The organism is Ruegeria sp. CE8 (assembly GCF_056537465.1).
The window spans coordinates 57,672-112,903 of record NZ_JBQFRP010000002.1; the positions used below are offsets into that span (position 1 = coordinate 57,672).

The window sequence follows — 55,232 nt, forward strand, 5'->3', positions numbered from 1 at the left end:
GGTTCTGCTGGGCCTGCCGATCACGGAGCGCGCGTATGGCCCTGAAAACCTGACCGGCAACTACGCGATCATCGCCTTCCACTCGCCCTTTTGTTATGGCGTCGGCATCACGGTTATGGAGGTGATACGAAACCGGGGCCACGGCGGCCCGCGCATGGTCAAATCCATTCTGTCCGCCATGTTCCGCAACGCATTGATCCTGGGCATCGCATTAGGATTTGTGGTCAACCTGTCGGGCGTAGGCGTGCCCGCAGTCGTGGACGAAGCACTGGGCCTTGTGACCCGCGCCGCACTGCCCGGGGCGCTGTTCGCGCTGGGTGGCGTGCTGGTAAAATACAAACCCGAAGGAGACCTGCGTGCCATTGCTTTTGTCTGTGCCGTTTCGTTGATGCTGCATCCCGGTCTGGTTTGGCTATTCGGCTCAACGGTTGGTCTGCCACAGGATTTGTTCCGGTCGGGCGTGCTGAACGCTGCCATGGCACCCGGCTTTAACGCTTACATCTTTGCCAATATGTATGGGCGGGCAAAAAGGGTTGCGGCCTCATCGGTTCTGGTCGGAACTGCTGTCTCGATCCTGACCGTCTGGTTATGGCTGACATTGTTGGGCTAGCGTTAATGGCTATGGCTTGACTTTGTTGCATCGCAAATCACCTATCGAAAAAACAGACAGGACTCTCCTTAATGCCGCACGCACTTATCGTCGCCCACGGTCAACCCTCTGACCCCGATCCCGCCGAGGCGGCGCTGGCAACTTATGCTGCCGAGGTCGATGGATATTGCGATGGGGTCAGCATCCACTCGGCTACGCTTGCGGCGCCGGAAATGCTGGAAGCTCGCCTGAACGAACTTCCGGAAGACACTGTAATCTATCCCCTTTTCATGGCTAAGGGATGGTTCGTAACAAGCGCTCTGCCCAAACGATTGGGCGACCGTGATATCAGAATTCTGGACCCTTTGGGTGTCGATCCTGATTTGCCCGCGTTGGTCGCGAAATCATTGCGCGATACCCTGTCGGACCGGCATTGGGAGGCTACTGCGACTGATCTTGTTCTGGCCGCGCACGGTTCTGGCCGCAGTCGCAATCCATCTGAAGTAGCCACCGCGTTTTCGGAGGAATTGGCGGAGTTTATTTCCTTCCGCTCCATCCGCCCTGGCTTTGTTGAGCAAGCCCCTTCCATATCCGAGGCGGCGTCGGGCGCCGGCGATCAGGCCTTATGCCTGCCCTTCTTTGCCTGCACAGGTGGTCATGTTCTGGATGACGTTCCGCAAGAGCTGGATCGCGCTGATTTCAGCGGGCACGTGATGCCCGTGGTCGGCGAACTCCCCACGATCAAACGCCATATCGCGAACTCTCTGACCAAAGCTTTTTCGCAGAATTGATCGAATGTGTATCCTGCGCAGTTTTCTCGGATGAAAACTGTATGCGAACTAAGTTTTCACTCAGGCTCAACAAGCGTCGAGTACAAGCAGTGCCGCGACCTTCCTCGCCGTTTCGCCTCATACAGCGCCTGATCCGCAGCGTTCAGCAGTTCTGCGGCATTGGGTGAACTAAACTGCGTGGACAGCGCCGTTCCGATGCTGGCTGAAATCTGGCACGGGGTGTTTTCAAACATTATAGGCTGGCGCAAACGGCCGATCAGGCGCGACGCAATATCGGAGAGAATACTTTCGTCGACTAGGCTCTTAAAAACAATAACGAATTCATCGCCACCAATGCGACAAACCGTATCCTCATTTCGCGTTTCTTCTTCCATAATCCGGGCGGCTTGCTGCAACACAAAGTCTCCAGCCGCATGACCCAGGTGGTCATTGACGCTTTTGAAGAAATCCAGATCCAAATGCATGAGCGCAAAGGCAAAATTGCCAGAGATCAGGTGCCCCAGAACCACATCCATTGCGCGACGGTTTTTTAACCCCGTCAACATGTCCGTAACCGCCTGCTCTTCAGCGGCCAGCATGGCGCCTTGCAATCGCAGGTTCAAAGACCGCGAAGCTTCCATCGCGGCTGATTTCGCTTCAACCAGATACAGTAGTTCAATCGCCAGATCTGTCCCCGAGAAATCCGCGCTGGTCAGAGCGTAGTCCCGGACCGCATCCAGTACCGAAATCCCGAAGGATAAGTTGATGATGGCTCCGTGTCCATTGGGGAGTGGTGCGATCAACCCCTTCAGCGCGGTGCGCGGTTCGTCGTGCAATTTCAGATGTACCTTCCCTCCGGCCAGAGACAGCATAGCCGGGATTGTGGTCACGGTTCGTGGTCGAACCAGTTCGAACACGTCCAAAAAGTCCTTGCCCTGCATCGGCTCATCCGGGCGCAGTTTTTGCAACGTCGGCCCGGCATTTACAATCTTGCCCCGTTTATCCACCAACACGAACATAGGGCACAGGGTATCCAGCAGTGCAGACAGTTCGGCGGCTTCAATCATGATTTGCGCGCCCCCAGATCGAAATGTCGGCCTTCGGTAAAGGCACTTTCCACCAAAACGATCGAGATGACCTCGGCGTCGCCGTGTTGCCCATCATGCGCCAGCATGGCCAGCGCCCCATAGTCATCCGCAACCGCTCGCAACACGCCGACCATCACGCTGGAATAGCCCGGCAGGCCAGGGTAACAGAACAACTGATATTCCGCCGGAGAGACCTCCCGAAGCTCCAGCATCGGCAAACGGAGGTCCGAGACGGCCAACCTCGCCCGGTCTGACAAATCATCCAGAGAATGCAGAAACTCAACGTAATTAACACCGCCAAAACGCAGCAGACGGCGCAGGTCTTCCATATTGGGGTGCGAAACCAGATAGGTTCCCAGGTCTTCCAGAATTTCCGCGCGTGGGCGGTTCAGGTCCGCACAAAGCGCATCCAGAACCCGCGTTGTCATTTCGTCTTCGTAGACCAGCATCGCCTCGAATTCGGTAAAGCCAAGACCTGCCACCTCGGTCACCCGCAGCCAGCAGGGTTGCCCGTAGGTCGCGCATACAAAGGATTGTATCGCCCGATTGATCAGACCATGCATGAGATGCCCCAGATTGGTTTCCCTCCAATCTGGTCAGACAATCCTTAATAAATAGCCAAAATTCGCACCGTATTGGTGACAATCTGACAGAGGCGCCATGTTGAAGTCGTTGCGCCTAAACTAAAAATCCGTCGGAGCTCCGCCTTCGGCCTTGCGGCGTGCGACAAAGTCAGCCAGTTCCTCCCGGATGCCCTCGTCCATTGCCGGAGGTTCAAAGCTGGTGATGATTTCCTTGAACATGTGATGGGCGCGTTCGGCGGTCCAGATGCCGCCCGCCACATCCCACCCTTCGTAGTTTTTCCAGTCGCTCAGGAACGGCTGATAGAATGCAGTGGTGTATCGATCCTGCGTGTGCTGAATGCCAAAGAAATGTCCGTCGTTTCCAACCGCCTTGATTGCATCCAGTGCAATCTCATCCGGGCCGGTCGCGGTAATCTCAGGCTGCATATACCTTTGGATTTGCTGGAGTATTTCACAATCCATGATAAATTTCTCGGGGCTGGCGATCAGGCCGCCCTCTAACCATCCGGCTGCGTGGTACACCATGTTGGTTCCCGACTGCACCGCAGCCCATAGAGAGTTCGATGTCTCCCACACGGACTGACCATCGGGCACGTTCGCCGCGCAGACGCCCGAAGACCGCATCGGCAGACCGTAGTACCGCGCCATTTGCCCGGTCATCTGGGTTGAGCGCATGTATTCCGGTGTGCCAAACGCAGGGGCACCCGATTTCATATCAACATTGGACGTGAACGTCCCGATAACACAGGGAATTCCGGGACGGACATACTGGAACAAGGCGATTGCGCACAGCGCCTCGGCCAGCGATTGCGCAACCGCGCCAGCCATCGTCACAGGAGCCATCGCCCCAGCCAGCGTAAACGGCGTCACGACAATCGCCTGCCCGCGCCGCGCAAGACGCAAGCAGCCGTCAATCATCGGATGGTCGTGTTTCAATGGCGAGGTCGAATTGATATTCGTATACATGCGCGGAGTCGCTTCGAACTCCTCATGGCTGTGACCACCGGCGATCCGGACCATCTCCATCACATCTTCGACGCGTTCCTTGCCCAGCGAATAGGCATGCATCGCCTTATCAGTCAGCGTCAGCTTGTCATAGAGAACGTCCAGATGCCGGACACTTGCGTGGATATCGACCGGCTCGACTGGGTATCCGCCTGCAAAGTGGATGCAGTTGAAATATTGCGTCAGCTTCAGCAGGTTCCGGCACATCTCACGGTTACCAGCCACCTTGGTGCCGATCTCTAGATCCCAGTAGTTTGGTGGAGACGACACGTTTCCGAACAGCATGGTTTTGCCACCAACCTCAATCGTCCGGTCGGGATTTCGTGGCGTGATCGAGAACTTCGACGGGGCCTTAGCAACCATTTCCATGACAAAGTCCCGGCCCATGCGGACGTTGTCACCGTCAATCGTGCAACCGGCCTCTCTTAGAATACCGATGGCTTCTTCGTTGTAGAACTCGATGCCGATCTCTTCGAGGATGCGCATTGCACCGTCATGTATCGCTTCGATCCCGGACTGATCCAGCGGTTCGGTGGGTTTGTCGATATTGACCGGCGGGTTCCACGGCATCTGGTCGATCACCGCACTGCCCCTGCGCGCCGCCGCGCCGGCCCGTCCCCCACCCCGGCGTTTGCGAGTCTGTGTGTCAGCCATTGGAAACCTCCGGAACTTGCTTTCCCCAAGCAAGCCCGGAAGCCGGTGCAATCGCCGTTCTGTCTGCGACAAACTCTGTCGGTTTTATGTCCCGGACCGTCGAAATCGGTCCGAAGCAGATCAATTTGCCGCCAACCAATCGGGAATGTGACCAATATCCGGCAACACCACATCCGCCATCGGCGCCAGAACCTCGGCCGGAGCCAACCCTGTCAGAACGCCAATTGTGGTCATCCCGGCGGCGCGCCCGGCTTGCAGATCATGAAGGCTGTCCCCCACCATGGCCACGCGCGACGGATCGACGCCGACATGAGCGGCAAAGGCGATCAACTGACCGGGACCGGGCTTGAACCCATGACCGCTGTCGTAACCGGCGACGAATTCAAAGTGATCGCGAATGCCCACAGACGCCAGGTGCTGCAACGCGGGCACCTCTCCGTCATTCGTCGCCACACCCAGCTTGAGACCGGCTTGCCTGAGGCCCTCCAAAAAAGGAATCAACGGGACGGCCGGTGCCTGGGGGGCCGTCGCTGATTCCGTGTTCAGCACGTCAATCAGCTCATCACGCGGCGTGTCTGCGAAGTATGGAGCAAGCGCCTCGGCGATCTCTTCCACGGTCCCAGCGATGACAATGCTGTCTTCGGAATATTCCGCAGTGACCGGATCGAACCCGATGGCCCGACCCAGTTCCGCTGCACGCTCGGGATCACCGCCTGACAGTCTTTCCATCAAACTGCGACCGAAGCCGCCCCATGTGTTCGCAAAATCAAACAGAGTTCCGTCCTTGTCGAACAAGATCGCGTCGATGGGCATTGCATGCTCCTGTCAGAAGTTTGGATCAGGTCCAGTGAACGTCGCTACCACCGGACAATACCGTCCGCGCTTGACCCGGCAGGTCGTAGGGCACGGAGTTGACGTCACAAAAGGCGATCACCCACGAATCGTCAAGCATCAAGAATTCAAGGACGGAACTCAGGAACTCAGTCTCCGCAGCCCTTTCCCGCAGGTCGTCGGTTGATGCACCCGTCGACCCAAGAAAAACGGGCAACAGTTCATCGTTCCCGACCAGCCACCCAAGGACATTCAGGGCCAGCGTTTCGGCAGATTGGGCGGTGATCGGCATAAAGAGGCCTCGGACGTGTGCTTGGAAAGGGTTTGTTAACCAGACTCATAAACACTTTGGCAACGCATGCAATCAACGGTGACTGATATGTCCGTGCAGGGAACCATCCTTGTCCTCGACGGGACTTCGACCAATCGCATAATGCTGAAGGTTCAGCTTACTGCGGCCTGGTATCACGTCGTTCAGGCGGAAAAGCTGCACGGTCTGGCCGGGCTGCTGCGGCGCACGCGCCCCGATCTGGTTCTGGTTGCGCAGACGTTGCCAGACGGCACAGCCGCTGACGTCAAAAAGTTGCTGATGGCAGATCCGGACCTGGCGGACGTACCGGTCGTCGCAATCGCACCGCAAAATGACAAGGCGGCCAGGTTGAAGGCGCTCGCCGATGGTTTGGATGATGTTCTGGCACATCCGTTTAAGGACACGTTGTTGTTGGCGCGGGTGCGCAGCCTGCTGCGATCTCGCGCTGAAACACAGGACCTGAAGCTCGGCAACGGATCACACCCGATAGGTTTCGCCGAGCCAGCCACAGCCCTGATTGCGGCACCAAAATCAGCCCGGGTGGCCATTCTGGCGCACACCTGCCGAACCGGAGCTTTGTGGAAAAAGGCATTGTCGGGTCGGTTACGCCACAGCCTTTCGACACATGTGTCTTCGAACATGCACGCACTTTTGTCTGGCCTGATTCCGGACGCGGTCGTAGTCGAAATCGGCAGAACCACCCCCGGTCTAAGCACGTTGGCCGATCTGAAATCACGCGGAACCACCCGGCACACAGTGTTGATCGCCGTTCTGGCGGAGGACGACGCCTCTTTGGCAACCGAAGCGCTGGATCGTGGAGCTGATGCCGTTTGCATGGGCGGGTTTTGTGCCGACGAGGTTCTGCTGCGATTGGAGAACCAAATCGCCCGAAAAGCCCGCACGGATCAGATGCGCGCCTCGCTGCGCCGCGGGATAGCAGAAAGTTGGGTCGACCCTTTGACCGGACTGCACAACCGCCGTTACGCAATGCGGGCAATAGATCAGATGGCCCGCCAGCCATCACAGCTTGGGCACGGTTTCGTCGTCATGCTGGCTGATCTGGACCACTTCAAAACCATCAACGACCGCTTTGGACATATTGGCGGTGACTTTGTATTGACCGAAGCTGCAAAACGCATGAAGCGCGCCCTTGGATCGGCAGGGTTTGTTGCACGGATTGGGGGCGAAGAGTTCATGATCGGCTTGCCCGACAGCTCTCCGGAAAAAGCAATTGAGCTGGCCAAGACACTGCGCGACTGCATCAGCGAGACGCCATTCACGCTGCCGGATGCGTCTGCCCCGGTCCCCGTCACCATCAGTATTGGGTTGACGGCGCCCAACCCACCTTTGCCCAGCAGTGAACCTTTAGAACGGGTTATCAAATCTGCCGATATAGCGCTTTATGCGGCAAAGAAGGCCGGGCGCAACCAAGTCAGAATCAGGCAGAACGCGGCCTGAGTCACTCAGTCCTTTTTCTTGTGCCCATGCGGGCCGCGTTTGACGACTTCTTCCAGTCGCTCCGCATAAATCAGGCGCTCTTCATCGCTCATGGCCACGACGCGCGATAACCATTCCGCTTGCAGGGCATCCTGAAGATCAGCCATGAATTGCGCTTGTTGATCCAACAATGCCTGAACCGCCGCCGGATCAAACGGGTCTGACCGCAAAGCCGAACTGAGCGCTGCAAAATCCTGAGACCGGGTTTTTGCACCCTTTTTATGGCGATCAAATAGCTCGCCCCGCATGGCTTTACGCTCGTCCTTCGGCAATGCACGATAGAGCGCTGACCCGAAGCCCGGCGGTGCCTTCGCGTGATCGCCCCCTTTGACCCGTAGCACAGTCCCCAGCGCAACACCGACGACCAGCAGGTTCAAAGCCAGCGAGATGACCAGCAGAACAGACATCCAGCGACTCTTGGGTTTGGGATTATCGCTCATTCCGCGTCCTCCAGAAAACTCGTATCCAGGCTCAGATCTGCGACCACAAAGCTGACATCCTGTGCGTAAATGTAATTGGCCGGGTCAGGAAGAAACCCCGGTGCGGAAAATCCGATCCAGACGCCGGCCATACTGGCGGCAACCAGACCGCCCATTCCCTGCCAGCCGCCGAGCCCGGCGAGCACACGTGTCCACAGCGGCTTCGCCTTCGGTTGATCAGGCTTCATGCGGTCCAGCCGAACGGCTTCCGCATCCGTCAGAATGCGCACGGTTAGGTCATCCGGCAGTTCCGGGCGGTTCTCCCGGGCTTGGGCGAACAACAGATCCAGATTGTCTTTGTCTTCAGTCATCGTCGTACCCCAGTTCATCGCGCCGTCCGGCCAAAATCGCGGTCAGAGACCTTTTTCCACGCGCAGTCAGACTTTCCACCGCTTCCACGGAAATGCCCATGATTCCCGCGATTTCCGGGTTAGGCAATTCTTCTATATGCCGCAAAACAACGGCTTGTCTCTGACGCTCGGGCAGTTGCGACAGCGCTGTTTGCAGCGCGTCCTTGCGGGCGGCGTCCTGCAATCGCTCAGCCGCGCTCGCCTCTTCATCTTCGGGCTCGGGCACGTCAGCCAACCTGTCCGGTGTCTTTTTTCGGCGCAGATCAACACACAGATTCAATGTCACGCGGTAGAGCCATGTCGACACTTTCGCCTGGCCCGGCTCCCACTTGGGTGCCATCTGCCACAGGCGCATCATCGCCTCTTGCGTGACGTCTTCCGCCTCGGCCCGATTGCCCAGAAACCGCAGCGCCACTGATAAACTGCGTGGCGCAAGGCGATCCGTGAGCACCCGCGCTGCAGCGGCGTCCCCATCGGCAAACCGCTTCAGCAGCGCATCGTCGCCGGACTCGTCCGCGGCGCATGGCGCGCCGCGAACGTCCTGTGGTATAGAGGTCAGATCCTCCATCCCGCATCAGCTGTCGTCAGAGTTCGCCTTGCCACCTTTCCTGTGGCGCTTGCCCATTTTTTCTTTTGCATCGGCAAATTCCTGTTCCGAGATCGCGCCGTCGTTGTTCGCGTCCATTCGGTCAAACATCTTGCCAGCACGGCGTGGTTTGGGCAACTCGTCCTCGCTCAGAGATCCGTCCTTGTTGGCGTCATGGCGTTCAAACATCTTCGCGACACGGTCATTGACCTTTTTCTGGCCTGCGGCCTGCATCTCTTCGAGGCTCAACTGACCATCGCCATCGGCGTCGGCATCGGTGAAACGCTGATTCCGGTGAAGCTGCATTTCTTCCTGTGTCACCTGACCGTCGCCGTTGGCGTCCAACTCCTGAAAGGTCACAGGTTCGCGGTCTTTCGGGCCAGCGGCCAAAACGGATGTGCCGGTAATTGCCATCGCTGAGACAACAATTGCCGGAATGAACTTGACGCTTTTCATAACGTTTTTCCCTTGTTTTCGCGGCGTCATTGCCGCTGCTTACATAGGTTCAAACGGAACAGGCCACACATTCCGTCGCGGGAAAGGAAACTTTTTTGAAACCCCCACGGCGATGCAAAGCGACGCACCCCCTTTCCCGGTTGATCAAACAAGCGTTATACACTCATCATTGGAAGGCACGAGATCACAATGACAGACCAGACGATCGATACCACAAACGTGGATGAGCGCCCGACATGGCCTGCGTTGGCCAAAGGGTTCCGCTGCCGTTGCCCGAAATGCGGCGAGGGCAAGCTGCTGCACAACTATCTCAAGGTTAATGACGAATGCTCCAACTGCGGACAGGAACTGTTCCACCATCGCGCCGATGACGGACCAGCCTACCTGACCATTCTGCTGGTGGGTCACCTGCTGGCACCGGCGCTGCATGTATCCTATGTGCATTGGCGGCCCGAGCCACTGACGATGTTCCTGATCTTCGCCTTTGGCTGCACGGCCTTATCGCTGTTCCTGCTGCCGCGTTTGAAGGGCGTTGTTGTCGCCTATCAATGGGCGCGCCGCATGCACGGCTTTGACGATTCTAAGTGATCCGGGCCTGCGAATGACAGTCGACAAAACGGCAATACGACACGCGGCGACCGTTATCGTTCTGCGCGACCGCCTGACCAAGCCAACCATTTTGATGGGGCAGCGCGGTGCAAAGGCTGCCTTCATGCCCAACAAATTTGTCTTTCCCGGTGGCGCTGTCGACGCTGCCGATGGAGACGTACGGCTTGCCACCGACCTCACGCCCTTGTGCCATGAGCGTCTTGCCGAACGTTCCGAGACAGGGTTGCAGAATGCGCTTGCTGCTGCTGCAATCAGGGAGCTTTGGGAAGAAACCGGGCTGATCCTGGGCCAACCTGAAAACTGGGTTGGGCCACTTGCTCATGATTGGGCCGCCTTCGCGAAAATGGGATATCGCCCGTCCGCGCAAGCGCTTCAGTTCGTGTTTCGTGCGGTCACTCCACCGGGCCGGCCACGCCGTTTCGACGCGCGCTTTTTTTTGGTCGACGCTGGAGCGATCCAAGGCGATCTAGACGATTTCAGCCACGCTTCGGACGAGTTGTCCCACCTGCAATGGGTCCCGCTGGATCGGGCGCGTGAATTCGACCTGCCCTTCATTACCGAGGTTGTCCTGGCCGAGATCGCAGCGCGGGTCACCGACCCGACACCACCGGATTCCGTGCCGTTCTTTCTGAATAACGAAGAAGAAAGCCTGTTCCTCAAACTTCGCGGCTATCCCATGCCCGAAGCGGACTGAGGGCCTATGGCCCTCAGATACATCTATTTCATTCGACTGATTACAGTTGTCACTTCTGGCTTCTTGCCAATCTCGGCTTTCGCCGTCTGGCGAACGATCCGGCGCATAGCCTCTTCCAGCTTGTCATCATCGCGCAACGTTTTGGCGTCGGCCCGCATGAGGAACTGGTTCAAGTCCTCTTCCAGAACCTCAATCAACGCGGCACGGGACGATCCCAATTCGGGCAGCCCCATCGTATCGCACCACGGCTCGCCCAGTGGTTCGTCCTCTTCGTCCAAAATGACCGTAACTGTCACGTGCCCGTTCAGCGCCATGCGAATCCGGTCGCGCACAACGCCGTCCAAAGCACCGATCTTGACGGTCCCGTCCAGATAGGTCCGCCCGGTCTCGATATAATCGACAACTTGCGGCGCGTTGCCGGACAGGTCGACCATCGTGCCGTTCACCGCCAAAATGCCCGTGCGGCCGCCGGCTTCGGCCAGTTTGGCATGTTCACGCAGATGACGGTGTTCTCCGTGCATCGGGATAACCATCTGCGGGTCGATCAGCGCATGCACTTTCTCAAGATCGGGACGGTTGGCGTGGCCGGATACGTGATACAGCCCTGAGCTGTCATCCACCACATCGACGCCCTTTTCGCTGAGCTGGTTCATGATGAAAATCACGCCCCGCTCATTGCCGGGGATGGTCTTGGATGAGAAGAGGAACAGGTCGCCCTCTTTCAATTCCAGTCCGCGATACTTGCCCCTTGCAAGTTGCGCGCTGGCGGCGCGTCGTTCACCCTGACTGCCGGTCACGATCAGCATCAGGTTCTGGCGCGGCAGATCGACGGCCTCTTCGGCGCTGACGACACGAGGAAAGCCGGTCAGAATACCTGTTTCCGTTGCGGCCTCGATCATCCGGCGCATCGCTCGGCCCAGCAAAACGACCGAGCGCCCCGCCCTTTCGCCGGCTTCCGCCAGCGTTTTCACCCGCGCAACATTGGACGCAAATGTGGTCGCCACGACCATGCCGCTGGCCTCTTGGACCAATTTTGTGACCTCGGGGCCTACTTCTGATTCCGAACGGCCAGCATGAGGCGAGAACACGTTGGTGCTGTCGCACACCAGCGCCTTGACACCGGGCTTGGCGACCTCGGCCCAGAGATCCGGATCAAACGGTTCGCCCACAACAGGGTTTTCGTCCAGCTTGAAGTCGCCGGAATGCACGATCCGCCCCTCAGGGGTGTCGATCACCAGTGCTGCGCTTTCCGGGATCGAGTGAGAGACGGGCAAAAAACCAACCTTAAACGGGCCTACGTCAATCTGTTCCGGCCACGCGGATACGGTCCGCACAGCGTCCTCAGGGTGGCCATATTCTTCCATCTTGCGACGGGCGATGTTCGCTGTGAAGGCACGTGCGTAAACCGGTGCCCCCAAAGCGTCATAACAATGGGCCACGGCACCCACATGGTCCTCATGCGCGTGTGTCACGAACACAGCATCCAAGCGGTCCGCACGTTCCTGCAACCAAGAAATGTCAGCGTAGATCAGGTCAACGCCCGGCGTCGTATCCATATCGGGGAACGTGACGCCCAGATCGACAAGGATCAGCCTCTCCTGCCCCGGCTTACCATAGCCATAGACGTAGGCGTTCATGCCAATTTCGCCGGCACCGCCCAGCGGCAGGTAGATCAGTCTTTCACTGCTCATATCGAGCCATTGTCCTTGTTATAGCGATGAATCACGGTCAGCCCGTGCATCGTCAGATCATCTTCGATTGCGTCGAACCCCACGTCGGCCTGATCGAACAGAGGCGCGAGCCCACCGGTTCCAACGACTTTCATCGGCATTCCGTACTCCGCCTTGATCCGGGAAATCAGTCCCTCGATCAATCCGGAATAGCCCCAATACACGCCGGACTGGATGCAGCCAACCGTATTCGTGCCAATCACTTTTTCGGGACGAGTGATATCGATATGCGGCAGAGCTGCGGCCCCCTGGTGCAGCGCCTCGAGGCTGAGGTTCACACCGGGGGCAATAATCCCGCCAACATAGGCCCCGTCTGCCGCGACCACGTCAAAGTTTGTTGCCGTTCCGAAATCGACCACGACAACATTGCCGCCGTGGCGATCAAACGCGGCTGCCGCGTTGGCAAGGCGATCCGGCCCGGGCACAGTTCCTTCGTCAACGCGCGGGTTCATCGGCAACAAGCACTCTGGCTTGCCAACGACCAGCGGGCGGCACCCAAAGAACCGGTCCGCAAAGACCCGCAGGTTGAAAACAACACGCGGGACGGTCGAGGCAATGATCACATCAGTGATTTCCGCTTCGATCCCGTAGTGTTTCACCAGCGTCGAGTACCACGTGAAATAGGCATCCGCCGTGCGCGCATGGTGGGTCGAGGTGCGCAGGGTGCACAGGAACCTCTCGCCATCCCAGATCGAGAAAACGGTGTTTGTGTTACCGCAGTCGATAGCCAGAAGCATCTGAGCCTCCTTTAGAAAAACACATCCGCCGCAGGAATGCTGACGCGGCCTTTGGCGGTGTTTAGGACAAGGTTGCCCCCTGCGTCCACCGTTTCAAAGGTCCCAACCGTTTCCGACGCTGCGGTACGGGCGGTAATCACCTCTCCCAGCTTAGCGGCGCGGGCCAACCACGCCGTACGGATCGGTTCAAATCCGTAGGTCGTGAACTGGATCTCGTATCCGGCGTAGGCGGCGGCAAGTTCGGTCAGGAAATCCTCGGGCGTCACATTGGCACCGGTCTCGGACAGCAGCGACACCGGGCGAACTGCGCCGGGTTCCACCACATCCGCTCCGGGCGCTTCGGAAAGGTTCACACCGATACCGATGGACAGATGCGAAACGCCGCGCCCCTGCCCGGTGCTTTCCAACAAGATTCCGGCCAGTTTGCCACCGTTCAGCAAAACGTCATTGGGCCATTTGAGCGACAGCCCAGCCGCCCGCCCCGTGACTGCCACGCAGGCGTCAAACAAAGCCAGAGCCGCCACGAAGCTGCGTAGCGCGGCTTGTTCCGGGTTACCCTGCGGACGCATCAACAAAGTCGCGGCCAGATTGCCCTTCGGGTTTGCCCAGGCGCGACCACGCCGACCGCGCGCAGCGGTCTGGTGATGCGCCATGATCCACACCGAGCCTGCCGTGGTTGGCGCGATGCGTGCCGCTTCGTTTAAAGTGCTGTCTACTTCCTGCAGAACGTGCAGGCCGTATCCCTGTGGCCAGTCTGTCATGTCAAAAAGGCTCGGTCCGTGGACCGAGCCCCTCTCGTTGAGAAGTTACGTGTATCAGTTGACAAGTGTCGCCGCCGCAGCTGCCGCCGCGCCTTCGATACCAAACTGATAGAACACACCGACCAGCATCAAGGCGGCCGAGCCCATCAGGGCGACCCACAGAACTGGCGAGGAATGCGTCTCGATCGGATCTTCGTTCTCGGCCCCGAAATACATGTAGAACACGATCCGCAGGTAATAGAATGCACCGATCACCGAGGCGATGGCCGACACGATCACCAACCCGGTCAGCCCGGCATCGACACCGGCCTGCCAGACTCCGAACTTGGCGAAGAACCCCAGCATCGGCGGCACACCCGCAAGGCTGAACATCAGGATCAGTACTGCAAGCGCTTTGCCCGGCTCACGCTTCGAGTACTGGCGCAGAGCATCGATATCTGTCACCGGTTTGCCGTCACGCTCCATCATCAGGATGAACGCGAAAGTACCGATATTCATCGTCACATAGATGGCCAGATACATCAGCATCGCCTTGATGCCCGTCTCGGTGCCTGCCGCCAGACCGATCAGCGCATAGCCCATATGGGCAATCGACGAGAACGCCATCAGTCGCTTGATGTCACGCTGACCAATCGCAGCAACCGCGCCCAGCAGCATCGACAGAACTGACAGCAGCACGATGACCTGCTGCCAATCCTTGATGATACCGCCAAAGGCATCGTGCATCAGGCGCGCAAACAGCGCCATCGCGGCGACTTTCGGCGCGGTGGCGAAGAAAGCGGTGATCGGCGTCGGCGCACCTTCGTAGACATCCGGCGTCCACATGTGGAACGGCACGGCGGATACCTTGAACGCAAGCCCTGAGATCAGGAAGATCAGGCCGAACAACAGGCCAACCGAGACGTCTCCGTGATGGACAGTTTGGATAATACCCGAGAACAGCGTGGTGCCGGTAAAGCCATAGACCAGCGACGCGCCGTACAGCAGAAGCCCCGAGCTGAGCGCGCCCAGCACGAAATACTTCAGGCCAGCCTCGGTCGACTTGGCGCTGTCCCTACGTAGCGCGGCAACGACGTACAGCGACAGGGACTGCAGTTCGAGCCCCATGTAAAGCGACATCAGATCGCCCGCGCTGACCATCATCATCATGCCGACAGCGGCCAATGCGACCAGCAAAGGGAATTCGAACCGCAGCAGGTTGCGACGCGCCATATACTCCTGGCTCATCACCAGAACGGCTGCGGCCGACAGCAGCACCGCCACTTTCGAGAACCTTGCGAACCCGTCGTCCACGAACATGCCGTTGAACGCCACGCGGGTGCCGTCGCTGTTGGTTGCAATCCAGATCGCCAGCAACGCCATCAGGCCCGCTGTTGTCCAGACCAGCAATGGTGCCAGCCCGTCTTTCGTCGTGTAGACAGCCCCGATCAGCGCCGCCATCGCATACACGGCCAGAACGATTTCCGGCAGGATTATTGTCAGATCAGCCTGGATCATGTCTCCAAAGCCCCCTTAATGCGAAGCGGCCGACTGGGTCGCAGCCTCAGCCGCGGCCAGAGCCATGTCATAGTTCGAAATCAGCGCGGCGGTTGAATTGCCGATCACATCGGTCACCAGCGACGGATAGACACCCAGCAGGATGGTCATCACGATGAGCGGTGCAAAGATCAGCCGCTCGCGCGAGCTCATGTCGGTCATCGCCTTGAGGCTTTCCTTGATCAGATCGCCAAACACCACGCGGCGGTACAGCCACAGCGCATAAGCGGCCGAGAAGATCACACCGGTCGCGGCCACAGCCGTCACCCAAGTGTTGACCTGGAAGGTCCCCATCAGCGTCAGGAATTCTCCGATAAAGCCTGAGGTGCCCGGCAGGCCCACATTGGCCATTGTGAACAGCATGAAGACCAGCGCATAGGCGGGCATCCGGATCACCAGTCCGCCATAAGCCTCGATCTCACGAGTGTGCATCCGGTCATAGATAACGCCCACACAGAGGAAGAGCGCGGCCGAGATGAACCCGTGGCTGAGCATCTGGAAGATGGCTCCGTCGATCCCCTGCTGGTTCGCAGCAAAAATGCCCATGGTCACGAACCCCATATGCGCGACCGAGGAGTATGCGATCAGCTTTTTCATATCCTCCTGCACCAGCGCAACAAGCGAGGTGTAGACCACAGCAATTGCCGACATCCACAGCACCAGATCGGTCATCACCGCTGATCCGACCGGGAACATCGGCAAGCTGAAACGAAGAAAACCGTAGCCACCCATTTTCAGAAGGATTGCTGCCAGCACGACCGATCCGGCCGTCGGCGCCTGAACGTGGGCATCCGGCAACCAGGTGTGTACCGGCCACATCGGCATCTTCACCGCGAAGGATGCAAAGAAAGCCAGGAACATCAACGTCTGCAACCCACCGACGACATAGATGCCCAAGACACTGAACCCCTCGGAGGAGAAATGGTGGCTCATCAGCGCTTCGATATCAGTGGTACCTGCATCCGAGTACATTGCCACCATTGCTACCAGCATCAGCACCGAACCGAGGAAGGTGTAAAGGAAGAACTTGAAGCTGGCATAGATGCGATCCTTGCCGCCCCAGATGCCGATGATCAGGAACATCGGGATCAGGCCCGCTTCGAAAAACAGGTAGAACAGCACCAGATCCAGCGCCATGAACACACCTAGCATCAGCGTTTCCAGCAGCAGGAAGGCGATCATGTATTCCTTGACGCGGTCGGTGACCTGCCAGCTGGCCAGAATGGTCAGCGGCATGATGAAGGTGGTCAGCAACACGAACAGAACGCTGATCCCGTCGACACCCATCTTGTATTTCAGGCCCATCAACCACTCACCTTCTTCCACCATCTGGAAGCCGGTATTGGATGGATCAAAGCCCGTATAGATGCCGATCGAAACCAGGAATGTCACCGTGGTAGCCACCAGCGCGACCCATTTTGCGTTTCGCTGCGCGGCCACATCATCGCCATGCAGGAACAGGGCCAGAATGCCTGCTGCCACTGCGGGGATGAAGGTGACGATGGAGAGGATATTATCCATTATTGTGCGCCTCCGCCGATCGACATCCAGGTGACCAGGGCGGCGATGCCCAGAACCATCCAGAAGGCGTAAGTAAAGATGTAGCCCGTCTGCGCCTTGCCTGCGAGGCGGGTGAAGAAGGGTACAACGCCCATGGCGACACCGTTCAGGAAGCCGTCGATAGTGTTGCCATCGCCGCGTTTCCACAGGAATCGGCCAAGCGCCACCGTGGGCTTGACGATGATCGCGTCATAGATCTCGTCAAAGTACCATTTGTTAAGCAGGAACAGGTAAAGGGGACGCTGGTTCTGTGCCAGACGCGCTGGCAGCGTGGTGTTCACAATGTAGAACCAATACGCCACAACAAAGCCCAGCAGCATCGCGACAAACGGAGAAACCTTGACCCACTTCGGAGCAGCATGTGCGTCGTCCAGAATATGGTTGTCCGGCGCAATAAAGATCGCACCCTCACCCGGCTGACCGGCAAAGACATAGTGGTGATCGCCACCTTTCGCGGCCTTATCGCCCTGCGCGCCCTCTTCGGCGTGGCCTGCATCGGCGTGGCTATCGTCCGCATGGCCCTCATCCGTGTGGGCAATGTCCTCACTGTGCGCGTCAGCCGTTCCGTGATCACCGGCTTCGGCGTGTTCTGACGCCTCGGCGACGGGAATGCCATAGAACTTGCCGACCTTGTCCGCATGGCCGAAGAAGTTGCCGTACCAGATCATTCCGGCGAAGACAGCTCCCAAGGACAGCACGCCAAGCGGGACCAGCATGGTCATCGTGCTTTCATGCGCGTGGTCATGGGTGTGCTTGTCACCGCGCGGCTCGCCGTAGAACGTGAGGAAGATCAGGCGCCAGCTGTAGAACGAGGTGAACGCAGCCGCGATCACCAGCATCCAGAAGCCATAGCTGGAACCGCTCGCATAGGCGCTTTCGATGATGGCGTCTTTGGACAGGAACCCGGCAAAACCAATCGTCGTCAGCGGAATGCCCACGCCGGTAATAGCCAGCGTTCCGATCATCATGGCCCAGAAGGTATACGGGATCTTTTTCCGCAACCCGCCGTACTCGGTCATCTCCTGCTCATGGTGCATGGCATGGATCACCGAACCCGCGCCAAGGAACAAAAGCGCCTTGAAGAACGCGTGCGTGAACAGGTGGAACATCGCCGCCGAGTACATGCCAACCCCAGCCGCCACAAACATGTAGCCAAGCTGCGAACAGGTCGAATACGCAATGACGCGCTTGATATCAGTTTGCACCAGACCCACGGTCGCGGCAAAGAACGCGGTCGAGGCCCCCAGCACGGTGATGAACCCGGTCGCACCCGGCGCGAACTCCATCAGCGGCGACATGCGGCAGACCAGGAAGACACCTGCAGTCACCATAGTCGCAGCGTGGATCAGAGCGGACACAGGTGTCGGGCCTTCCATCGCGTCCGGCAACCATGTGTGCAGGATCAGCTGGGCCGACTTACCCATCGCGCCAATGAACAGAAGCACACAGATGACTTCGATGGCGTTCCACTCACCCCAAAGGAAATTCAGCTGCGTCTCGGCCAAAGTCGGCGCCGAGGCGAAAACGTCCGAGAAGTTGATGCTGTCGGTCAGGAAGAACAGCGCGAATATTCCCAGCGCAAAGCCAAAGTCACCCACGCGGTTTACAACGAACGCTTTGATCGCCGCAGCGTTCGCGGACGGTTTGCGATAGTAGAATCCGATCAGCAGGTAGGATGCGACGCCCACGCCTTCCCAGCCAAAGAACATCTGCACGAGGTTGTCTGCCGTCACCAGCGCCAGCATCGCGAAGGTAAAGAAGGACAGGTAGGCAAAGAACCGTGGCTTATAGCTTTCGCCTTCGCGCCATTGTGGATCGTGGTCCATGTAGCCGAAGGAATAGAGGTGCACGAAGGCCGAAACCGTTGTCACCACAATCAGCATGATCGCGGTCAGCCGGTCCAGTCGGATCGCCCATTCGGTCGACAGCGAGCCGCTTTCAATGAACCGCAGAACGGGCACCGAGTAGGAGCCACCGGGGTAAGCCGACGGATCAAAGCTAAAAAAGACGATCCAGCTGAGCAGACAGGCCAGAAACAGCAGACCTGTCGCGGTCCACATGGCGGCTTTCTCGCCAATGAACCGCCAGCCGAAACCGCAGATCAGCGCGCCCACCAGCGGGGCAAAGAGGATGGTGGTTTCCATGTTCTCTTACCCCTTCATCATATTGACGTCTTCAACCGCGATGGTGCCGCGGTTGCGGAAGAAGCAGACCAGAATGGCCAGACCAATCGCCGCCTCGGCCGCCGCAACGGTCAGCACGAACAGCGTAAAGACCTGCCCGACCAGATCGCCGAGGAAGCTGGAAAACGCCACGAGGTTGATATTCACCGCCAGCAGCATCAGTTCGATGCTCATCAGCAGAATGATGACGTTCTTGCGGTTCAGAAAGAGACCGAAGATGCCGATGACGAACAGCGTCGCCGCGACCGTAAGATAGTGTTCAAGTCCGATCATAGCTTCGCTCCTGGCGAGTCGGGGTAGTAGAGTTTGCAGCCGCAGGTGTAGTCGATGCGCTTGTGGTCTTTGGTTCGGGCAAAGAAATCTCTGACTTCTTTGGTGAACGTGTACCGGTTGACGGTCGCAATCTCTTCAACGTTGGAAACCGTTGTTTCGGGTGTCAGTCCAATTGCACCAAGCGGTTTTTGAATGAGCTCAATGGAACTCGGTGTATAGCCCGCGATTTCCGAAGCGTAGTGCAACCCTTCCACGACGACGCCTGTTCCGTCAGAGCAGTTCATGAAGAAAAGGCTTTCATCTGGGCTGCAACCTTCACCTCCGTGGATACGTTGCCCGATACGTCCATTGCCAATATCGACCACTGGCTTGCCACCAAAGATTGCGAATTGCCCTCTACCGCCATTCCTAAAACTGCAATCAGGCAGAACCTTTTTGACCTTGAAGCCTTCGTTTTGCGGCGCACTTTCACAGGCTGTTGCGCCTGTCGAAAGCGAAGCAAGGCAGCCTACTACAGCAACAATTTTAGAAAACTTGTGCTTCACAACCCCTGCCCCGGCTTCACGTCCTTCAACTCCATCGCCTTGGCCGGGTCGCGCATCATCTGGCCGACGATGTCCTGACGCTTGATGTCCTGGCGGTGGCGCAGGGTCAGCACAATGGCGCCGATCATGGCCACCAGCAGGATCAGGCCCGCCAGTTGGAACAGAAGGAAGTATTGATCATAAAGGATGACGCCAAGCGCCTCGGTGTTGTGACGGTCTGTCGGAACCGGCTGGGCCAGATTGGCCGCAGCACCCTGCGCGCTGTCCCAGGCGCCAAAGGCCATGACGAACTGCATCAGGATCACCAGACCGATCAGCAGGGCCAGCGGCATATAGCGCGCCATCTCGGCCTTGAGCTCGGCAAAATCCACGTCCAGCATCATTACTACGAAGAGGAACAGAACCGCGACCGCGCCGACGTAGACGATAATAAGCAGCATCGCCACGAACTCGGCCCCCAGCAAAACGAACAGCCCCGCTGCCGACAGGAATGACAGGATCAGCCAAAGCACCGAGTGCACCGGCTGGCGACTGATCACTGTGAATAGCCCGCCGGTGATGGCGCTGATGGCAAACAGATAGAAGGCAAAGACGGTCATTGATCCTCATCCTCGTTGTCGCCCATGACCTCTTGCGCCAGATCCAGCGCGCGGGTCATGGCCGGGATGCCGGCAAAGACCGACATCTGACCGATCGTTTCCACGATCTCTTGTTTCTTGGCGCCGGCTTCCAGCGCATGACGCACGGTCTGGCGCACCGCTGAGTCCGCCTGCGCGCCCTGACAGGTCAGCCCGGCCAATGTCAGCAACAGCCGGGTCTTGGCGTCTAGCCCGTCCTTGTTGACGGTATTGCCGAACATCATTTCCATGACCTCTTTCGGCATGGTCGGCCACAGCGCCTCGAACCCCTTGGGCGAGAAGTTCTCCATCGCCGGGTTCATCGCCTTGGCCATGTCCTGAGCCTGTTTCATCATCAGCTCGAACGGATTTGTCGGGCTGTCATTCATCGGTACGGCGCGTCCATTTCCAGATTGCGGGCGATCTCGGCTTCCCAGCGTTCGCCGTTGTCGAGCAATTTTTGCTTGTCATAGAACAGCTCTTCGCGGGTCTCGGTGGCGAATTCGAAGTTCGGACCTTCGACGATGGCATCAACCGGGCAGGCTTCCTGACAGAAGCCGCAATAGATGCACTTGGTCATATCGATGTCGTACCGCGTGGTGCGGCGGCTGCCGTCTTCGCGTGGTTCGGCGTCGATGGTGATCGCCTGCGCCGGGCAGACCGCCTCGCACAGTTTGCAGGCGATGCAGCGTTCTTCACCGTTCGGATAGCGGCGCAGTGCGTGTTCACCCCGGAAACGGGGCGAAAGAGGGCCCTTTTCGTGCGGATAGTTCACGGTGGCCTTTGGAGCAAAGAAATACTTCAGGCCCAGCTTCATGCCGACCCAGAAGTCTTGCAGCAGAAAGTACTTGGCCGCGCGGGTGTAGTCGATTTGGGTCATGGAGAAGTAACCTTCTGATCGTATCGGGTTTCTCCGGCATTGGAGTATTCACGCCAGTCCGTTTCATAGTCGCTTTGCAGGATCGTATCCTTGAGAGCGGCGTCTGGTGTGCGTTCGATCTCATAATACAAGTATACTGGCCCATCGGGGATGTGGTCGCCCAATTCCATTCGACGTTCCTCGCTCGCAGGATCTAACAGGTCGATGGCCTGCTGATGCAAATTGCGGCTTTGCCGAATGGCCTGGCATTGGATTACATTGCAGCCGGCGTTGCGGTGCCAGAACGTGTACACCAACTCGGGATTGAACTGATACATTCCATGCCCCGGCCAACCGTTCAGTCCATTCACCGAAACAAACCTTCCGCCCGGCTTGAGCATGTGAAACACATTCTGAAACGCAACCGGTACATTGAAAACATGTTCAAGTGTCCCGCCGTCGAAGATGAAATCAAACTGCCCTTCCAGCTCTTTAGGAATTGGCCGGTTCAAATCATGCAGGATCTGCGCGCCTTCATAGTCGGAAAAGTCCAGGGTTTCGATTTCGCCAAACCCCAAATGGCGAAAAAACGTTTCGCTGAAGCCGTCCGGCTGTTCGAGGTCGTCAAGCTGAAGATGGTCCAGACCCGCTTCGCCCAGCTTTTGAAGGTAGACCCGCGGCGGGCGCGGGCGTCGGAAATCCTGACGCCCCAGCATGAGAGTCCGGGACACAGGCTTAAACTGCGTCGAGAAATCGACGAGTTTGGAGAAGACTGTATAATCGATACCCAACTACTCAGCCCCCTGTACCCCAGCGGGCAAACGCGCCCCAGAACCAGTCGAATTTCGCCGCAAAAGCTACAAACACGACCCAGACCAGCGAGAACGGCAGAAAGACTTTCCAGCCCAGCCGCATCAGCTGGTCATAGCGGTAGCGGGGCGTGATCGCCTTGACCATCGCGAAGAGGAAGAAGAAGAACGCCATCTTGGCGACCATCCACAGCACGCCGTCCGGCAGCCCAGGGATCGGCGACAGCCAGCCACCAAAGAACAGCAGCGAAGTCAGCGCGCACATCAGGAAGATTGCAATGTACTCGCCTGCCATGAACAGCAGGAAGGGCGTGGCCGAGTATTCCACCTGATAACCGGCGACCAGTTCCGATTCCGCCTCGGGCAAGTCGAACGGCGGGCGGTTGGTTTCTGCCAGTGCCGAGATGAAGAACAGGAAGACCATCGGGAAGTGCGGCAGCCAATACCAGCTGAAGAACCCGAAAGTGCCATCTTGTGCGCGGACGATGTCTCCGAAATTCATCGAACCGGTCGAGATGATAATGCCGATGATGATCAGGCCGATGGAGACTTCGTAGGAAATCATCTGCGCGGCAGAGCGCAGCGAGCCTAGGAACGGGTACTTTGAGTTTGACGCCCAACCGCCCATAATCACGCCATAAACCTCCAGCGAGGATACGGCGAAGACATAGAGGATGGCGACGTTGATATCCGACAGGACCCAGCCATCATTGAACGGGATTACCGCCCAGGCGATCATGGCCAGAACGAAGGACGTAAGCGGCGCAAGGATAAAGACGGTGCGATCGGCCCCGGCAGGGATGACCACCTCTTTAACCACATATTTCAGCGCGTCAGCCACCGATTGCAGCAAGCCATAAACGCCCACCACGTTGGGGCCGCGGCGCATCTGAACCGCTGCCCAGATCTTTCGGTCGCCATAAACGAGGAACAACAGCGAGATCATCACAAACGCAACTACAGCGAGCACTTGCGCCAGAATGATGATGGCTATTCCGCCTGGGGTGTTAAAGAAATCAGCCATTGGTCCTCACACCGTGGGTATTCCGTTTACCGCGAGCGAAGCTGAGGCCATGTGCCTGCGCAAACTGCGGCTGGGTCGGCACGCAGGTGTAAACAGCATCTGCCGCCCACACGCCACCCTTTTCATTGAGTCTCATGCGCATTTCCTTGTCACCCGCGCTGCGGATTGCAGCACCGGTTTCAAACAGCGATATGAAACGGGTCTGGTTCATTCGGCCGCGATCTTTCCGTTATTTCGGGCCTGAGCCTGAGCGGAAAGTTCGGCCATCAGTTGCGATGCCCGTGCAATCGGGTTGGTCAGATAGAAATCCTTGATCGCGTTACGGAACGTGGCCGTGCCCAGCGGGGCCGCTTCCAAAGATTGCGCCTCGTTCTCGATCACTTCGTCGATACGGGCCAGATGTGGCAAGGCTTCGACTAACGCGGTGCGAAGTTGCGCCAGCGAGTCAAAAGGCAACGTGGCGTCCAGTTCGGCGGACAGCGCCCGCAGAATGGCCCAGTTCTCTTTCGCCTCACCCGGAGCGAAACCGGCACGCATGGCCAATTGCGGGCGGCCTTCGGTGTTGACGAACAGGCCGTTTTCCTCGGTGTAGGCAGCGCCCGGCAGGATCACGTCGGCGCGATGCGCGCCCCTGTCACCATGGCTGCCTTGATAGATCACAAGGGCACCGTCGCCGATTTCGACCTCATCCGCACCGAGGTTATAGATCACGTCCGCTGTGCTGACCGCATCCATGCCGCCTTCGTTGGTGGCATCCACATCCATGGCACCCACACGCGACGCCGCGGTGTGCAGGATCAAAAGCCCGCTTTCGGTACTGGTTGCAATGGCTTGCGCGGCGGCCAGAACAGCTGCGCCGTCGGCCTCTTGCAGTGCGCCCTGCCCGACAATAACCAGTGAGGCTTTGCCCTTGATCTCATCATCGCCTCCCATATCGACAACCTTTTGCAAGGCTGCACGATCGTCGCCGACGTGGTGATAGTCATAAGTCAGATCGACAAGAGGGCCGACCAGAGCCACCTCAGCCCCATGCGCCCAAGCCTTGCGGATGCGCGCATTCAGAACCGGTGCCTCATCCCGCGGATTTGTGCCGATCAGCAAAATACGTTCCGCCGTGTCGATATCCTCAATCGCGGCTGTCCCGGCATAGGCCCCACGGTTGCCGGACGGCAACTTCGCCCCGTCGGTTCGGCATTCTACAACACCGCCCTGCCCCTCAATCATCTGTTTCAGCGCGAAAACAGCTTCGACCGGGGCCAAATCACCCACGATTCCGGCAGGTTTCTCAGCCCCTTTCAGAGCTTCCGCCGCCTTCGTCAGCGCCTCTGGCCAGCTCGCGGGGCGCAATTTACCGTTCTCGCGCACATAGGGCTTGTCCAAACGCTGACGACGCAGACCATCCCAAACGAACCGGGTTTTGTCGCTGATCCACTCTTCGTTCACGCCGTCATGGTTGCGCGGCAGGAAGCGCATCACCTCGCGCCCCTTAGTGTCCACACGGATGTTCGAGCCAAGAGCGTCCATGACATCGATGCTCTCAGTCTTGGTCAGCTCCCAAGGCCGCGCGGTAAAGGCGTACGGCTTAGAGGTCAGTGCCCCAACCGGGCACAGGTCAATGATGTTGCCTTGCAGGTTCGAATCCAGCGTCTGGTTCAGATACGACGTGATCTCGGCATCCTCGCCACGCCCCGTCTGGCCCATCTGGGTGATCCCGGCCACCTCGGTGGTGAACCGTACACACCGGGTGCAACTGATGCAGCGCGTCATCGCAGTGCCAACCAGCGGGCCCAGATCCAGATCATCCACCGCACGCTTTGCTTCCTTGAAGCGCGAGCCCGACAGCCCATAGGCCATCGCCTGATCCTGCAGGTCGCACTCGCCACCCTGATCGCAGATCGGGCAGTCCAGCGGGTGGTTGATGAGCAGAAACTCCATCACGCCTTCACGCGCCTTTTTGACCATGGGCGAGTTTGTCTTGACCTCGGGTGCCTGACCTTCCGGCCCCGGACGCAAGTCGCGCACCTGCATCGCGCAGGAGGCCGCCGGTTTCGGCGGGCCGCCCACAACCTCGACCAGACACATCCGGCAGTTCCCGGCAATCGACAGACGTTCGTGATAGCAGAAGCGCGGCACCTCGACCCCGGCCTCCTCACAAGCCTGGATCAGCGTCATCGCACCATCGACTTCGATTTCCTGCCCGTCGATATTCACTTTGCGGAGGTCAGACATGGTCTAGTTCGCCCTCAAATACACGCCGATGGCGCTGTTTCTTTCGATTTCCGCCTGCCCAAGCGTGCAGAAGGAACTGGGGTTGTCGTAGGACACACCGTGCTGGGCCAGATAAGCCTCGCCCTTGGCGCGCATCCGGTTCTTTTCGGCATCCGATTCCACGTAGGCCCGGATTTCGCTGTCCGAGTACCCCAGATTGTTTGCTGTGGACTTCAGCCCCCACATCACTCCGATCGCCTTCAGTCGACGCCCGCTGATCGACGGGCAGTATTCCGAAATCTCGTTTGCAATCGCGATGTAATAAAGCTCGTCGTCAATCTCCTTGACTTCGCGCAAGGGCGACTTTGCTTCCGCAACGGCCGGAAGCGCAAGCACCAACAGCAGAGCGAGCAGTTTCAAACCAGACATGACAAATCCTTTCGTCTTGGAACCTCCAAAACGATCTGCGCTCGGGGCGCTATTCAATAACATCCCCGATGCCGCTGGTTGATATGCAAAAAACCGCTTCATGGTCGCTGGCAGGTTCCGGCAAAGGTCATTTTATCGTCGGCGATGCGCAGATTTTGCGGTTCGGTCTCGGGCCCGACTTTCCAGTCGATTTTCGAAGTGCCGAAGGCTGCGATACAGAACTTGGTGCCCTCATAGCGCCCAGCTTCGCGCGCGCCATCCAACGAAGCCGACACCCCGTTCACAACCACGGTGAAATCCGCAGGCGCTTTTTTCTTATCAACGGCTTTCGCTTTGGCCCGGAATGGCTTGCCGTCAAAGAGAATTCGGTCGTCGGAGGGCGACACGATTCCACAGGCTGAGACGATCGTCAGCACGCCCAACGCGCCGGCCAATGCCGCGCGTCCTATCCAGAAACTTCTTCCTGCCAACGAAGGGATACCTTTCTTATTCATCAAAATGCCGCCACCAAAGCCATGACGCCCATCAGGACCATGCAGGCCCATCCGATGACGTAAAACACGGATCGCAAACCGCTATGAGGTTTTCCGATTCCACGCATGTGAATAACCAACATGACGATGCGCGCAACCAGGGCCAGCGAGGCAAGCAGGTTCACCCAGAACGGGCTGGCACCCAACAGGATGGCCGCGACTGTGACGGTCAGATAGGCGGGTAGCGTTTCGGTTCCGTTCAGATAGGCCCGGTTCAGTCGATAGGCCTTGTCCGAATAATCCTGATCCGGCGTAGCGCCTGGAGCCAATCCTTTTCCAGCCTTGGCCAGTGCTGAAAACGGCGACAAAAACAGGATGATCACCGTAAAGATCACGAGGGACGCGATGGCGTGTGAATACTCCGCAAAAGTCTCCATGACATTACTCCTTCACCAGAACGCGGCGTGAGATTGGCTCGATGTTACGCACTCCAATCACTCCGCCGCCATTGCTCCCATGCGCCCCGATTTTTGCGCTTTGATACGGTCCTCAATCTCTTCCCGGAAGTTGCGGATCAGGCCCTGGATCGGCCAGGCGGCCGCATCTCCCAAAGCACAGATCGTGTGGCCTTCGACCTGCTTGGTCACGTCAAACAGCATGTCGATCTCTTCCAGTTCGGCCTCGCCCCTTACCAGTCGATCCATCACGCGCATCATCCAGCCCGTGCCTTCACGGCAGGGCGTGCACTGACCGCAGCTTTCATGCTTGTAGAATTTCGACAGACGCCAGATCGCTTTGATGATGTCGGTGGACTTGTCCATCACGATCACCGCCGCTGTTCCAAGCCCCGACCCCAAGTCGTTGCGAAGGTGGTCGAAGTCCATGATCGCGTCGCGCATGTCCTCTCCGCGCACACAAGGCACCGATGAACCACCGGGGATCACCGCCAGCAGGTTATCCCAACCGCCGCGAATACCGCCGCAATGGGTTTCGATCAGCTGCTCGAACGGGATAGACATCGCCTCTTCGACCACACACGGGTTGTTTACGTGGCCCGAGATGGCAAACAGTTTGGTGCCCGCGTTGTTCTGACGGCCAAAGCCTGCAAACCAGTCCGCCCCGCGACGCAGGATCGTCGGCACAACGGCGATGGATTCCACATTGTTCACAGTCGTGGGACAGCCGTAAAGCCCCGCCCCAGCCGGGAACGGAGGTTTCATGCGCGGCATGCCCTTTTTGCCCTCAAGGCTTTCGATCAGGGCGGTTTCCTCACCGCAGATATAGGCCCCGGCCCCGTGATGCAGGAACAGATCGAAATCCCAGCCCGATCCGGCAGCGTTCTTGCCCAGCAAGCCCGCGTCATAAGCCTCATCAATTGCCGCCTGCAGCGCCTCACGTTCGCGGATGTACTCGCCACGCAGGTAGATGTAGCAGGTATGCGCATTCATCGCGAAAGACGCGATCAAACAGCCTTCGATCAACGTATGCGGATCATGACGCATTATCTCACGGTCTTTACAGGTTCCCGGCTCGGATTCGTCTGCGTTTACGACCAGATAGGCCGGACGCCCATCGCTTTCCTTGGGCATGAACGACCATTTCAGACCGGTTGGGAAACCCGCACCACCGCGTCCGCGAAGGCCCGAGTCCTTCATCGTCTGGATGATCCAGTCGCGCCCGTTCCCGATCAGGCCAGCGGTGCCGTCCCAATGCCCGCGGGACTGCGCGCCTTTCAAACTGCGCTCATGCATCCCGTAGATGTTGGTAAAGATCCTGTCCTGATCCTTCAGCATCGTGTCTAACCTTCAGCTGTCCTGACGCATGCGCCAGAGTTGAAAAATGTTCACGCCCGCATAGATAAACCCCGCCAGAGCGGCGAAATCAAACAGCAGCGCATAGCGCCCCGGCAATCCTAGCGCGGGGCCGATGAACAGCGACATGGCAAGCCACAGCAGCATGGTCACGGCGATGACCACCCCGATATGTCGGCCCTTGCGGGCTATGGCCTGTTCTTTTTCCTTGTCCATCTCACCTTGATACCCCGGATGGGCACCGCAATATTAGTCTTCGTAAGTACCGTCTTCCTTGGCACGTTTGGCGAACTCGGTTTCCTCACCCGCCGCTAGTTTACCAGCCTGTTCGATCCAGCCATCGCGTTCGATCCGCCCCTTGAACTTCAGACGGGCATCAACCCAGGCCACCTGTTCCGGTGTCCATTTCGCGATCTGGTCGTAGTGGTAAAAGCCCAGTTCGTTCAGCGTCTCTTCCAGCTTCGGCCCAACACCTTTCAGCAGCTTGAGGTCATCCGGCTGGCCGCCCCGAGCCTCGCTTAGCGTTTCGGGTTGTTCTTCCTTAGCCTTTGCCTCCTCCGCCTGTTTTACGGCGGGTTTCGCGGGTTGAGGGGCTTTTGGCGGGTTCGGGGCCGCCTTGGACGCCGCTGCCTTGCCATCTTGGCCGAGCCAAGGCGTCAGGATCGGCACTTCGGTGCCGTCGATGCGCTTGACCGTATCGCCCAAATCGGTCGCCAGTTCGACACTAGCGTTATACTGAGGCTTACCGGCTTCATATTCGTTCAGGCTGCTGAGCCCCTTCAATGGCTCTGCCGCGTAACGCCCGTTCTGCGGGCCCGGAACCGGCACTTTTCCCGCCACCAGATCGTCGATGATCTTACCAAAACTCTCGGCGGTCAGGTCCTCGTAGTAATCCTTGCCGATCTGCGCCATCGGCGCATTGGTGCAGGAGCCAAGGCATTCGACCTCTTCCCAGCTCAGTTTGCCGTCGGCTGACAGCGCATGCGGCTTGGCCGCGATCTTTTCCTTGCAGACCGCAATCAGATCCTCGGCCCCGCAGATCATGCACGACGTCGTGCCGCAGACCTGAATATGCGCAACTGAACCAACCGGTTGCAGTTGGAACATGAAGTAGAACGACGCAACCTCGAGCACGCGGATATAGGCCATGCCCAGCATGTCGGCGACGGATTCAATCGCCGGACGGCTCAGCCAGCCCTCCTGTTCCTGTGCACGCCACAGCAGCGGGATGACCGCACTGGCCTGACGCCCTTCGGGATATTTCGTAATCTGCGCTTCGGCCCACTGCTGATTTGCAGCGGTGAAGGCAAAGTTCTCGGGTTGTTCGGGGTGCAGACGGCGCAGCATTAGCAGGCATCTCCAATCACGATAATATAGGGATCTTCTTGATGCGCACGGCCGTCAGCGATCAGCCGGTCTATCAGGACCGGAGTTTCGGTCTCGGTGAAACCAGCAGGCCGTAGTTTGATCTCGGCCTCCTCTTCCCCCATGCGGCACCCGTTTAGGCGAACGAACTCATACAACGCATCTACACGACCCTCGGCATCCTCCGCCGCCAGACCATGTGCGCCACAAATCGCCGGAGCAATCTCAAAAACCGAGCCATCCAAGCCAGCCAGCCCTTGTTCGGCCCAGCCATTGATCACAGCGCTGACATCCTCTGGAGTCAATCCTCGCGAAGAGAACGCGTTTTCGGCATTCGCTGTATGTAGTCGACAACCGCTTTCACGCATCACCTCCAATACCTTAGCAGTGGGGTGCTGCGCGGCGGCAACGCCCGCCGCGTTGAAGGCAGCAGCAATACTCAGGATCAGAACGGCCTTGGTCACCGGTCAATCTCCCCGAACACAACATCCATCGTCCCGATAATCGCGGCGACGTCGGCCAGTTGGTGGCCCCTAGCGACATGATCCATGGCTTGCAGATGCAAATAACCCGGGGCACGCAGTTTGGCCCGGTAAGGTTTGTTGGTGCCGTCGGCGACCAGATAGACGCCGAATTCGCCCTTGGGGGCCTCGACGGCGGCATAGACCTCGCCCGCAGGGACGTGGAAGCCTTCGGTGTACAGCTTGAAGTGATGGATCAGACTTTCCATCGAGGTCTTCATGTCCGAGCGTTTCGGCGGGGTGATCTTGCCACGGGCCAGAACGTCACCGGGGCATTCACGGATTTTGGAAATGGCCTGACGGATGATCAGCAGCGACTGGCGCATCTCTTCCATGCGGACGAGATAGCGATCATAGCAGTCGCCATTCTTGCCTACGGGGATCTGGAATTCGAACTCGTCATAGCATTCATAGGGCTGCGCGCGACGCAGGTCCCATGCCAGACCCGATCCACGCACCATCACGCCCGAGAAGCCGTATTTCTGGATGTCATCCTCGGTCACCACGCCAATATCGGCGTTGCGTTGTTTGAAGATGCGGTTTTCGGTCAGCAGACCGTCGATATCATCCAGAACGGCTGGGAATTCATGGCTCCATGCCTCGATATCGTCCAGCAGTTCCGGCGGCAGGTCCTGATGCACACCCCCGGGGCGGAAATAAGCGGCGTGCAGGCGCGCACCACAGGCACGCTCGTAAAACACCATCAGCTTTTCGCGTTCCTCGAACCCCCACAGAGGCGGGGTCAGCGCGCCCACGTCCATCGCCTGCGTGGTCACGTTCAGCAGGTGGTTCAGGATGCGCCCGATCTCGGAATACAGAACCCGGATCAGTGAGCCCCGGCGCGGCACCTCGACACCGGTCAACTTTTCGATGGCCAGACACCAGGCATGTTCCTGGTTCATCGGCGCCACATAGTCGAGACGGTCGAAATACGGCAGGTTTTGCAGATACGTCCGGCTTTCCATCAGCTTTTCGGTGCCACGGTGCAGCAGACCAATATGCGGATCGCAGCGTTCGACGATCTCGCCGTCCAGCTCAAGCACCAGACGCAGAACCCCATGCGCCGCAGGGTGTTGCGGGCCGAAGTTAATGTTGAAATTGCGGATCTTCTGTTCTCCGCTCAGCGCGTCCGTGCTGCCGTCATCGTATCTTGAGCCGTCCATCAACGCCCCCGTTTCTTTTTCGCTTCGGCCCGAACCCGGACCTTTTCCGCCTCAGCCGCCTTTGCCGCGGCCCCTGCCAGCAGCACCCCCAGCGCGCCCAAAACGATCAATTCGCCTATCATGTCAGCGGCGCTCCATCTCTTGCAGCTTCATGGCCATCATCCACAGCAGGACGATCACGACTGGAGAGATGATGCATGCAAACGCCCAGTTCTTGTTGATCCCGAAATGCGGCAGCAGCTTGATCATCGGAACGACCGTTGCCACCACCAAAACTATCCAGATCAGGAACTCGAACATGATTAGGTCTCCTGTTTCTCATCCCCGGGCAGAATGTAATTCGCCCCTTCCCATGGGGACATAAAATCAAACTGACGGTATTCCTGAACAAGGCTGACCGGTTCGTAGACCACACGCTTTTGCGCCTCGTCGTATCGCACTTCGGTATAGCCGGTGGTCGGGAAGTCCTTGCGCAACGGATAGCCGCGGAACCCATAGTCGGTCAGGATGCGCCGCAGATCCGGGTGGCCGGAAAACAGAATGCCGAACATGTCGAACACCTCGCGCTCAAACCAGTTGGCCGAGGGGTGCACATCAACGATCGAGGGCACCATGTCTTCTTCACGGATCGAGACCCGCAGACGGATGCGCTGGTTCTGGTACATCGACAGGAAGTGATAAACCACGTCGAATCGCTTGGCGCGTTCGGGGTAATCGACACCAGTGATATCCACGAGGGTCGTGAACTTGCAGTTCTGGTCGGACTTCAGAAATTCAATGAATTCCACGACGTTCGACAGGGCAACATCCACGTTCAACTCACCGTGGGTCACATCCCATGACAACACGCAGTCTGCCCGCTTCAGTTCCAGCTGCGCGCCGAGTTCCTTGAGTGCTTCGCTCATCAGCTCTCTCCTCAGCGTACGATTGTGCCGGTGCGGCGGATTTTACGTTGCAACTGCATCAGACCATACAGCAGTGCTTCGGCAGTCGGAGGGCAGCCGGGCACATAAATGTCCACCGGAACGACACGGTCACAGCCGCGCACAACAGAATAGGAATAGTGATAATAACCACCGCCATTCGCGCAGGAGCCCATCGAAACGACATAGCGCGGCTCGGGCATTTGGTCGTAAACCTTGCGCAGCGCCGGAGCCATTTTGTTGGTAAGTGTGCCCGCCACGATCATCACGTCAGACTGACGGGGCGACGCACGCGGCGCGATGCCAAACCGTTCAGCATCATAGCGCGGCATTGAGGTGTGCATCATTTCAACCGCGCAGCAGGCCAGACCAAAGGTCATCCAGTGCAGCGAACCGGTGCGGGCCCAGTTGATAATGTCCTCGGTAGAGGTCAGCAGAAACCCTTTGTCCTGCAACTCGGCGTTCAGGGCTTGGGTGGCGACTTCTTTGTCGACGCCAGCGGTGTTTGCGCCCGTCATCACTCCCATTCCAGGGCCCCCTTCTTCCATTCATAGGCAAAGCCGATAGTCAGAACGCCCAGGAACACCATCATGGACCAGAACCCCACGTCGCTGATGTCCTTGAAGCCGACGGCCCACGGGAACAGGAAGGCAATTTCCAGATCGAAGATGATAAAGAGAATCGAGACCAGATAGAACCGGACATCGAATTTCATCCGCGCATCGTCGAAGGCGTTGAAACCACATTCATATGCGCTGACTTTTTCGGGGTCGGGATTACGGACCGCCAGAACGACAGCAGCCAGAATCAGGACGATTCCAAGGCCTACAGCTACGGCCAGAAACACCAGAATCGGGAGGTACTCCCGCAATAGGTCTTCCACGTACAGCTCCTTTCCTGCGCGTACCCTGAACGGGAGCGCCGTCAATTGGCGTGTTGACTGGACATTCTCTATCCGCGCGGGGTCAGAGGGTCAACCGAACAGAAACGCGCAGGCGACTAATATTCGTCCAGGCGCAGCCGCTGGCAGATGCTTTGCACATCCAGTCGCAAACGCTTCGCAAGTAGCGCCTAAACCTAACTAATCCATGCAGGTTTTCGTTTTTCGAAGAATGCGCCGATTCCCTCTTTGGCCTCGTCGGTTTCCCACCTCTCAACCAGTTGGCGGATCGTGTGATCGATAACGGCATCGTCAATGCATGGCCCCAGCTGCCGAACCAGTTGTTTTGCGGATGCAACCGCCCCCGGCGCACAGGAAAGGTAGGGCAAGACTTCCGCCTCGATCGCGTCGCCAAGACCATCGGCGGGCACAGTTTTGGCCAGCAGTCCGAGTTCCACTGCTTCAGCTGCATCGAACAGCCGAGCAGACATGAACACGCGTCGCGCGCGGGCTTCGCCCATGCGAGCGATGACATAGGGACCAATCGTCGCGGGGATCAAACCCAGCTTGGTTTCCGTCAGTCCCATTTTGACCGTATCGACACCAACCGCCATATCACAGACCGATGCCATCCCGACGCCGCCGCCAAACGCATTGCCCTGTATCGCGCCGATCAGAGGCTTGGGCAGTGAGTTCAGCGCCTGCAGCATTTCCGCAAGCTTGCGCGCTTCGACAAATCGCGTTTCGGGGTCGGCTGCCATTTGCGCCTGCATCCAGCCCAGATCGCCTCCCGCGCAAAAGCTCTTGCCCGCACCGGTTAGCACAACTACCCGCACAGCATTATCAGCCCCAAGCTGACCAGCCGCCTGTGTCAACTCGGTGATCATCTGCGCCGACATGGCGTTGTGCTTTTCCGCGCGATCCAAAGTCAGGGTGGCCACACCGCGGGCGTCCGCGGTCACCGAAATCGTTTCGAACATGACTGCTCCTTACTCCGACCGCATGGCGCGCGCCATCTGCGCGGCCTCTTCGATGACGTCCCGGTCAATCCCGGTCTGATATCCAAGCCTTTCCAAATGGGCGACGACGGCCTCGGTGGCCACGTTCCCTGCAGCTCCGGGCGCGTAAGGACAGCCACCCAACCCACCGACAGCACTGTCAAAAACCCGAACGCCAAGCGCCAGCGCAGCGTCGATATTGTCAATCGCCCGCCCGTTGGTGTCATGGAAGTGACCTGCCAAGCGGGTCATCGGCACACGCTCACGCACCGCCAGCAGCATATGGGCGATGGTGTCGGGTGTCCCCTGCCCGATCGTGTCCCCCAACGAGACCTCGTAGCATCCCAGCGAGAACAGCCGGTCCGCGATCTCAGCCACTTTTTCAGGCGGAGTTGGACCGTCGTAGGGACAATCGGTGACGCAGGACACATAGCCACGCACCGGCAGGTCAATATGGCGCGCGGCTTCTAAGATCGGCGTAAAGCGCTCAATAGACTCCTCGATGGTAGCGTTGATGTTTGCCTTCGAAAATCCTTCGGAGGCGGAAGCGAACACCGCAATTTCGTCCGCTTTGGCCGCTAGCGCGTCCTCGTAGCCCCGCATGTTTGGTGTCAGCCCAGCATAGCGCACTCCATCGGCCCGCTTAATCCCCGCCAACACATCCGCGCTGCCTGCCATTTGCGGCACCCATTTGGGTGAAACAAAGCTGGCCACTTCGATACGGTTGAAACCGGCCCGACTGAGGCAATCAACCAGAGCCACCTTTTCGGAGACTGGTATTTCTCGCTTTTCGTTCTGCAATCCGTCTCGCGGACCCACCTCAAAGATTTCGACCCGATCACCCATGGCTGTGCCCTTTTCTGATTGCCGTATTCAAACCGACTGTGCCACGTTGCGCGGAAACGGGACAGATCATTCCTCCTCCAGCCGGACCAGAGCGGCGCCGGCCTCGACCTGAGCCCCCGCGCCCGTCAGCACCTCGGCAACGACACCATCGCGCGCGGCCAACAGGGAATGCTCCATCTTCATCGCTTCCAGAATTGCCAGCCGGTCGCCTTCTTGCACCGCTTGCCCCACTTCGGCAAAGACCGCTTTGACCAGACCTGGCATGGGGGCTTCGATCACATTAGTATCGCCGGCAGCACTGGAATCCCGATCCAACGGGTCAACGATATCAATGGCTTGCCCATAGTTCCGGAATACCGTGATCCGAGAACTCGAGATGGAAACGCGTGGCATCGCCTCGCCACCGATAGTCCATCCACCTGCACTACGCTCGGACAGGATGGTCTCGCCGCCCACCTGCCAAAGCTGTCGGTTTGGGCCCTCGACCTGCACATCCAGATCGATGACGTCCTCAGAACGCAACTGAACGGCCCGATGCAGCGGGGCCCAAAGCGAAAATCCCGTTTCCTCACCGGTATCGACCAGATCCAATGCCGTCATGGCGGCAGCAACCATGGATGTCGCCGGGATTGGGGTCTCCTGAACCAGAGCGCCCAGATCGCGCCCGATCAAACCTGTATCCACATCACCAGCGGCGAATCCCTCGTGCCTGGTTAGCGCGCCAAGAAAGCTGAGGTTCGTCACTGTTCCCGCGACTTCGGTGCCTTGCAGAGCGCGATGCAACTGCTCCAGCGCGACGGCACGCGTGGGGCCGTGGACGATCACCTTGGCGATCATCGGGTCGTACCAGGGGCTGATTGTATCGCCTGCTCGCACGCCGCTGTCGGCGCGACAATCCGCCGGGAACCGCAGATGTGTCAGCGTACCAGTCGCTGGCAGAAAGCCTTTCGGCACATCCTCGGCGTACAGGCGCGCCTCGAACGCATGGCCCGAAATCGACAGGTCCTCCTGACGCTTCGGCAGCGTCTCGCCTGATGCAACACGCAACTGCCATTCCACCAGATCCACGCCGGTAATCGCCTCTGTTACCGGATGCTCCACTTGAAGGCGCGTGTTCATCTCCATGAACCAGAACCGGTCCGGGCGCAGGCCGTCCGAGGCATCCACAATGAACTCAACCGTCCCCGCGCCCTTGTAACCGATTGCCTCGGCTGCGCGCACGCCCGCCTGCCCCATCGCCTCGCGCATCTCAGGTGTCATGCCGGGGGCCGGGGCTTCTTCGATCACCTTCTGGTGCCGACGCTGCAGCGAACAATCCCGCTCAAACAGATGCACAGCATGAGCGCCGTCGCCGAACACCTGCACCTCGATATGGCGCGGCTTGGCGACAAACTTTTCGACCAGCACCGCATCATTGCCAAACGCGGTCCGCGCCTCACCCCGGGCACTGTCCAACGCCGAGGCAAAATCCTCCGGACGCTCGACCAACCGCATGCCCTTGCCGCCTCCGCCTGCAACGGCCTTTATCAAAACCGGGTATCCGATCGTGTCAGCCGCACCGGCCAAATGCTCAGGGTCCTGATTGTCGCCGTGATATCCCGGCACGACAGGCACCCCTGCCTTATCCATCAAAACCTTTGCGGCGTCCTTCAGGCCCATCTTGCGGATCGCATCTGCCGACGGGCCGATGAAGGTCAGGTCAGCGGCCTCGACCGCATCCACGAAATCGGGGTTCTCGGACAGAAAGCCGTAACCGGGATGGATCGCCTGCGCGCCTGTGTCCAGCGCCGCCTGAATGATCACATCGCCCTTCAAATAGCTTTCGGCCGGAGCTGCGCCGCCGATATGGACCGCCTCATCCGCCATCTGTACATGCTTCGCCGAGGCATCAGCGTCTGAATATACAGCAACGCAGGACACGCCCATTTTCTGAGCCGTTTCCATGACCCGGCAGGCAATCTCACCCCGGTTCGCAATCAGGATTTTGTTGAACATCTTTTAACCCTCAACCGCCAGATCTTCGATTAGGCGGAACCGTTCGCACAACAGTTCCATCTCTGGATCGAATCCACCATTACGCTCAAAGTACCGGTGATGATCTTCGCGCCATCCCTCAAGCGTTTCATTTTCGCCCTCGGCCAACGCAAAATCCTCGGTCATATCGCAGAAACGACAGACCGAAACCTCGACGGTTTCAATGACCAAAGCAGGACTTCCATCCCATTCCAAAGCGATGTCGCGGCGCCCAACGACCGGTGTTTCGGGGCTGCCATCCAGATAGTCCCTCAGCGCACCACAGGTTGCCGTTTTCCGGCCTGCTCGCACCAGTGAAAGCAACTCGGCACTCATCTTTGCGCTGTCGCCGAATTTGAAGGTTTGTGCGCCGGGATACAGGGTCAATACTTTTCGCATTGTCATGTTCATCACATCCTGAACACGCCGAAACGTGTCTCCTCGATCGGGGCGTTCAATGCGGCGCTCAGCGAAAGAGCCAGCACATCGCGGCTTTTGCGCGGGTCAATGATGCCGTCGTCCCACAGGCGGGCTGACGCGTAGAGCGGGTGCGACTGCTCCTCAAACATCTCCAGTGTCGGGCGCTTGAATTCGGCCTCTTCTTCGGCCGACCACGTGCCGCCCTGTCGTTCGATCCCGTCGCGTTTGACAGTGGCCAGCACGCCCGCCGCCTGTTCGCCGCCCATGACCGAGATCCGCGAGTTCGGCCAGGTCCACAGGAACCGTGGCTGATAGGCACGACCGGCCATGCCGTAGTTTCCGGCACCGAACGAACCACCGACGAGCATGGTGATCTTGGGAACCGATGTCGTGGCCACCGCCGTCACCATTTTGGCCCCATGCCGCGCGATGCCTTCGTTTTCGTATTTCCGACCGACCATGAACCCGGTGATGTTTTGCAGGAACACCAGCGGGATCTTGCGCTGCGAACATAGCTCGACAAAATGCGCGCCCTTCTGCGCGGCCTCCGAAAACAGCACGCCGTTATTGGCAATGATCCCAACCGGGCAACCTTTGACATGAGCAAAGCCGGTCACCAGCGTCTCACCGAACCGGGGCTTGAACTCATCGAAGCGCGAGCCATCGACCAGACGCGCGATTACCTCGCGGATATCGTAAGGCGTACGAAGATCGGCAGGGACGACGCCCAGGATTTCCTCGGGGTCATAGGCGGGGTCTTCGGGGCTGGCCCAATCCACTGTCTGCGGCTTGCGCAGGTTCAATGAACCAACCGCCCGACGCGCCAACGCCAGAGCATGTGCATCGTCTTCGGCCAGATAATCCGCCACACCGGACAGGCGGGTATGAACATCGCCACCCCCCAAATCTTCGGCGCTAACTACCTCACCGGTTGCCGCTTTGACCAAAGGCGGTCCGGCGAGAAAGATCGTGCCCTGCTCTTTCACGATAATCGTCACGTCCGACATCGCTGGCACATAAGCCCCACCCGCCGTGCACGACCCCATGACCACGGCGATCTGAGGGATGCCCTTCGCGCTCATCCGCGCCTGATTGTAGAAGATGCGGCCGAAGTGGTCGCGGTCGGGAAAGACCTCATCCTGATTGGGCAGGTTGGCGCCGCCACTATCGACCAGATAGATGCAGGGCAGATTGTTTTCCTCAGCGATCTCCTGCGCGCGCAGGTGCTTCTTGACCGACATCGGGTAATAGGTGCCGCCCTTCACGGTGGCATCGTTACACACCACCATGACCTCTTGTCCCTGCACCCTGCCAATGCCCGCGACAACACCGGCACTCGGGGCAGCATCGCCATACATCCCATGCGCCGCCGTTGCACCGATTTCCAGAAACGGAGACCCCGGATCGAGCAGGTTTGCCACGCGGCGACGCGGCAGCATCTTGCCGCGCGATTCATGCCGCGCACGGGACTTCTCGCCTCCGCCCATGCGAGCCGCTTCGGCAGCGGCAGAGATTTGTGCCAGCGCGTCGAGGTGAGCAGATCGGTTTGCCTTGAAGCCCTCGGAGGCGGGCATGGCTTTGGATGTGAGTTTCATTCCATATTCCCCAAATCGCGCAGTTCCAACGCACGTTCAGCAGTTTCGACCAAATAGCAGTTTGCGGCTACGATCGTTCGGATCGTCCCGCCTGACCACAAGCTATATTGCAGCCCGCACTCAGCATCCCGGAAACTGATCCACGCCCGCTGGACATCTCGCAATTGGTTTTCCAGTTCTGGGTCCTGTTCAGCTAATTCTGAGCGACGTAGCTTGTATTGTTCATTGAGAAGCGCATCCCAAACCGCAGTTTCTGCCTGAATACACTGAGATATCCCAATCGTCGTGTCATTCCCCGGCGAAGCCTGACAAGCGTTTGCTGCTTGTCCTGTGCACTCGGGTACATTCGTCCCCGTCTGCTCCTGGGAAAAACACTGCCGGATGTAGGCGTCATCCACTGAAGCTTGCTGGGCAAAAGTAACTGTCGGAACGAACACTAACAAGATTAACGAACGTATCATTTAATAACTTCCCCCGCCGCCCGCGCCTTCAATTCCTTGCGGATCACCTTACCCGTCACTGTCATCGGCAATTCCTCCAGAAACGTCACTTCGCGTGGGTAGGAGTAATGCGCCAGACGGTCCTTGACCCAACCCTGCAACTCGACTTCCGTCGCCTGTGCCTCAGGTTTCAACACCACATAGGCCTTCACGATCTCGGTCCGCATGGGGTCGGGCTTGCCGACCACACCGACCGTCGCCACCGCCGGGTGGGTTAGCAGGCAATCCTCGATCTCGGCCGGGCCGACGCGGTAGCCGGCTGAGGTGATCACATCGTCATCGCGACCAACAAAGCGCAGATAGTCGCCCTCCCACACGCCTCGGTCGCCGGTAATCAGCCACTCGCCGCGAAACTTCTCAGCAGTCGCCTCAGGGCGTTTCCAGTATTCCAGAAGCATCGAGGCGGAGCCTCGCCGGATCGCCACGTCACCCTCTTCGTCGGTCGGAGTGCCGTCTTCGTCGATCACCGCAACCTCGTGCCCCGGCACCGGTTTACCGATGCAGCCGGGCTGTACCGGGAAGTCTTCCGAGCAGGAGGAGACGACCATGTTGCATTCGGTCTGCCCGTAAAACTCGTTGATCGTCAAGCCAAACGCCCGCTGACCCCAGGCCAGCATCTCGGCCCCCAGGGGCTCACCCCCCGAGGCAACAGACCGCAACCCCGGAATGGACTGATCCGCCGCCTTGAGCATTCGCAACGCAGTTGGAGGGAAAAATACGTTCCGCACTCCGCCACGCGCGATCACGTCTGCGCAGGCCTCGGGAGTGAATTTGTCCAGGCGCGCGGCAGCGACCGGGATGCCCAGTGCGAGACCGGGCATAAGAACGTCAAACAGCCCTCCGATCCAGGCCCAATCGGCGGGTGTCCACAGACAGTCTCCTTCGCGCAGGTTGTTGTGGCTGATCGAGACGCCCGGCAGGTGCCCGGTCAGAACCCTATGGCCATGCAACGCGCCCTTTGGGCTGCCTGTCGTACCGGACGTATAGATCAGGACCGCCGGGTCCTCGGGGCCGGTGTCGGCGAAGGGCACCGGATCACCTTCCTCGCCTATCTGATCGACCATCAACGGCTCGGCCAGATCCCCCAGCAGCGCAGCACCTTCCGGGTCGGTCAGAACGACCCGCGCCCCGGCATCGCCCACACGAGATCGAAGGGCGTCTTGCTTGAACAGTTTGAACAAAGGCACCGAGATCGCGCCGATTTTCCAGATCGCCAGATGTGACGCCGCGCACCAGGTCGACTGGCTGAGCAGAACGCCTACCCGGTCGCCCGGCTGCACCTTTTTCAACAACGCGCGCGCAAGCCCGTCCGTCATTTCTGCGAGCCGCCGATAGGTGACGCGCTCCTCGCCTGCCCCGGTCAGATCAATCAACGCGACCCGCTCGGGCGCGTGGGCCAGACACTGACGCGCCATGTTCAGACGTGACGGAACATCCCAGCCACCCGCTGGGCGCAAGCCCGGTATGCGATTAGCGTCTACCACACCGGAAGTTCCTTATTTTTCTGAACTTTGTCGCTGAAGCTCCCAACGGATCCGTCACACAGATTTGATGCAGATCAGAGTGAACGCACCTTGCGGCTGTCAAAGCGGTTTCATCAACAAAACCAAAGGCAAGAACATGCAAAAGAAACTCGCCGCTTTGACCCTTTCCACCGCGCTGGTGGCGCTTGCCGCCCCCGCACTTGCCCAGTCGCAGGGTGACTGGACCGTCGGTGTCGGTGTCGGTTACCTCGACCCCAAATCCGACAATGGCACGCTGGCCGGACAAAAGGCCGAGATCGACTCGGACACCCGCCCGATCTTCACCGCCGAGTACTTCATCCGTGACAATCTGGGTATCGAGCTGCTGGCGGCAACGCCGTTCAAACACAACGTCACCCTGGGCGGAAGCGTCGACGCCGGCAGCGTCAAGCACCTGCCGCCCACACTGTCGCTGAACTATCACTTCGCGACCAACAGCGCGTGGAAACCTTATGTCGGCGCCGGTCTGAACTACACGATCTTCTTCGACGAGAAATCCCCGCTGGGCGACCTGAAAGTCGACAACTCCTTTGGTGTCTCGTTGCAGGCCGGTCTGGACTACATGGTCTCTGACAATGGCGCTGTTCGTCTGAACGTCCGCTGGTTCGACATCGACTCGGACGTCAAGCTGAACGGAACGAAAATCGGCAAAGCCGAAATCGATCCCTTCCTTGTCGGCGTATCCTACGTCCATAAGTTCTGATCCTTTACCGGAAAGCGCCCCGCAGTTACCTCGTCTGCGGGGCGTTTTTGTCTCAGAGCATCTCGTTCATCAGTTCGCGCCCGATCAGCATCCGGCGGATTTCGCTGGTGCCCGCGCCGATTTCCATCAGCTTGGCATCACGGAAGATTCGACTGACCGCCGAGTCCGCCAGGAACCCTGCCCCGCCCATCGCCTGCACGGCCTGATGCGCCTGCGACATCGCCTGCTCCGAGGCATATAGGCAGCACGCCGCCGCGTCCTGACGGGTCACATCTCCCCGGTCACATGCCTTGGCAACCTCATATACATAGGCCCGGGCAGAGTTCATCGCGGTGTACATATCCGCGATCTTGCCTTGCATCAGTTGGAAGCTGCCGATGGGTTTTCCGAACTGCTTGCGCTCGGCCAGATACGGCATGATCTCATCCAGACACGCAGCCATGATCCCTGTCCCGATCCCGGCCAGAACCACGCGCTCGTAATCCAGCCCGGACATCAGAACAGCGACGCCCTTGCCCTCTTCGCCCAGCACGTTTTCGAAAGGCACTTCGACATCTTCAAAGATCAACTCGGCGGTGTTTGACCCGCGCATCCCCAACTTATCGAAATGAGGAGAGGTCGAGAAACCCTTCATTTCTTTCTCGATCAGGAAGGCCGTAATGCCCTTTGACCCAGCCTCCGGATCCGTCTTGGCATAGACCACCAGAGTATCTGCGTCCGGCCCGTTGGTGATCCAGTACTTGTTGCCATTCAAACGATAGTGGTCGTTGCGCTTTTCAGCGCGTAGCTTCATCGACACAACGTCGGACCCTGCCGAGGCTTCGGACATGGCCAGCGCTCCGACATGTTCGCCGGAGACAAGACGCGGCAGATACTTCGCCTTCTGCTCGTCATTGCCGTTTAGTTTGATCTGATTGACGCACAAGTTCGAATGCGCGCCGTATGAAAGAGAAACCGAGGCCGACGCCCGCGCGACTTCCTCAACTGCGACGGTATGGGCCAAATAGGACATGCCTGCCCCACCATACTCTTCAGGAACCGTGATTCCGAGCATACCCAGATCACCCATCTCTTTCCAAAGCTCATTTGGAAACGCGTTTGAGGAATCGACTTCGCCCGCCATTGGCTTGACCCGCTCCTGCGCCCAACGATGCACCATTTCGCGCAGGGCGTTCACGTCCTCACCCAGATCAAATTGCATGGTCGCCGTGAACATAAGCGATCTCCTCTTTCGCATTAATGAACAGTTGTTCAATAAATAGCAGCGAATCTAAATCGGGTCAACGACGGCATCCCAAAAACAAACCGCCGCCCCAACCGGGGCGGCGGCCTCAGAAAAAAGCGTGCGCGTCTCGCGCACTCCATGGGATTACGACTGGTAGACGGCGCTAACCTCGGCCCGGATGATCCGCGCGATAAGGCTACAATCCTCTAGCGAAAAGGTCAGTGGAACGCGCATATCCACGATCCCGGCTAGGATTCGATCACTTTTTGGCATCGGCGCGCTTTCCGCGTACCGCCAGCTGTCGTAGCGCGACGTGAACCCGCTCGGCTCCGCTCCACCGAACCACTTGAGCTCAACCCCACGCGCCGCACACCGGCGGATCACCTCGTTCACCCGTTCAGGCGACCAATCCAACAGCAGGAACTGAATCGAAGACCCGACAAAAGTCTCGTCTTTGGGGCGCTCGACGATAGTCAGCCCTGGCGTTTCGCGCAGGCCATTCTCAATCTCAAAGTAGCGCTCGTTCCAACGCTGTACTTGTTGGTCCAGATCCCGCAATTGTGGCCGCAGGATCGCAGCGCGGAGGTTGTCCATCCGTCCCGATACGTTGGGCGTATGATACTTAATCCGTTCAAACACCTCGGGCCCCGGCGCGGCAAGATGACGTTCGTAGAGCATATACGACCCCGACAACATCGTTGCCTTAGCCGCCAACTCCTCGTCATCGGTAATCAGCAACCCGCCCTCACCCGAATTGACGTGCTTGTAGGTCTGGCACGAGTAGCACCCGATGGCACCCTGCCGCCCGGACAATTGCCCGCGCCACGCGGCTCCCATCGTATGGGCACAATCTTCGATCACGATCACACCAGCGGCGTCGCACATCTGCATCAGCCGATCCATATCGCACAAATGACCGCGCATATGGCTGAGCATCAGAACGCGCGCCTGATCCAGCTTGGACTCGAGATCGTCCAGATCAATCGTCAGATCCTCGGTCACGCCTACAAAAACCGGGCGCGCGTTGACCGAGGCGATAGACCCAGGCACAGGTGCCAAAGTGAACGCATTTGTCAGAACCGGATCGCCCGGTTTTACGCCTACGGCCCGCAATGCAGTGGCCAACGCATATCCGCCCGACGACACAGCCAGACAGTATTTCGCCCCCATTTGGGCAGCAAATTCCTGTTCCAAAAGCGCCGTTTCACCCAACTCTCCGGGCACAACGTTGTAGCGGTGCAAACGCCCGTGCCGCAAAACGGCCAGGGCGGCCTCAACCGCCTCTTCGGGGATGGGTTCCTGTTGGGTAAAACTGCCGGTGAATGTCTCTGTCATGGGATTGTTCTGGTCCTGCAAGACGGTTGGGTCAAGAGTTTACGCGGCCACGCCGATCAACTCTGCCACCAATCCCGGCAGGTCATCGAAATGGTGAAGCAACGCTTCGGGTTCCAACTCGGCCATATCGGCACCAGACGGGCCAAACGTAACCAGTACCGAGGGCACACCTGCAGCACGGGCCGTGTTCCGATCCGTGTCGGAATCGCCGATCAGTACACATAGATCAGGGTGCCCCCCTGCCCGGCGGGCGGCTTCGCGCAGTGGTTCCGGATCGGGTTTGCGCACGGGCAGCGTGTCCGCACCGACCAGCGAGGCAAACTGATCGCGTACCCCCATTTGGGTAAGCAACTGATGCGCCAGCGCTTCGGGTTTGTTGGTGCAAATACCAACGCCGTAGCCCGCAGTCCTCAACCCCTCAACCGCATTCAGCGCACCGGGATAGAACTGCGTATGCGTATCGATGTCTTCCGAGTATGCGTCCAGCAGCATCGGATAGTAGGCCTGAACGGTCGCATCATCGTAGGCACCGACCCTTTTCAGACCATGCGTCAGCATCATCCGCCCCCCGCGCAGAGCAATTGCCGCGTCCTCACCGTGAACCAGTACGTCGCCGTGCCCCATATGGCGGAAACAGTGGTTGGCCGCGGCCAGAAGATCGCCGGATGTATCGGCCAAAGTCCCGTCCAGATCGAAGATTACCGTACGCATATTGCCTCCTAATTCGGCGGGTCTTCGCCATAAGTGTTGCAAACGGCAATCTTGTTTGATGCCCGTACCGCTTGCGCCTTTGAACTCAGCGGATAAAACGGGCCGCGAAAAAACACAAAGAGAAATCGATTTCATGAGTATTGCCCTCGTCATCCTTGCCGCCGGAAAAGGCACCAGGATGAATTCGGACACCCCAAAAGTTTTACACCCGATTGCCCAAACCCCGATGCTGGTTCACGCGATGCGCGCTGGTGCCGTTCTGTCCCCCGAACGGACCGTTATTGTCACCGGTCACGGGTCTGAGGCTGTTGCCAAGGTCGCCACTGCCGAGGATGAAGCAGCCCAGATCGTTGTTCAGGAAGAACAGCTGGGAACGGCGCATGCCGTTGCTCAGGCGCGCGATGCGCTTGAAGATTTCGAAGGCGATGTCATCGTCCTTTATGGCGACACTCCGTTTATCGACCCCAGAACGTTGGAACGCATGATCGAAGCGCGTGCATCCTTCGATTTGGTCATGCTTGGTTTTGATATTGCTGAAGTTCAGCCGCGCTATGGCCGGTTGATCATGGACGGTGACAAGCTTGTCGAAATCGTCGAATACAAAGACGCGACCGAAGAACAGCGCGCCATTCGCTTCACCAATAGCGGTCTTCTGGCCTGCGATTCCAAACTGCTGTTCGAACTGATTGATGCGGTCAGCAACAACAACGCATCGGGTGAATACTACCTGACGGAAATCGTGGCACTGGCCAACGCGCGCGGACTGACTGCAACCGCGATCAAGTGCGACGAGGCCGAGACGCTGGGCGTGGATTCTCGTGCAGACCTCGCAGCAGCGGACGCCGAATTCCAGACTCGGGCACGTAACGAGCTTTTGGCTTTGGGTGTAACGCTGATGGCACCGGAAACGGTTTACTTGTCCGCAGACACAATCATTGGGCGCGACACAGTGATTGAACCCAATGTCGTATTTGGCCCCGGTGTTACTGTTGAAAGTGGCGCGACGATTCGGGCGTTTTCCCATTTGGAAGGCTGTCACGTCAGCCGCGGTGCCATCGTCGGACCCTATGCGCGCCTGCGTCCGGGAACCGAACTGGCCGAAAACACGCGTATCGGCAACTTTGTCGAGATCAAGAACGCCGAAATCGCCGAAGGCGCCAAGGTCAATCACCTGAGCTATATCGGTGACGCTTCTGTAGGTGCCGCCAGCAATATTGGCGCAGGTACGATCACCTGCAACTATGACGGCGTCATGAAGCACAAGACGACCATTGGCGAGAACGTCTTTATCGGGTCGAACACCATGCTGGTGGCCCCGGTATCTGTCGGCAACGGCGCGATGACTGCAACCGGCACTGTGGTGACGCGAGACGTGGATGCGGATGCTTTGGCCGTGGCCCGCGCCAAGCAGGAAAACAAGCCCGGGTATGCAAGCAAACTTTTTGAGATGTTGAAGGCGAAAAAGGCTCGCCGCGACAAAGGAGCTTAATTTTATGTGTGGTATTGTTGGTGTACTGGGCGAGCACGAGGCCGCACCCACCATGGTCGAGGCGTTGAAACGGTTGGAATATCGCGGCTATGACAGTGCCGGGATCGCTACCGTGAATGATGGCGCGCTTGGACGCCGCCGCGCCGTGGGCAAACTGGTCAACCTCAGCGATTTGCTTGTACATGATCCGCTGCCAGGAAAATCCGGCATTGGCCACACCCGCTGGGCCACCCATGGCGTACCGTCAGTGACCAACGCCCACCCGCATCAGGCCGGGCCAGTCGCCGTTGTGCACAACGGAATCGTCGAAAACTATCGCGAGCTGCGCGCCGAACTGGCGGAGTACGGCATCGGGTTCGCAACTGAGACCGATACCGAAACCGTGGCCCTGTTGACTGAGTATTACCTCAGATCCGGTCTTTCCCCGGTTGAGGCGGCATTCAAAACCATCGACCGCCTTGTAGGCGCTTTTGCACTCGCATTCCTGTTCGAGGGTCAGGACGATCTGATTGTCGCAGCGCGCAAGGGCTCTCCTCTGGCGATCGGCCACGGTGATGGTGAGATGTATGTGGGCTCGGACGCAATCGCGCTGGCCCCATTGACCGACCGCATCACCTATCTTGAAGAAGGCGACCGTGCGGTTCTGACACGGAATTCGCTGGAAATCCGCAACGAAGCCGGCGAATTGGCAAACCGCGAAACCCGCCAGATCAACCTGGACGTTTCGCAGACCGAAAAGAATGGCCACAAACACTTCATGGCCAAGGAAATAGCCGAGCAACCCATCGTCATTGCCGACGCGATCAAGTCGTACCTACCCAACGGTAGCGACCAGGTGGTTCTGCCGGGTGCCGATCTGGACTTCACCAAGCTGGACCGACTGACAATGGTGGCCTGTGGCACGGCGTTCTACGCCTGCCTGACCGCCAAGTACTGGTTCGAGCAACTGGCCAAAATACCGGTCGAGGTCGATATCGCCAGCGAATTCCGCTATCGCGAACCTCCGATTCCCGAGCGGACATTGGCCTTGTTTGTCAGTCAGTCGGGCGAGACCGCGGACACTCTGGCCGCTCTGCGGTATTGCGAGGGCAAGGCGGATAAGATCGTTTCTGTGATCAACGTCCCCGAAAGCTCGATCGCCCGCGAGAGCGACATTGAACTGCCCATCCACGCAGGTGTTGAGATCGGCGTTGCCTCGACCAAGGCCTTCACCTGTCAGCTTACCGTGCTGCTGATGATGGCGCTCAAGGCCGCCGCGGATCGAGGCACTTTGACGTCCGAGGAACTGGCCGATCACTATGCGGCGCTACGTGGATTGCCGACGGTTTTAAATACCGCACTGGAACAGAACCAGGCTATCAAAACATCCGCCCAGCGCCTGTCAGAGGCGCGCGACGTCCTGTTCCTGGGCCGGGGGCTGATGTACCCTCTGGCGATGGAAGGGGCGCTGAAACTCAAGGAAATCAGCTATATCCACGCCGAAGGGTACGCATCGGGCGAGCTAAAACACGGCCCCATCGCCCTGATCGACAAGAACATGCCGGTGGTCGTTATGGCCCCGCGCGACACCGTTTTCGACAAAACCGTCTCAAACATGCAAGAGGTAATGGCCCGCAAGGGTAAGGTAATCCTGGTTTCAGACGACGCTGGTATTGCTGAGGCCGAAGATGGCGTCTGGAGTGTCATCAGAATGCCGTACGTTCACCCAAGCCTTGCGCCGATCCTGTACTCGGTGCCAGCCCAGCTGCTGGCTTATCACACGGCGGTGGCCAAGGGCACCGATGTGGACCAGCCGCGTAATCTTGCAAAGTCCGTTACGGTGGAGTGAAGCATGGCCAAGCAATTTTCGAGTTTGGACGACGCGCAGCGCAAGTTCATCGAAGAACAGCATCTGTTCTTCGTTGGCACAGCTGCGCCGGATGGACGGGTCAATATCTCGCCCAAAGGCATGGATTCTCTGCGTGTTCTTGGCCCAAACCGGGTTGCCTGGATGAACCTGACCGGCAGCGGTAACGAGACCGCCGGGCATCTGCTTGAGGTCAACCGTATGACGCTGATGTGGTGCTCGTTCACGACGCGGCCGATGATCTTGCGCACCTATGGCGCAGCGCACACGCTGCACGTGGGTGACGCAGGCTGGGACGAACTGGCCGATCTTTTTCCGAACCACCGCAGCGCCCGGCAGATCTATGATCTTAACATCGATCTGGTTCAGACCTCGTGCGGCTATGCCGTTCCTTTCATGGAGTACCAATCCGAACGGGATACGATGCAAAAGTGGGTCGATGGCAAGTCTGACGAGCAGATCCAATCCTATTGGGTTGAAAAGAACCATCAAACCATAGATGGCAAACCTACGCGTTCCACGACCTGAGCTGCTTGATGCTTGAAACCTATTTGGACCAGATACAGGCCCATTCGGACCCAGATCGCGCTGAACAGATGGCCGCGTATCACAAGATAAAGCGCCCTTATCTGGGCGTGGCTAATCCTATCCTGAACGACCTCACTAAAGCTTGGCGGCAGGAATTAGATGTTGCCGCGCGCGTGGACCTAGCGGATGCGCTGTGGCAGACGAATATCCACGAAGGTCGCCTCGCCGCCGCCAAACTGCTGACGCAGGCCCGCATCCGACCGGACGAGGCTGTGTGGAAGTTATTGCAAAACTGGCTACCCGATTTTGACGCATGGGCCGTTGCGGATCACGCGTGCATGGCGATGCAAAAGCGTTTGTCGGCCGAACCGGCGCGGCTGGATCAGGTGGAAGCCTGGACAACCTCGGATCACATGTGGACGCGACGCGCGGCGCTGGTGGCCACTCTGCCTTGGACCAAGCAAAACCACCCCAAGCCAGACGACCTGACACGCCGGGACCGTATTCTCGGCTGGGCCGCAGGATATGTTTCTGACCGCGACTGGTTTATTCAGAAATCTATCGCCTGGTGGCTGCGCGAACTGTCCAAGCACGACCCGGACCGCGTGATCGCCTTTCTCAATTCGCACGGAGAGACGATGAAGGCCTTTGCGCGAAAAGAGGCCGGGAAGTATTTAAAAAGTCAGTTGGAATAGACTTCCAACTCTACCAGCTCATCAAACGGCAGCAACAGCGCTCGCATTGCATCCAGTGAAAGCCGGCTTCCGCCCCCTGCCGGGCCAGATACCGGAACCAGAGTAATGTAAGCCTGTGCGCCGGTTCTGGGTACGACGACCCGACCTGTGAATTCGGTCTCTACCAAAGGTGTTTCCAACCAGCGACCGGGCGTTGTTGGGTCGCCTAACCCTGCGATTGTGGTCTTTGGCCCGAACCATCCGGCCGCCGTGGCTGCAACTGGCTGCGGCTCTACCACCTCTTCCACGGCATTGGGTTCTGCTTCTTCGGGTGTTTTCTCACCACCAAAGACACGGTCGGTTGTCGACCGCACGGTGTCACATCCCGCCACCAGAATACATAAAGCCAAAAGCGCATATCTCATGGCGCAAGCCTACCGTCCTGCGCGCATCTGTACCAGCGCAAAGCGCAGTTCGCCCTTGCCGCAGAGCGGTTGCAGCTTTACCTATGTCGCATGACTGCTCCACTCATCGACCCATTCGCACGCGCCATCACCTATCTCCGCGTATCCGTCACGGATCGCTGCGATTTCCGCTGTGTCTATTGCATGTCCGAGGACATGACCTTTCTGCCCAAGAAAGACTTGCTGACTCTGGAAGAGTTAGACCGCATGTGCTCGACCTTCGTGAACATGGGCGTTGAAAAGCTCCGCATCACCGGTGGCGAGCCTCTGGTGCGGCGCAACATCATGACTTTCTTCAACTCGATGACCCGTCACCTGGAAAGCGGCGCGCTTAAAGAGCTGACGCTGACCACCAACGGCTCGCAGCTGCATCGCTTTGCCGATGATCTGTACGCTGCCGGGGTACGTCGGGTAAATGTCTCGCTGGACACGCTGGACGAGGACAAATTTGCCAAAGTTACGCGCTGGGGCCGACTGAAGCAGGTGCTGAACGGTATCGACGCCGCCCAAAAGGCTGGCCTGCGGATCAAGATCAATGCCGTGGCCCTGAAAGGCTTCAACGAACCTGAACTGCCCAAGATCACAGAATGGTGCGCCGAGCGTGACATGGACCTGACCTGGATTGAGGTCATGCCGATGGGTGATATTGGCAACGAGGATCGCCTCGACCAGTACTGGTCACTCAAGGATGTCCGTAAAGAATACGAGAACCACTATACTGTGACGGATCTTGCGGAACGCACCGGCGGCCCTGCACGCTATGTACGGCTAGAGGATACGGGCCAAAAGATCGGCTTCATCACGCCGCTTTCACATAACTTCTGTGAAAGCTGCAACAGGGTGCGCCTGACCTGCACCGGTGAGCTGTACATGTGCCTAGGTCAAGAGGATATGGCCGATCTGCGCGGCGCTTTGCGGGATAACCCCTATACCGACCAACCGCTTGAGGACGCTATCCGTTCGGCAATCAACCTCAAACCCAAAGGGCACGATTTCGACTATTCGCGCCAGGCGGTCGACGGCCAGATGAGCCGCCACATGAGCCACACAGGCGGCTGACATGCCAGCCCATTCCGACCGGCCAACGCTGCTGTACCAATTGTATTGCGGCCTGACTTCTGTCGCGGGTCCACTTGTCTGGCGCACGGTTCGCAAAAAACTACAGGCCACGGACGTCCCTGACGCCCGCCAACGGGAGCGTCTTGGCCACGCCAGTCTACCCCGTCCGGTTGGGCGGTTGATCTGGTTCCATGCAGCCAGCGTGGGCGAGACACTGTCTGTCATAAGCCTGATCAAACGTCTGGGCGAGCGCCTGCCTGATGCAGAGTTTCTAATCACCTCCGGCACGCCCACTTCCGCCGCACTGATCGAAAAACGGATGCCGCCGCGCACGCGTCACCAATACCCGCCACTGGATACTGCTGGCCCGGTGCAACGCTTTCTGGACCACTGGTGTCCGGACGCCGGTATCTTTGTTGAAAGCGAAATCTGGCCGCGTCTTATCGTCGAAGCCTCTCGCCGCGATGTTCCACTGGCGCTGCTCAATGCACGTCTGTCCGATCGGTCGGTCGAGGGATGGAAAAAACGCCCCCAAACTGCGCGATTCATCCTGAACCATTTCTCGTTATTCTTGACTCAGAACGACAAGACGGCGGCCAATCTTCTCGACATGGGCGCACGGCCCGACCGGGTGCAACAAGGCACCAACCTCAAAGCGATGTCTGATCCGCTGCCAGTGGATCAAACGACATTGGATGACCTTCGCAACCAGGTTGCCGATCGTCCTGTCTGGATTGCCAGCTCGACCCATGCAGGCGAAGAGGAAACGGTTCTGGCCGCCCATGCCAAGCTGTTGAAACGCTGGCCCGATCTGCTTCTGTTGCTGATCCCCCGTCACCCCGAACGGCGGTCAGAGGTTGCAGCTCTGTTGGAAAACGCCGGCCAATCTGCTGCCTTCCGATCCAAAGGTGACAAGATCACACCGCAAACCCAAGTCTACGTCGCGGACACGCTGGGTGAGACCGGCACGTGGTACGCCTTGTGCCCCATCGTGTTCCTGGGCGGCTCGCTCAAGGAAATCGGCGGTCACAATCCATTTGAACCGGCACAAGCCGGGGCTGCGGTGATCACCGGCCCCGGGTACTACAATTTCGCGGAAACCTTTGCACCTTTGATCGAAAGTGGCGGCGCGACCGAGGTCAACTCTGCCTCGGAGCTTGCGGATGCCGTTGCGATTTGGTTGTCAGACGACGCGGCGCTGAACAAGGCCCGGGCTGGCGCAAAGTCCTGTGTGAACACTCAGAAATCCGCGCTGGATAGTGTGATCGACACATTGTGCGGTACGCTCGATCTCACCTGACCCAGCAAGGATCCGACTTCATCTGGCCAAAAATATCCCGGGGAGCGCGAGGGGCTGGCCCCTCGCTTCCCGACATCACCATCAGGCAGCTGGCATCCGCTGCTCCACAATCTCAGCCCACCAGCTGCACCCAGCCGGAATAGCTTCATCATTGAAATTGTATTCGGGATGATGCACGGCTGCTGTGTCTCCGTTGCCAACCAGAATGTATGCCCCAGGCCGCTCTTCCAGCATAAAGGCAAAATCCTCACCGCCCATGATCAACGGTGCCTCATCGCAGTCACCCGAGACTGAGCGCGCGACATCTGCGGCAAATTCGGTTTGTTCTTCGCTGTTCACCATCACCGGGTAGCCTCGGTAATAGGTCACATCCGCCTCACCTCCAAACGTCGTGGCGATACCATTACAGATTTCATTGATGCGCTTTTCAGCTAGATTGCGCATGTCCTTGCTCATTGTACGGACGGTCCCTTTGATCTTCACCGTTTGTGGGATCACGTTGAACGCGTTTGAAGACGTTTCGAATGACGTTACCGAAACCACAATGCGATCGATCGGGTCTGCGTTCCGCGACGCAATGGTCTGCAAGGCCAAAACAGCCTGCGCGGCCATCACTGTGGTGTCTACTGTCTCATGGGGTTTGGCGGCATGCCCGCCTTTGCCTTCGAAAGTGATATCGAACTGATCCGTGGCTGCGAAAAAGGCACCGGGTCGAATGGCAAAGCTGCCAACGGGGCGGCCCGGCCAGTTGTGCATGCCATAAACCTCTTGAATGCCCCAGCGGTCCATCATCCCGTCTTCACACATTTCGCGCCCGCCGCCACCGCCTTCTTCGGCGGGTTGGAAGATCACGACCACAGTGCCATCGAAGTTTCGTGTCTCGGACAGGTATTTCGCAGCCCCCAACAGCATAGCCGTGTGTCCGTCATGCCCACAGGCGTGCATGGCGCCGTCGGTTTTCGAGGCATAGTCCAGACCCGTCGCCTCATGAATCGGCAGCGCATCCATATCCGCCCGCAGGCCGATCACCTTGCCGCCTGTGTCAGTCTTGCCCTTGATAACGCCAACGACACCGGTACGCCCAATGCCCGTCACGACCTCATCGCAGCCGAACTCTCGCAGCTTATCGGCGACCAGCGCGCTTGTGCGGTGCGTTTCGAACAGGATCTCGGGGTTTTCGTGAATGTCGCGCCGCCATCCGGTGATTTCGCCCTGCAATTCGGCGAAGCGGTTTTTGATCGGCATACTCTTCTCCCAACTTTAGTTTTTCTGGTTCCCTGCTTCGGTACAAGATCGTCGATACTCAATCCAAATCGGCGGGCCGCAGCGCGCCGGACAGCAGGACAATGAATACAGCCAGTGGCAGCAGAACCATGAATGCTAAGCGCAATGTAAGCATCTCTGCCAGAAACCCAATAAGCGGCGGGCCAATCAGCAACCCTCCGTATCCCAAAGTGGCCACGCTGGCGATCGCCTGCCCAGGAGGCACGTTGGGATCGCTCGCTGCCCTGCTGAAAGCCAAAGGCATGATCACCGCATACCCGATCCCCATCAAAGCGAACCCCGCCAGCGCCAGCCCCGCCTCGGCGGCAGACACGACGCAGAATACTCCCAAGGCAGCTGAAACTCCGCCAAAGCGCGCGACTGCGACCGGCCCGAGGCGGGCGATAGCGAAACCACCTGCCAGCCGGACCGCAACCATCGCGACCGAGAACACCGCATATCCCAAAGCCGCGACGCTTTCGGTCGCACCGGTCGCGTCTCGCAGAAAAATAGCGCTCCAATCCGCTACGGCACCTTCACCTAGCGTGCCACACAGGGCCGTGAAACCGACAAGGATTAACGCACCCGAGGGCAATGCAAAAACCTTGCCAGTGGGAGAAACAGCCCGGCGCGATGTCCACGACACCCATGACAGCGACAAGGCCAATCCGACGACAACTCCACCGGCCAGCAAAAAGTGCTGAATCACGGTCAGCCCCATCTGCACAGCCCCAAACCCGCTGAGCGCACCAAGGCCTGCCCCAAGGCTCCACATCGCATGAAACGACGACATGACTGGTTTTTTGTAGGCTTGTTCGACCTCAGCAGCCCAGGCGTTCATGGCGACATCCATCGAGCCGTGAAACGCGCCGAACACAAACAGGAAAGCCGCAAGCGACCAGAACCCTCCGGCCAAGGCCAGCAAAATCAGCGAAAGCGTGTACAGAACGGCGATGACCCGCGTCAACGCCACCGCTCCGAACCGGTCGGTCAGACGCCCGGTGATTGGGAACGAGCATACTGCCCCCGCCGCCATGAACAGCAGACCATAGCCCAGCGCCTCATGGGTCAGGTCCAGCCGATCCCGCACTGCTGGAATGCGAGAAGCCCAGATGCCGAATAGCGCGCCATTCAGAATGAACATGGCGGCCACGGCCCGCCACGCTGCCACGATTCCGATCACGGGAGATCCTTAGATTTAAGCGTCAAACGTGATCGTTCTACAGGCTGAATGCCGTCAGGCAAACACGGATTACTCCAGCCTTTTACGAATTTGCCGGATGGCGAACCAAACACCCAACACCACCGGGACCGTCACCGCCGCTGTCAGCATCCCCTTGCTGATTCCGGCCTTGGTAAGCGGATACAGCAGGTAGCTGACCAGAGACACCGCGTAATAGCTGATGGCGACCACTGATAGTCCCTCGACCGTATGCTGAAGACGCAGGGCAAGATCGGCGCGTCGGTCCATGCTTTCCAGCAGCGCCTGATTCTGGGCGCTGCGCTCGACGTCCACGCGGGTTCGCAACAACTCGCCCGCACGAATGGCCCGGTCGGACAGCGCTTGCAGACGGCGTTCCGTCGACTTCACCGTGCGGATCGCCGGATCATAACGGCGCATCATGAAGTCGGCAAAGTTCTGTCCACCCTGGAACCGTTCCTCGCGCAAGACTTCGATCCGCTGGTTCACGATGGCTTCGTAAGCCCCGGTCGCACCAAAACGGAACGAACACTGGGCCGACAGCGTTTCAAGCTCGATCGAAGTCGACAACAAGTCCTGCAACAGCTTGTCAGGTTGCGCCGAATTGTCGGTCATTTGCCCCATTAGCCG

At 58.6% G+C, this 55,232-nt stretch carries 63 protein-coding genes (2 of these 63 cut by a window edge); 12 read left to right on the forward strand and 51 right to left on the reverse strand.

All coding sequences use genetic code 11. The features are described 5' to 3' along the window. Both ACR0AA_RS03170 and ACR0AA_RS03175 read left to right on the forward strand, forming a co-directional pair. On the forward strand, positions 1–610 hold the 3' portion of the coding sequence (locus ACR0AA_RS03170) for an AEC family transporter (protein WP_480755434.1). Its footprint begins 323 nt before the window's first position; the window shows 610 of its 933 coding nt (coding positions 324–933); its start codon lies beyond the left edge, outside the window; it ends in the stop codon at positions 608–610. Positions 611–681: 71 nt separating this feature from the next. Beyond that, the gene (locus tag ACR0AA_RS03175) at positions 682–1,380 is read left to right on the forward strand and encodes a CbiX/SirB N-terminal domain-containing protein (protein ID WP_480755435.1); all 699 of its coding nucleotides are present in this window, start codon (positions 682–684) and stop codon (positions 1,378–1,380) included. Between the two features lie 56 nt (positions 1,381–1,436). Here ACR0AA_RS03175 and ACR0AA_RS03180 read toward each other — a convergent pair whose 3' ends face one another. The 5 genes from ACR0AA_RS03180 to ACR0AA_RS03200 form a co-directional block, all read right to left on the reverse strand. Next, a complete protein-coding gene (locus ACR0AA_RS03180) occupies positions 1,437–2,426 on the reverse strand; it encodes a GGDEF domain-containing protein (RefSeq protein ID WP_480662776.1) in 990 nt (329 codons plus the stop codon). Further along, positions 2,423–3,010, reverse strand: coding sequence for a heme NO-binding domain-containing protein (locus ACR0AA_RS03185; protein WP_480662774.1), 588 nt, complete (start codon positions 3,008–3,010; stop codon positions 2,423–2,425). Before ACR0AA_RS03185 ends, ACR0AA_RS03180 begins: the two co-directional genes overlap by 4 nt. Before the next feature lie 120 nt (positions 3,011–3,130). Continuing rightward, positions 3,131–4,690, reverse strand: coding sequence for a trimethylamine methyltransferase family protein (locus ACR0AA_RS03190; RefSeq protein ID WP_480662772.1), 1,560 nt, complete (start codon positions 4,688–4,690; stop codon positions 3,131–3,133). A gap of 120 nt (positions 4,691–4,810) precedes the next feature. Then, entirely contained in the window at positions 4,811–5,503 is a 693-nt protein-coding gene (locus ACR0AA_RS03195; protein ID WP_480662771.1) for an HAD family hydrolase, read from the reverse strand. Between the two features lie 25 nt (positions 5,504–5,528). Next, positions 5,529–5,813 carry a DUF3572 domain-containing protein gene (locus ACR0AA_RS03200; protein ID WP_480662769.1) on the reverse strand — a complete coding sequence of 95 codons (285 nt, stop codon included), beginning with the start codon at positions 5,811–5,813 and terminating at the stop codon, positions 5,529–5,531. 87 nt (positions 5,814–5,900) lie between these two features. On the opposite strand from ACR0AA_RS03200, the gene ACR0AA_RS03205 reads away from it, so the two are divergent. Beyond that, a complete protein-coding gene (locus ACR0AA_RS03205; protein WP_480662767.1) occupies positions 5,901–7,289 on the forward strand; it encodes a diguanylate cyclase in 1,389 nt (462 codons plus the stop codon). 5 nt (positions 7,290–7,294) lie between these two features. Here ACR0AA_RS03205 and ACR0AA_RS03210 read toward each other — a convergent pair whose 3' ends face one another. From ACR0AA_RS03210 to ACR0AA_RS03225, 4 genes are read right to left on the reverse strand one after another with little or no spacing between them, the layout of a single operon-like run. After that, a complete protein-coding gene (locus tag ACR0AA_RS03210; protein WP_480662765.1) occupies positions 7,295–7,768 on the reverse strand; it encodes a periplasmic heavy metal sensor in 474 nt (157 codons plus the stop codon). Beyond that, the gene (locus ACR0AA_RS03215) at positions 7,765–8,118 is read right to left on the reverse strand and encodes a hypothetical protein (protein ID WP_480662763.1); all 354 of its coding nucleotides are present in this window, start codon (positions 8,116–8,118) and stop codon (positions 7,765–7,767) included. Before ACR0AA_RS03215 ends, ACR0AA_RS03210 begins: the two co-directional genes overlap by 4 nt. After that, positions 8,111–8,725, reverse strand: a complete 615-nt coding sequence (locus ACR0AA_RS03220; protein ID WP_480755436.1) for an RNA polymerase sigma factor — start codon at positions 8,723–8,725, stop codon at positions 8,111–8,113. The genes ACR0AA_RS03215 and ACR0AA_RS03220 overlap by 8 nt, the downstream gene beginning before the upstream one ends. Before the next feature lie 6 nt (positions 8,726–8,731). Further along, positions 8,732–9,199, reverse strand: a complete 468-nt coding sequence (locus ACR0AA_RS03225) for an EF-hand domain-containing protein (RefSeq protein WP_480662760.1) — start codon at positions 9,197–9,199, stop codon at positions 8,732–8,734. Between the two features lie 189 nt (positions 9,200–9,388). Between ACR0AA_RS03225 and ACR0AA_RS03230 the strand changes: the two genes are divergently transcribed. Then, positions 9,389–9,787: a DUF983 domain-containing protein gene (locus ACR0AA_RS03230; RefSeq protein ID WP_480662759.1), complete on the forward strand. Its 399-nt coding sequence runs from the start codon at positions 9,389–9,391 to the stop codon at positions 9,785–9,787. A 13-nt stretch (positions 9,788–9,800) separates the two neighbouring features. Beyond that, the gene (locus tag ACR0AA_RS03235) at positions 9,801–10,502 is read left to right on the forward strand and encodes an NUDIX hydrolase (protein WP_480755437.1); all 702 of its coding nucleotides are present in this window, start codon (positions 9,801–9,803) and stop codon (positions 10,500–10,502) included. 23 nt (positions 10,503–10,525) lie between these two features. Here ACR0AA_RS03235 and ACR0AA_RS03240 read toward each other — a convergent pair whose 3' ends face one another. The 35 genes from ACR0AA_RS03240 to ACR0AA_RS03410 form a co-directional block, all read right to left on the reverse strand. After that, positions 10,526–12,193, reverse strand: a complete 1,668-nt coding sequence (locus ACR0AA_RS03240) for a ribonuclease J (protein WP_480755438.1) — start codon at positions 12,191–12,193, stop codon at positions 10,526–10,528. Then, entirely contained in the window at positions 12,190–12,969 is a 780-nt protein-coding gene (locus ACR0AA_RS03245) for a type III pantothenate kinase (protein ID WP_480662754.1), read from the reverse strand. Before ACR0AA_RS03245 ends, ACR0AA_RS03240 begins: the two co-directional genes overlap by 4 nt. A gap of 11 nt (positions 12,970–12,980) precedes the next feature. Beyond that, on the reverse strand, positions 12,981–13,730 hold the full coding sequence (locus tag ACR0AA_RS03250; protein ID WP_480662752.1) for a biotin--[acetyl-CoA-carboxylase] ligase: 750 nt from the start codon (positions 13,728–13,730) through the stop codon (positions 12,981–12,983). Between the two features lie 54 nt (positions 13,731–13,784). Continuing rightward, positions 13,785–15,227: an NADH-quinone oxidoreductase subunit NuoN gene (gene nuoN, locus ACR0AA_RS03255; RefSeq protein WP_480662750.1), complete on the reverse strand. Its 1,443-nt coding sequence runs from the start codon at positions 15,225–15,227 to the stop codon at positions 13,785–13,787. A 15-nt stretch (positions 15,228–15,242) separates the two neighbouring features. Then, positions 15,243–16,787 carry an NADH-quinone oxidoreductase subunit M gene (locus ACR0AA_RS03260; protein WP_480662748.1) on the reverse strand — a complete coding sequence of 515 codons (1,545 nt, stop codon included), beginning with the start codon at positions 16,785–16,787 and terminating at the stop codon, positions 15,243–15,245. Beyond that, on the reverse strand, positions 16,787–18,970 hold the full coding sequence (gene nuoL / locus ACR0AA_RS03265; RefSeq protein ID WP_480755439.1) for an NADH-quinone oxidoreductase subunit L: 2,184 nt from the start codon (positions 18,968–18,970) through the stop codon (positions 16,787–16,789). The genes ACR0AA_RS03260 and nuoL overlap by 1 nt, the downstream gene beginning before the upstream one ends. A 6-nt stretch (positions 18,971–18,976) precedes the next feature. Continuing rightward, the gene (gene nuoK / locus ACR0AA_RS03270; protein ID WP_005984024.1) at positions 18,977–19,282 is read right to left on the reverse strand and encodes an NADH-quinone oxidoreductase subunit NuoK; all 306 of its coding nucleotides are present in this window, start codon (positions 19,280–19,282) and stop codon (positions 18,977–18,979) included. Then, a complete protein-coding gene (locus ACR0AA_RS03275; RefSeq protein WP_480755440.1) occupies positions 19,279–19,827 on the reverse strand; it encodes a hypothetical protein in 549 nt (182 codons plus the stop codon). Before ACR0AA_RS03275 ends, nuoK begins: the two co-directional genes overlap by 4 nt. Then, on the reverse strand, positions 19,824–20,426 hold the full coding sequence (locus tag ACR0AA_RS03280) for an NADH-quinone oxidoreductase subunit J (RefSeq protein ID WP_170713795.1): 603 nt from the start codon (positions 20,424–20,426) through the stop codon (positions 19,824–19,826). The genes ACR0AA_RS03275 and ACR0AA_RS03280 overlap by 4 nt, the downstream gene beginning before the upstream one ends. Next, on the reverse strand, positions 20,423–20,833 hold the full coding sequence (locus ACR0AA_RS03285; RefSeq protein WP_239336956.1) for a carboxymuconolactone decarboxylase family protein: 411 nt from the start codon (positions 20,831–20,833) through the stop codon (positions 20,423–20,425). The genes ACR0AA_RS03280 and ACR0AA_RS03285 overlap by 4 nt, the downstream gene beginning before the upstream one ends. After that, the gene (nuoI, locus tag ACR0AA_RS03290) at positions 20,830–21,324 is read right to left on the reverse strand and encodes an NADH-quinone oxidoreductase subunit NuoI (RefSeq protein ID WP_170395751.1); all 495 of its coding nucleotides are present in this window, start codon (positions 21,322–21,324) and stop codon (positions 20,830–20,832) included. The genes ACR0AA_RS03285 and nuoI overlap by 4 nt, the downstream gene beginning before the upstream one ends. Beyond that, the gene (locus ACR0AA_RS03295) at positions 21,321–22,094 is read right to left on the reverse strand and encodes a methyltransferase domain-containing protein (protein ID WP_480662743.1); all 774 of its coding nucleotides are present in this window, start codon (positions 22,092–22,094) and stop codon (positions 21,321–21,323) included. Before ACR0AA_RS03295 ends, nuoI begins: the two co-directional genes overlap by 4 nt. Positions 22,095–22,098: 4 nt before the next feature. Continuing rightward, on the reverse strand, positions 22,099–23,136 hold the full coding sequence (nuoH, locus tag ACR0AA_RS03300; protein ID WP_480662741.1) for an NADH-quinone oxidoreductase subunit NuoH: 1,038 nt from the start codon (positions 23,134–23,136) through the stop codon (positions 22,099–22,101). After that, entirely contained in the window at positions 23,129–23,347 is a 219-nt protein-coding gene (locus tag ACR0AA_RS03305; protein ID WP_480662739.1) for a hypothetical protein, read from the reverse strand. Before ACR0AA_RS03305 ends, nuoH begins: the two co-directional genes overlap by 8 nt. After that, the gene (gene nuoG, locus ACR0AA_RS03310; protein ID WP_480755441.1) at positions 23,344–25,365 is read right to left on the reverse strand and encodes an NADH-quinone oxidoreductase subunit NuoG; all 2,022 of its coding nucleotides are present in this window, start codon (positions 25,363–25,365) and stop codon (positions 23,344–23,346) included. Before nuoG ends, ACR0AA_RS03305 begins: the two co-directional genes overlap by 4 nt. 3 nt (positions 25,366–25,368) lie before the next feature. Then, positions 25,369–25,773, reverse strand: coding sequence for a DUF5333 domain-containing protein (locus ACR0AA_RS03315; protein WP_480755442.1), 405 nt, complete (start codon positions 25,771–25,773; stop codon positions 25,369–25,371). 98 nt (positions 25,774–25,871) lie between these two features. After that, positions 25,872–26,267 carry a hypothetical protein gene (locus ACR0AA_RS03320; RefSeq protein ID WP_480662733.1) on the reverse strand — a complete coding sequence of 132 codons (396 nt, stop codon included), beginning with the start codon at positions 26,265–26,267 and terminating at the stop codon, positions 25,872–25,874. Further along, a complete protein-coding gene (locus ACR0AA_RS03325) occupies positions 26,267–26,683 on the reverse strand; it encodes an MAPEG family protein (RefSeq protein ID WP_480662732.1) in 417 nt (138 codons plus the stop codon). Before ACR0AA_RS03325 ends, ACR0AA_RS03320 begins: the two co-directional genes overlap by 1 nt. 57 nt (positions 26,684–26,740) lie before the next feature. Further along, the gene (gene nuoF / locus ACR0AA_RS03330) at positions 26,741–28,039 is read right to left on the reverse strand and encodes an NADH-quinone oxidoreductase subunit NuoF (RefSeq protein WP_480662730.1); all 1,299 of its coding nucleotides are present in this window, start codon (positions 28,037–28,039) and stop codon (positions 26,741–26,743) included. 12 nt (positions 28,040–28,051) lie between these two features. Next, positions 28,052–28,273 (reverse strand): DUF5337 domain-containing protein, encoded by a 222-nt coding sequence (locus ACR0AA_RS03335; RefSeq protein WP_480662728.1) that lies wholly within the window; start codon positions 28,271–28,273, stop codon positions 28,052–28,054. Between the two features lie 33 nt (positions 28,274–28,306). Further along, positions 28,307–29,404 (reverse strand): NADH-quinone oxidoreductase subunit NuoE, encoded by a 1,098-nt coding sequence (gene nuoE, locus ACR0AA_RS03340; protein WP_480662726.1) that lies wholly within the window; start codon positions 29,402–29,404, stop codon positions 28,307–28,309. After that, complete coding sequence (locus ACR0AA_RS03345) at positions 29,404–29,886, reverse strand: hypothetical protein (protein ID WP_480662724.1); 483 nt, start codon at positions 29,884–29,886, stop codon at positions 29,404–29,406. Before ACR0AA_RS03345 ends, nuoE begins: the two co-directional genes overlap by 1 nt. Beyond that, positions 29,883–31,106, reverse strand: coding sequence for an NADH-quinone oxidoreductase subunit D (locus ACR0AA_RS03350; protein ID WP_480662722.1), 1,224 nt, complete (start codon positions 31,104–31,106; stop codon positions 29,883–29,885). The genes ACR0AA_RS03345 and ACR0AA_RS03350 overlap by 4 nt, the downstream gene beginning before the upstream one ends. Next, positions 31,106–31,228 (reverse strand): hypothetical protein, encoded by a 123-nt coding sequence (locus tag ACR0AA_RS03355; protein ID WP_480662721.1) that lies wholly within the window; start codon positions 31,226–31,228, stop codon positions 31,106–31,108. Before ACR0AA_RS03355 ends, ACR0AA_RS03350 begins: the two co-directional genes overlap by 1 nt. Before the next feature lies 1 nt (position 31,229). Next, positions 31,230–31,406, reverse strand: a complete 177-nt coding sequence (locus ACR0AA_RS03360; protein WP_170422563.1) for a hypothetical protein — start codon at positions 31,404–31,406, stop codon at positions 31,230–31,232. A 2-nt stretch (positions 31,407–31,408) separates the two neighbouring features. Further along, positions 31,409–32,011 carry an NADH-quinone oxidoreductase subunit C gene (locus tag ACR0AA_RS03365; RefSeq protein WP_480755443.1) on the reverse strand — a complete coding sequence of 201 codons (603 nt, stop codon included), beginning with the start codon at positions 32,009–32,011 and terminating at the stop codon, positions 31,409–31,411. Between the two features lie 11 nt (positions 32,012–32,022). Further along, positions 32,023–32,556 (reverse strand): NuoB/complex I 20 kDa subunit family protein, encoded by a 534-nt coding sequence (locus ACR0AA_RS03370; protein ID WP_170352611.1) that lies wholly within the window; start codon positions 32,554–32,556, stop codon positions 32,023–32,025. Continuing rightward, positions 32,547–32,912 carry an NADH-quinone oxidoreductase subunit A gene (locus ACR0AA_RS03375; protein ID WP_050602775.1) on the reverse strand — a complete coding sequence of 122 codons (366 nt, stop codon included), beginning with the start codon at positions 32,910–32,912 and terminating at the stop codon, positions 32,547–32,549. Before ACR0AA_RS03375 ends, ACR0AA_RS03370 begins: the two co-directional genes overlap by 10 nt. 194 nt (positions 32,913–33,106) lie before the next feature. After that, a complete protein-coding gene (locus ACR0AA_RS03380) occupies positions 33,107–33,889 on the reverse strand; it encodes a crotonase/enoyl-CoA hydratase family protein (protein WP_480662714.1) in 783 nt (260 codons plus the stop codon). A 9-nt stretch (positions 33,890–33,898) separates the two neighbouring features. Next, positions 33,899–34,753 (reverse strand): hydroxymethylglutaryl-CoA lyase, encoded by an 855-nt coding sequence (locus tag ACR0AA_RS03385; protein WP_480755444.1) that lies wholly within the window; start codon positions 34,751–34,753, stop codon positions 33,899–33,901. 66 nt (positions 34,754–34,819) lie between these two features. Beyond that, positions 34,820–36,748, reverse strand: coding sequence for an acetyl/propionyl/methylcrotonyl-CoA carboxylase subunit alpha (locus tag ACR0AA_RS03390; RefSeq protein WP_480755445.1), 1,929 nt, complete (start codon positions 36,746–36,748; stop codon positions 34,820–34,822). A 3-nt stretch (positions 36,749–36,751) separates the two neighbouring features. Next, on the reverse strand, positions 36,752–37,171 hold the full coding sequence (locus ACR0AA_RS03395) for an ASCH domain-containing protein (RefSeq protein ID WP_480755446.1): 420 nt from the start codon (positions 37,169–37,171) through the stop codon (positions 36,752–36,754). Positions 37,172–37,176: 5 nt separating this feature from the next. Then, positions 37,177–38,781: a carboxyl transferase domain-containing protein gene (locus ACR0AA_RS03400; protein WP_480755447.1), complete on the reverse strand. Its 1,605-nt coding sequence runs from the start codon at positions 38,779–38,781 to the stop codon at positions 37,177–37,179. Further along, positions 38,778–39,242, reverse strand: coding sequence for a lysozyme inhibitor LprI family protein (locus ACR0AA_RS03405; protein ID WP_480755448.1), 465 nt, complete (start codon positions 39,240–39,242; stop codon positions 38,778–38,780). Before ACR0AA_RS03405 ends, ACR0AA_RS03400 begins: the two co-directional genes overlap by 4 nt. Next, on the reverse strand, positions 39,239–40,765 hold the full coding sequence (locus ACR0AA_RS03410; protein WP_480755449.1) for an AMP-binding protein: 1,527 nt from the start codon (positions 40,763–40,765) through the stop codon (positions 39,239–39,241). Before ACR0AA_RS03410 ends, ACR0AA_RS03405 begins: the two co-directional genes overlap by 4 nt. Before the next feature lie 136 nt (positions 40,766–40,901). On the opposite strand from ACR0AA_RS03410, the gene ACR0AA_RS03415 reads away from it, so the two are divergent. After that, entirely contained in the window at positions 40,902–41,507 is a 606-nt protein-coding gene (locus tag ACR0AA_RS03415; protein ID WP_480662702.1) for an OmpW/AlkL family protein, read from the forward strand. A 52-nt stretch (positions 41,508–41,559) separates the two neighbouring features. Here the strand turns inward: ACR0AA_RS03415 and ACR0AA_RS03420 are convergent, their stop codons facing one another. The 3 genes from ACR0AA_RS03420 to ACR0AA_RS03430 form a co-directional block, all read right to left on the reverse strand. Further along, complete coding sequence (locus tag ACR0AA_RS03420; protein ID WP_480662700.1) at positions 41,560–42,723, reverse strand: isovaleryl-CoA dehydrogenase; 1,164 nt, start codon at positions 42,721–42,723, stop codon at positions 41,560–41,562. 153 nt (positions 42,724–42,876) lie between these two features. After that, on the reverse strand, positions 42,877–44,067 hold the full coding sequence (locus ACR0AA_RS03425) for a DegT/DnrJ/EryC1/StrS family aminotransferase (RefSeq protein ID WP_480755450.1): 1,191 nt from the start codon (positions 44,065–44,067) through the stop codon (positions 42,877–42,879). A 39-nt stretch (positions 44,068–44,106) separates the two neighbouring features. Next, positions 44,107–44,778, reverse strand: coding sequence for an HAD-IA family hydrolase (locus ACR0AA_RS03430; protein WP_480662696.1), 672 nt, complete (start codon positions 44,776–44,778; stop codon positions 44,107–44,109). Between the two features lie 133 nt (positions 44,779–44,911). Between ACR0AA_RS03430 and glmU the strand changes: the two genes are divergently transcribed. Genes glmU through ACR0AA_RS03450 form a run of 4 tightly spaced genes read left to right on the forward strand, consistent with a single transcriptional unit; the run spans position 44,912 to position 49,336 of the window. Then, positions 44,912–46,267 carry a bifunctional UDP-N-acetylglucosamine diphosphorylase/glucosamine-1-phosphate N-acetyltransferase GlmU gene (gene glmU / locus ACR0AA_RS03435; protein WP_480662694.1) on the forward strand — a complete coding sequence of 452 codons (1,356 nt, stop codon included), beginning with the start codon at positions 44,912–44,914 and terminating at the stop codon, positions 46,265–46,267. Positions 46,268–46,271: 4 nt separating this feature from the next. Further along, positions 46,272–48,095, forward strand: coding sequence for a glutamine--fructose-6-phosphate transaminase (isomerizing) (glmS, locus tag ACR0AA_RS03440; protein WP_480662692.1), 1,824 nt, complete (start codon positions 46,272–46,274; stop codon positions 48,093–48,095). Between the two features lie 3 nt (positions 48,096–48,098). Beyond that, a complete protein-coding gene (locus ACR0AA_RS03445) occupies positions 48,099–48,641 on the forward strand; it encodes a pyridoxamine 5'-phosphate oxidase family protein (RefSeq protein WP_480662690.1) in 543 nt (180 codons plus the stop codon). Positions 48,642–48,649: 8 nt separating this feature from the next. After that, the gene (locus ACR0AA_RS03450; protein ID WP_480662688.1) at positions 48,650–49,336 is read left to right on the forward strand and encodes a DNA alkylation repair protein; all 687 of its coding nucleotides are present in this window, start codon (positions 48,650–48,652) and stop codon (positions 49,334–49,336) included. Here the strand turns inward: ACR0AA_RS03450 and ACR0AA_RS03455 are convergent. Then, positions 49,324–49,740, reverse strand: coding sequence for a hypothetical protein (locus ACR0AA_RS03455; protein WP_480662686.1), 417 nt, complete (start codon positions 49,738–49,740; stop codon positions 49,324–49,326). The genes ACR0AA_RS03450 and ACR0AA_RS03455 overlap by 13 nt on opposite strands. Before the next feature lie 90 nt (positions 49,741–49,830). Here ACR0AA_RS03455 and moaA point away from each other — a divergent pair, with 90 nt between their 5' ends. Both moaA and ACR0AA_RS03465 read left to right on the forward strand, forming a co-directional pair. Further along, complete coding sequence (gene moaA / locus ACR0AA_RS03460) at positions 49,831–50,838, forward strand: GTP 3',8-cyclase MoaA (RefSeq protein ID WP_480755451.1); 1,008 nt, start codon at positions 49,831–49,833, stop codon at positions 50,836–50,838. Position 50,839: 1 nt separating this feature from the next. After that, complete coding sequence (locus tag ACR0AA_RS03465) at positions 50,840–52,138, forward strand: 3-deoxy-D-manno-octulosonic acid transferase (RefSeq protein WP_480755452.1); 1,299 nt, start codon at positions 50,840–50,842, stop codon at positions 52,136–52,138. An 81-nt stretch (positions 52,139–52,219) separates the two neighbouring features. On the opposite strand, the gene ACR0AA_RS03470 is transcribed toward ACR0AA_RS03465, so the two are convergent. From ACR0AA_RS03470 to ACR0AA_RS03480, 3 genes are all read right to left on the reverse strand, one after another. Then, on the reverse strand, positions 52,220–53,383 hold the full coding sequence (locus tag ACR0AA_RS03470) for a M20 aminoacylase family protein (RefSeq protein ID WP_480755453.1): 1,164 nt from the start codon (positions 53,381–53,383) through the stop codon (positions 52,220–52,222). Between the two features lie 58 nt (positions 53,384–53,441). Then, positions 53,442–54,584 carry an MFS transporter gene (locus ACR0AA_RS03475; RefSeq protein WP_480662678.1) on the reverse strand — a complete coding sequence of 381 codons (1,143 nt, stop codon included), beginning with the start codon at positions 54,582–54,584 and terminating at the stop codon, positions 53,442–53,444. Positions 54,585–54,653: 69 nt separating this feature from the next. Further along, positions 54,654–55,232, reverse strand: the 3' end of a protein-coding gene (locus ACR0AA_RS03480; protein ID WP_480662676.1) for a DUF3422 family protein. It continues 699 nt past the right edge of the window; 579 of the gene's 1,278 nt are visible here — the last part of the coding sequence; its start codon lies off the right edge, out of view; the stop codon is at positions 54,654–54,656.

Coding starts and splice junctions, on each gene's coding strand:
- ACR0AA_RS03335 (WP_480662728.1), bottom strand. CDS start 28,273: ATGGACAAGGAAAAAGAACAGGCCATAGCCCGCAAGGGCCGACATATC.
- ACR0AA_RS03355 (WP_480662721.1), bottom strand. CDS start 31,228: ATGATAGGCGAATTGATCGTTTTGGGCGCGCTGGGGGTGCTGCTGGCA.
- nuoG (WP_480755441.1), bottom strand. CDS start 25,365: ATGTCTGACCTCCGCAAAGTGAATATCGACGGGCAGGAAATCGAAGTC.
- ACR0AA_RS03205 (WP_480662767.1), top strand. CDS start 5,901: ATGTCCGTGCAGGGAACCATCCTTGTCCTCGACGGGACTTCGACCAAT.
- ACR0AA_RS03200 (WP_480662769.1), bottom strand. CDS start 5,813: ATGCCGATCACCGCCCAATCTGCCGAAACGCTGGCCCTGAATGTCCTT.
- nuoN (WP_480662750.1), bottom strand. CDS start 15,227: ATGATCCAGGCTGATCTGACAATAATCCTGCCGGAAATCGTTCTGGCC.
- nuoH (WP_480662741.1), bottom strand. CDS start 23,136: ATGGCTGATTTCTTTAACACCCCAGGCGGAATAGCCATCATCATTCTG.
- nuoF (WP_480662730.1), bottom strand. CDS start 28,039: ATGCTGAAGGATCAGGACAGGATCTTTACCAACATCTACGGGATGCAT.
- ACR0AA_RS03180 (WP_480662776.1), bottom strand. CDS start 2,426: ATGATTGAAGCCGCCGAACTGTCTGCACTGCTGGATACCCTGTGCCCT.
- glmS (WP_480662692.1), top strand. CDS start 46,272: ATGTGTGGTATTGTTGGTGTACTGGGCGAGCACGAGGCCGCACCCACC.
- ACR0AA_RS03260 (WP_480662748.1), bottom strand. CDS start 16,787: ATGGATAATATCCTCTCCATCGTCACCTTCATCCCCGCAGTGGCAGCA.
- ACR0AA_RS03240 (WP_480755438.1), bottom strand. CDS start 12,193: ATGAGCAGTGAAAGACTGATCTACCTGCCGCTGGGCGGTGCCGGCGAA.
- glmU (WP_480662694.1), top strand. CDS start 44,912: ATGAGTATTGCCCTCGTCATCCTTGCCGCCGGAAAAGGCACCAGGATG.
- ACR0AA_RS03250 (WP_480662752.1), bottom strand. CDS start 13,730: ATGACAGACTGGCCACAGGGATACGGCCTGCACGTTCTGCAGGAAGTA.
- ACR0AA_RS03445 (WP_480662690.1), top strand. CDS start 48,099: ATGGCCAAGCAATTTTCGAGTTTGGACGACGCGCAGCGCAAGTTCATC.
- ACR0AA_RS03315 (WP_480755442.1), bottom strand. CDS start 25,773: ATGTCTGGTTTGAAACTGCTCGCTCTGCTGTTGGTGCTTGCGCTTCCG.
- ACR0AA_RS03455 (WP_480662686.1), bottom strand. CDS start 49,740: ATGAGATATGCGCTTTTGGCTTTATGTATTCTGGTGGCGGGATGTGAC.
- ACR0AA_RS03220 (WP_480755436.1), bottom strand. CDS start 8,725: ATGGAGGATCTGACCTCTATACCACAGGACGTTCGCGGCGCGCCATGC.
- nuoI (WP_170395751.1), bottom strand. CDS start 21,324: ATGACCCAAATCGACTACACCCGCGCGGCCAAGTACTTTCTGCTGCAA.
- ACR0AA_RS03190 (WP_480662772.1), bottom strand. CDS start 4,690: ATGGCTGACACACAGACTCGCAAACGCCGGGGTGGGGGACGGGCCGGC.
- ACR0AA_RS03245 (WP_480662754.1), bottom strand. CDS start 12,969: ATGCTTCTGGCTATCGACTGCGGTAACACAAACACCGTTTTCTCGATC.
- ACR0AA_RS03425 (WP_480755450.1), bottom strand. CDS start 44,067: ATGACAGAGACATTCACCGGCAGTTTTACCCAACAGGAACCCATCCCC.
- ACR0AA_RS03305 (WP_480662739.1), bottom strand. CDS start 23,347: ATGAACCAGACCCGTTTCATATCGCTGTTTGAAACCGGTGCTGCAATC.
- ACR0AA_RS03325 (WP_480662732.1), bottom strand. CDS start 26,683: ATGGAGACTTTTGCGGAGTATTCACACGCCATCGCGTCCCTCGTGATC.
- ACR0AA_RS03470 (WP_480755453.1), bottom strand. CDS start 53,383: ATGCCGATCAAAAACCGCTTCGCCGAATTGCAGGGCGAAATCACCGGA.
- ACR0AA_RS03450 (WP_480662688.1), top strand. CDS start 48,650: ATGCTTGAAACCTATTTGGACCAGATACAGGCCCATTCGGACCCAGAT.
- ACR0AA_RS03175 (WP_480755435.1), top strand. CDS start 682: ATGCCGCACGCACTTATCGTCGCCCACGGTCAACCCTCTGACCCCGAT.
- ACR0AA_RS03225 (WP_480662760.1), bottom strand. CDS start 9,199: ATGAAAAGCGTCAAGTTCATTCCGGCAATTGTTGTCTCAGCGATGGCA.
- ACR0AA_RS03215 (WP_480662763.1), bottom strand. CDS start 8,118: ATGACTGAAGACAAAGACAATCTGGATCTGTTGTTCGCCCAAGCCCGG.
- ACR0AA_RS03195 (WP_480662771.1), bottom strand. CDS start 5,503: ATGCCCATCGACGCGATCTTGTTCGACAAGGACGGAACTCTGTTTGAT.
- ACR0AA_RS03395 (WP_480755446.1), bottom strand. CDS start 37,171: ATGACAATGCGAAAAGTATTGACCCTGTATCCCGGCGCACAAACCTTC.
- nuoE (WP_480662726.1), bottom strand. CDS start 29,404: ATGCTGCGCCGTCTGCACCCCGAACAACCCGAGAACTTTGCCTTCACC.
- ACR0AA_RS03185 (WP_480662774.1), bottom strand. CDS start 3,010: ATGCATGGTCTGATCAATCGGGCGATACAATCCTTTGTATGCGCGACC.
- ACR0AA_RS03235 (WP_480755437.1), top strand. CDS start 9,801: ATGACAGTCGACAAAACGGCAATACGACACGCGGCGACCGTTATCGTT.
- ACR0AA_RS03380 (WP_480662714.1), bottom strand. CDS start 33,889: ATGTTCGAAACGATTTCGGTGACCGCGGACGCCCGCGGTGTGGCCACC.
- ACR0AA_RS03385 (WP_480755444.1), bottom strand. CDS start 34,753: ATGGGTGATCGGGTCGAAATCTTTGAGGTGGGTCCGCGAGACGGATTG.
- ACR0AA_RS03400 (WP_480755447.1), bottom strand. CDS start 38,781: ATGAAACTCACATCCAAAGCCATGCCCGCCTCCGAGGGCTTCAAGGCA.
- nuoK (WP_005984024.1), bottom strand. CDS start 19,282: ATGATCGGACTTGAACACTATCTTACGGTCGCGGCGACGCTGTTCGTC.
- moaA (WP_480755451.1), top strand. CDS start 49,831: ATGACTGCTCCACTCATCGACCCATTCGCACGCGCCATCACCTATCTC.
- ACR0AA_RS03420 (WP_480662700.1), bottom strand. CDS start 42,723: ATGTTCACGGCGACCATGCAATTTGATCTGGGTGAGGACGTGAACGCC.
- ACR0AA_RS03465 (WP_480755452.1), top strand. CDS start 50,840: ATGCCAGCCCATTCCGACCGGCCAACGCTGCTGTACCAATTGTATTGC.
- ACR0AA_RS03350 (WP_480662722.1), bottom strand. CDS start 31,106: ATGGACGGCTCAAGATACGATGACGGCAGCACGGACGCGCTGAGCGGA.
- ACR0AA_RS03415 (WP_480662702.1), top strand. CDS start 40,902: ATGCAAAAGAAACTCGCCGCTTTGACCCTTTCCACCGCGCTGGTGGCG.
- ACR0AA_RS03320 (WP_480662733.1), bottom strand. CDS start 26,267: ATGAATAAGAAAGGTATCCCTTCGTTGGCAGGAAGAAGTTTCTGGATA.
- ACR0AA_RS03360 (WP_170422563.1), bottom strand. CDS start 31,406: ATGTTCGAGTTCCTGATCTGGATAGTTTTGGTGGTGGCAACGGTCGTT.
- ACR0AA_RS03230 (WP_480662759.1), top strand. CDS start 9,389: ATGACAGACCAGACGATCGATACCACAAACGTGGATGAGCGCCCGACA.
- nuoL (WP_480755439.1), bottom strand. CDS start 18,970: ATGGAAACCACCATCCTCTTTGCCCCGCTGGTGGGCGCGCTGATCTGC.
- ACR0AA_RS03210 (WP_480662765.1), bottom strand. CDS start 7,768: ATGAGCGATAATCCCAAACCCAAGAGTCGCTGGATGTCTGTTCTGCTG.
- ACR0AA_RS03405 (WP_480755448.1), bottom strand. CDS start 39,242: ATGATACGTTCGTTAATCTTGTTAGTGTTCGTTCCGACAGTTACTTTT.
- ACR0AA_RS03370 (WP_170352611.1), bottom strand. CDS start 32,556: ATGGGAGTGATGACGGGCGCAAACACCGCTGGCGTCGACAAAGAAGTC.
- ACR0AA_RS03390 (WP_480755445.1), bottom strand. CDS start 36,748: ATGTTCAACAAAATCCTGATTGCGAACCGGGGTGAGATTGCCTGCCGG.
- ACR0AA_RS03285 (WP_239336956.1), bottom strand. CDS start 20,833: ATGAATGACAGCCCGACAAATCCGTTCGAGCTGATGATGAAACAGGCT.
- ACR0AA_RS03280 (WP_170713795.1), bottom strand. CDS start 20,426: ATGACCGTCTTTGCCTTCTATCTGTTTGCCATCAGCGCCATCACCGGC.
- ACR0AA_RS03430 (WP_480662696.1), bottom strand. CDS start 44,778: ATGCGTACGGTAATCTTCGATCTGGACGGGACTTTGGCCGATACATCC.
- ACR0AA_RS03365 (WP_480755443.1), bottom strand. CDS start 32,011: ATGAGCGAAGCACTCAAGGAACTCGGCGCGCAGCTGGAACTGAAGCGG.